Origin of the sequence: Cryobacterium sp. N21 (assembly GCF_002929575.1) — a bacterium.
GTDB lineage: Bacteria > Actinomycetota > Actinomycetes > Actinomycetales > Microbacteriaceae > Cryobacterium > Cryobacterium flavum.
In genome coordinates this window covers 1-43,900 of the sequence record NZ_PJJQ01000020.1, presented here as the reverse complement: position 1 = coordinate 43,900, position 43,900 = coordinate 1, and the positions used below count along the sequence as shown (strand labels likewise).

Below are 43,900 nucleotides of genomic sequence, written 5' to 3'. Positions count from 1 at the left end.
GGGGGGGATGAGTCATCGACCGGAGGTCATTCTCGTCCACGGGTTATGGCATCAGCCTGCGCATTTCGATCGTCTGACAGCCGTTCTTCGTGCGCACGGGATCGGCGTGCACGTTCCGCGCCTGCATCGGGGCTCGCTCACGAACGACACAGCGGCTGTGCAGAGTGTCGTGGACGCGCTTCCGGTGGCGCCGGTTGTCTTGGGGCATTCGTATGGGGGTTCGGTTATCACCGGGCTCGATCGGGTACGACACCTCATCTACGTCGCGGCATTCGTGCCGACCGCAGGTGAAAGCGGTGCGCTCCTCGGCGGCACGGGCGCTCTCGTCAACGACGCGGTGCGGCGCAACACGGACGGAACGACCAGCATCCCGACTGAGCACGCTCGCGAGCTTCTGTACGCCGACTGCACGGATTCTCTCATTGCATGGGCGTCGGGATTGCTCGTGCCACAGCAGCCGGGTCACGGCCGCGGCGTGCAACAACGCTTCGCCTGGACAAACGTTGAAAGCACCTATGTCAAACGTGAGCAGGACCAAGCGCTCAGCCCGGCCCTACAAGAACGGATGGCACTCCGCTGCACCCACGTCGTTCGCCTGCCTTCCAGCCATTCGCCATTTATCAGTCAACCTCTGCGGCTCGGGGCAGTGATCATGAAAACCTGCCCGGACCTCGCTGCCCTCGCGACCGGCTAACGCTCGACTCCCAGAGCGTCGCAACCCGTCAACGACCGGCGAAATCGGCGAACAAGACGCGCGGTGAAGCCGTGAACCCGGTGCGTTCGTAGAGGTGGATTGCCTCGGGGCTGGAGTGCACGGTGACGTGTTCCAGGCCCAGCTGTCGAGCTTTGTCCAAAACAGCCGCCATCATCGTGCCGCCGATGTCGGCGTTTCGTTCCTCCGGGACGACGTACACGCACTGCACGTCTCCGGAAGCACGATCGGTGGCGCGCGGGCTGGGCACCCTGGGCAGCACCGCCAGCCAGGCCATGCCGACGACCACGCCGCCGCGCACCGCCACGACCCGGTGATGGGTCTGCTCATGCGCGGACGCGAAAGCGACGACGGACGCCACAAAGTTCTCCCGGCTCACAACCGGAACTCCGCCCCGCTCCACCACCCACCGCCAGCGCAACCCCGCGATTGCCTCCGTCTCGAGCGCTTCGGCCTCACGCACCACAATCTCCGTCATCTCGTCAGTCTGCCCGATCACACAGCGAGTGGTTCACGATGTGGCTCGCAGTGATCGCTTCCGCACGACGATTTCGATGGCGACGAAGGCATCCTCTTCTGTGCGGTGGCCCGCGGAGGGTTCCCCACACGGGCAGTGCTCAAGCAGTCCTGCAGCCTGCCAAAATGGGCCCATGACTGACTGGGAAGAACGGATCAGAATATTCTGGCTTGACGCCAGTGACGCCGACGAGGAGTCCACTTTGAGCTCCATGCACGTGCTGATCGCAGAGCGACGAGACGATGATCCGGCCGCCACCTACGAGTGGGCGTCGGTGCATGACTTTCTCGGACAGGAAGCGGAAGCGATTCCGCTTTACCGCCGTGCGCTGGAACTTGGTCTCGATCCTGTCTGCCTGCCTCAAGCTCAAATTCAGCTGGCCAGCTCACTTCGCAACGTTGGTGAGACCACCGAAGCGATCAGGATTCTGGAAGGCGTGGAATCCGACGCCACTATCGGCGACGCCAACGAAGCTTTCTTGGCTTTAGCGCTCTTCGACGCGGGGCGGCCCGGGGACGCGTTACGAGTCGCCCTAAAGGCTCTGGGCAAGACCCTGCCCCTCTATCGCGGTGCGATTGACCACTATGCCGACGCGATTGTCGAGCCCAAGTAGCAGTCAGCGTCCCGGTGGATAGAAGATCCGCTCGTCCCGGTGAGGGTTCCTCTTGCGGGGGAGCCACAGCAGGTCGGGTTTCCGAGTGGAGGTTCTACCGGCGGCGAAGTATTAGCCGAACTCGCTCAAGATGGCGTGCGCGGTCCATGGTTGTCCACCGCTGTTGTTGGTCCACGTCACCGAAAGTGCGCACCATGCAATGACCCACGACCGCACCACGTCAACGTCGAGCCCCGAGTGCTCGCTGACGATCGCTAGGCGGCGGTGAAAACGAGACAACGCCAAGTCTGCAGTGGGGTTGCAGAAGATATTGGCGTAGTCGAAGGCGCGGTGACCAAAGAGGCCCTTCGGGTCTATGGCCAGCCAGCGGCCATCGAAATCAAGAACATTGCCGTGATGGACGTCGCCATGGAGAACCACCTGGCCCTCCATGTCCGAGGCTTCCAGCAACTCCCGCGCCATGGCTGCCACTCGCGCCAGGCTGCCGGCCTGAAGTTGTGCTGCGTCGGTGCCGATGAGGTCGTGAAACCATTGCGACAAAGGCACCACCTCAGCGGGCGGCGCCGAAATAGCAGAGGCGCTGTGGAGAGACGAGATGGTTCCGCAGAGGATGTGGGTGACCTCATCATCAAGACCTGTCTGGCTCATCGTGGTCAAGTCACGATGCCCGGATGCCCGACCCATGAGAACGGCCTGGTCGTTGACCGCATACACCTCCGCGGCGGCCGAGCCTGCCCACCAGGCCAGGACGGGGCCACCGCGGCCCTCTTCGGCGATCCGAGCGACCTTGAGCATGACGTCTCGATCATGCCAGCGCCCCGGAACCAACCAGCTGGAGGGCGTCGTCACCGTTTCGCCGTGTGGCTGGATAGCCCAGCGATCTAAATAGATTGGCACTGTTCCCGCAACCCAATCCACGAGCACGATTGTACGGGCTGACACGCAAACCCGTCAGTTCCCGCCACTACGCTTGGGAAACGCCCGCGTCGCGTGAGACGTTCGGCTACCGAGACTCCGCGGATGGTTCGCGTACCCGACGGATCAGGTTCACGACTAGCAAGACGGAATCAGCGGTCATGCCGGCTGCGCGACGATCTCCGTTACGGCGGTGCTTCGTAGCCTGAGCCAGCTCAATTGCTGCGCGCACGACCTTGCGCAGTTCCGCACTTTCTGCGCCCGCCAACTCCGCCTCAGCCACTGTCCCGAGCCGAACCTTCGTGTTCGAGACGGGTGGCTCATCCTCGCCAGCCTGACCGTGACGAGAATGGTTGTATGCGGCCGAAGAAAGTGCTTCGAGTACAGCCACTGCGTCGTTACCGACGTTCGAGTAATCCTGTTCCGTGCGAGCGTTTTGGAAGTGCCGGCGCATCTCATTCAGTTCCTCGTCTACCCGCCGCCACCCTGTCGCCTTCCTCGGAGAAATCGGATCGGCCAGCGCTCCTGACAGGGCATCCGTTTCACGAGCGTCGAGCACCTCATGGAGCGCATCGAGCTGCCCGTCGACCATGTCCCGCCGAGCCTGCCAACTTCCGTGGCCATCGTTGGCTCGCCAGTACTTGCGGAACGTCTCGAAATCGCGAAACGGCGGATCGAACGAATCGATTCCCAATCGTGCGAGAACTGCTTTCAATGCGCGGATGAGAAGCCGGGAGTCCTCGTTGCTCAGTGGCGATCCTGAAGTGCCGTACGCATCGAACTCGTCGTGCACGACACGAGCAAGCGGCACCGCGATCTCCAAGTCACCACGATCATCGTCGGGACCGTGGAGTAAGCCTTCAAGGAGTGGCATGTCAAGAGCTGACTGCTGCGTAACCTCGGCGCCCCACGCATTCGTCACCACCTCTTCGCCGGCCAGGTAGAAGTCCCACGTTCGCATGGTGCTCATCCTAGCCAAGGGCTCACCGCCCGTCGTTTCACCTAGCGATCGGCTTTCGGAACGATGGGGCGTCCCGGTGATCGTTCCCTTGAGAAGCAAACCACTATGGAGCGCGGGCGAGTGCGTGAGTGTGGCACCGGGACGGAGTTGTGGGAATGTTGACGAATGGGGGAATCTAGTTTCGGGTGTCGACGGCGAAGCACTGGTTCAGGTCGTTCACGGTGAGCGCTCGTGGAGCAGTCGGCTCGATGATGGCGGCGACTCTGGTTTCCAGGGCGTTGGGTTTTGCGAAGGCTATTCTGCTGGTGGCCGCCGTCGGCGGAACCAGCACGGCCGTCGCGGGTCAAACGTTTGAAATCGCGAACTCGGCGCCGACGTACCTGTTCGCCCTGATCGCCGGCGGCGTCCTCGGCGCCGTGCTTGTCCCCCAGATCGTTCGGAACCTGCACGCTGGCCCTGCGGGTCAGGAAGACACTGACCGCCTTCTGACGATCATCCTGATCGGTGGGGCCGGCGCCACGGTCGTTCTTACCTTGTGTGCGCCGGGAATCGTCTGGATCTACGCCATGACGTGGTCCGCGCCGTGGCTAGGGCTTGCTACGTCGATGGCGTATTGGTGTTTGCCGCAAATTTTCTTTCTCATCGCCTTCGCCGTCTTGTCGCAGGTGTTGAACGCGCGTGGCGTGTTCGGTGCCCCAGCCTGGGCACCTGCAATCTCGAACGTCGTTGGCATCGGCGGCATCCTGGTGTTCCTCGTCGCTTTGCCCTCCGGACTGGGTGACGCTGGCTCGTGGACCCCACTGATGGTTGCGGTCCTCAGCGGGGCCGCGACCTTGGCCATCGCCGTCCAGTCCCTTTTGTTGCTGATTCCGCTGCGTTGCATCGGTTTCCGTCTGCGCTTCCGATGGGGCTTTGCCGGTCTCGGCCACATGTCCTCGCTGGCCGGCTGGACTCTGGGCGGGGTGTTTGCCAGTCAAGTTGCCTACCTGGTGACGGCGAACGTAGCCAGCAGCGCCGGAGAGTCACTCAACCAATTGGGCATCGACGGGCCAAGCCTGAACTCCCTCTCGATCGCATACCTGCTGATGCTTCTGCCCCATGGAATTGTGACCGTGTCATTGACCACGGCCCTCTATACACGCATGAGCGGGGCGGCCGCACGCAACAACTTCGTTGAAGTCGAGTCCCTTTCCAATCTCGCGCTTCGACCTGTCGCGTATGTGTCACTCGCCGCCGCGGCAGTTTTCGTCGCTGTCGGGCCGATTCTGACTGAGGCGATCTTCGGCACGCCCCTCATCGGCCACGTCTTGCAGGTGCTGGCGGTCGGCCTCGTCGGCTTCAGCCAGGCCTACGTCCTCAACCGGACATCTTTCACTCTGCAAGACGCCCGAGGCCCGTTCATCACACAACTCACCATCGCCGTGCTCTCTGCAGCCGGTGCGCTGGCAGCGGCGATCCTGCTTCCCCCGCAGCTGACCGTGATCGGAATCGCCGCCGGCATCTCGATCGCAAACATTGCCGGATGGTCGACAGCTCACGTCCTACTCCGACGAACTTTCCGAAAACGCGGACACGAACCCGACTCCGAGCCGGCCGCGGTGTGGGGTCTCATCCGGCTCCTAGCGACGGCAATGATCAGCGCCGCAGCCGGGCTGGCCACGACGACGATCATCGGCACGCCAGCCAGCTTCATCGGACACGCCCTGCTTTTCCTCCTTGCATCCTCGATCGTCAGCGGGGTGTTTGTCGGGATCAGTTGGCTCTTAGGCGACCGCACAATCAACGATCTCCGGCGGTAGCTGCAGCAAGAACTGTATCCGCGATCTGACAGCCATTCTTGGATGCTTAAGCTTCCATCGGGAATCCCGTTGGGGGTTCCCCTCTGACACGGCCTCAGGGTGTTCGGCAGTTGCGTTGGTCAGGCCAAGATCTGTCGCGGTGCCCGTCCGATAATCGAGACTAAAATAATCAGGCCCTTAAGCCAAGACTCGGGCAGTCTCCAGTGATATCTGCAGAAAGAACGATCAGGCAAGACGAGGTCGCATGCCAAACTGGCTGTGGCACTCCATGGTGGGCATGTAGGCGGTTGTTGAGTTCACCATCCGAGGAGTGCCGAACAGCTGGGGGTTGAAGTTATGTTTAGCGTTTTTGGTGGTCTCTTGATGGCACTTTACTTCTTAGTGATTCTCGTGGTCGTGATACTCGTCGTCTGGGTATTGATCCTGACCATTGTCTTTCTGAGGCTGCGAATTGCGGAAATCCGGGCTGCAACAGGGTCTGCAAGCCCACACGAATAGTTGCTGCTCGACCGTTGGACTGTGCTTTGGACTTCGCCATCTATCGGCCGTTCGGACAAGGTTCCACCGACTCGATGAGGTCTCAGGTTGCCGGAGAGTGAGAGTTAACGATTTCTGCAAAGGGCTACGGTCCGAGTGCCCTGTAGCGTCGAGTCATGCCACGCTATGACAGCTCCGATGGTTCGGTCCTTTATTATGAGGACATTCCCGGAACCGGCGAAGGGATTCCGGTCGTTCTCCTGGCCGGTGGCGCGGCCCGACACCCCAGCTACCTGGGCGATCTGGCGGGGCTGGGCGAGGAGCACCGCCTGATCGTGCCGCACTTACGAGGTGTCGGCCTGACCGAAGCACCGAGTGATCCACAACGGGGGTCGTGGTGGAGTCAAGCGGTCGATGTGGAGCAGCTGCGCATTCACTTGGGCCTCAACAGGCTCGCCCTGATCGCGCACTCGGCTGGAACCCGCTTGGCCATTGCCTACGCTGCACAATTCCCACGCAACATTGCGGCTTTGGTGCTGATCACCCCACCCGCAGGGTACTTAGTTGATGAGCCGACGGATGTCCCGACTCTCATCGACCGACGCCGCGGTGATCCAGATTTTGACCGAGCAATATTGGCGCTGAGAGCCGGCCCGGCCACATCGACTGAAGACGATTTCACCGCTTGGCAGCGCGACTCGGCAGCCGCGGGTTACGCGACCTGGCATGAAACCGGACGAGCACACGCACAGATCGGGCGCTGGAGCCGAGCCGCCGCGACGGCATACTTCAGCGTCGACCCACCACACGACATCGCCGCATGGCTTCTCGAGATGACGGCTCCCGTACTCGTCATTGCGGGTGCGCAAGACTGCCTTGTCGGCTTTGAACCTGTCCAAGCCCTCGCTCGAATGTTCCCCGCAGGGCATTCCGTGACGATCGAAGAGTGTGGGCACTACCCCTGGGTCGAGCAACCGGCAGCATTTCGGCGCGTCCTGCACACATTCCTCGAGCGTCTGGATCAGCTCACATCTGATGCGTAGGCGGTTCCGCTACCGGGCGCAGTGGCGGTGATTGCTGCCGGCCGCCCACGTCATCTGAGTTCTGGCGTGATTCTTATTACGTGTTTCGTTTTTGCGCTGCCATTCGCGAGTTGTTGCTGGAGCGCGGCGGCCTGATCGAGTCCCTCAGCGCTGGTCGATTCGGGGGTGAGGGAGCCTTCGGCGATCCGGTGGAGCACGGCATTCATGGCGCGCTGGACGAGTTTCGGTGCCGCGGCAGACAGGGCGGCGATACTGAAGCCGCCGACGGCGGCGTTGCTGGCTGAGAGCCTCTCGGTGGGTATCGGGTCAAGAGGGGCGCCGGAAGCGTTGCCGAAGAGCACGACGCGGCCATGGGGAGCGAGCATGCGTAGGTCGGCGTCGAGCCACGCGGTGCCTTGAGGATCGAACACGATATCAACGCCGGTGCCGCCCAGCTGGGTGAGGACCGCGTCGACGAGATGGTCGTCGCGGACGAAGGCGTGCTGATAGCCCGCGCTCTTCGCGTCTTCGAGGCGGCTTGCGGCTCCGACAACGCCGATGAGGGTGGTATCGGGGATTGCTTCCGCAAGTGCTGCGATGGTGGTACCGACGGCGCCCGACGCGCTGTGGACGAGGAGCGTGTCGCCGTCGCGGACACGGGCGGCTTCATTCACTAGCAGCCACGCCGTAGCCCAGACCCCAGGCACCACGGCCGCGACCTCGGAGGCTACTCCGTCCGGGATGCCCGCCGTCAGCACTGCATTGGCTACAACGTACTCAGCGAGTCCGCCCGTGTTGGTCAGGGCAACTACTCGTTTACCGATTTCGAGACTATCCACTCTGTCGCCGACCTGTTCGATGACGCCGGCGACTTCAAGGCCGGGAATGACGGGCCAGACGGACGAGTAGGCGTGATCGCCCCGTCGCATCATCACGTCTTTGAAGTTGATACCGGCGTGGGTGACACGGATCAAGACCTCGCCGGGGCCGGGTGCCGGCCTCACGACCACGGCGACATCAGTTTGGGAAGTGTCCGTTGCGGGGCCGTGGAATGTGAGAGCGCGCATCGTTGAGGTGATCACGTTTCGCCTTCTTTCGAAATATGTCGAATAATACCTCGGATGCTAGCATTCATTCGTGAATACTCGAAAGGAGTAAGTGTGGGACACAATCCGCGACCGGCACTTCATCATCCGACGCTCGAAACAGTTCTCGTGACCGCGGTCTTGCACGCCCTCTCCGACGAGACACGGCTGTCGATTGTCCGCACGCTCCACGCCGAACCCGATGGGCGCGCCTGCGGAACATTCCCTGTAAATGTTGCACCGTCGACGCTGAGCCACCACTTCAAAGTACTTCGCGAGGCGGGACTGATCCGTCAAGAAGACCGCGGAACGCAACGCTGGACAGTGCTCCGCGTCCGAGAGGTCGATGCCCGTTTCCCGGGCTTCCTCAATGCGGTGATCGCTGCAACGGAAGTTGCCTCGGTGCGTTCCTGAGTGTGCCCCTCAACACTCCAACGGGTACGGACACCCGGAGGACGTCTCGATCGCCAGCCGTCCCGTAGGGGGTTCCCGACTGACACAGAATCGGCGTGCTCGGTTGTTGGTTGTACTAGGCCCAAATGTGCCGCGCTGGCCGGTCCCGCTCTGAAACATCGACGTCAGCACGAAATCCTGTTCTCGACGCCTAGGTCCGCAACATGCCATCGGTGGGCCGAGGCTTTGAGGTCGGTGTTGCCCCGCGCAATAGAATCGGGAAGACGCTGCGACGAAGGAGACGAATGAACGAGCTGGAGCATCGGGTTCGGGCGCTGTGGACGTTGTTCGAGCCGATCCACGCGGTGACGTATTTCTCGCCGGAGGCGAGGGAGGCGTTCGCAGATATCGGACTCACCCGTTACTGGGACGGATACTTCGCCGGTCGCGCCGCCCCGCTCGGGGCCGTGACCGCCGAGCCGGTGGTGGCGATCTTCAGTGGGTTCGCTCCGTTCTTGGTCGAACGGGTGCTGCCGGCTGTGTGGTCGATGGTGACGGTGGACCGGGTCCTTGACGCGCGGTCTCGGGGTGCAGCGGAGACGTTGCGAAACTTCGTGCCCGACGAGCGATCTGTCACCGAAGCGGCTGATGTACTTGCCCAGGCTGCGGCTCGTGTCGACACCATAGGCCGACCACTCGCGGCGGCGAACAGCGCTCTGCCGGTGGAGTCGGATCCGTATCGCCGTCTCTGGCAAGCCGCGGCCACTCTTCGCGAGCATCGCGGAGACGGTCATGTGATCGCACTGGTCGAGGGAGGGATCGCGGGCATCAGCACCATCGTGTTGCGCAGCGCGGTGGACATCGACGCGACGAGCGTGCGAAAGGCGCGTGGCTGGACGGAGGAACAGTGGGCAATCGAAGTCGACGAGCTCTCGGCCCGCGGGCTACTGGCCGGCCAGGGCCAGATCACCGAGAAGGGCACAGCGGCACTCGATCGCGCCGAGCAGGTGACCAACCGATTGGCCGTCCGTCCGTGGAGCGGAATGACCGACGACGAGATCGCGGATGTCGCCCGAACGCTTGCGCCCATCGCAAGAGCGTGCCAAACGGTCTTTCCCTTTCCGAACCCGATCGGCATTCCCCAGCCGTGGGACCCGAATCTCGATCCGAACGCGTCCTCCGTCCCGACGTCGCCGCGCGCGAACTGAAAGGGTCATCGACGGGGACGGATCATGATTCGTTTGGGGCGGATCGGCGGATCGGCGTCCCGGTCACCGTTCGTCTTGCGGACCGTGGTGCGAAAGTGGTCGGACTAGGCTTCGGGAATGAACCCCGAGACAACGCACCTGCTCGACCACTCGCGTTCGAGCTGGTCTGTTCCGACTGAACCTCGTTTGCTGAGAACGCGTATTTGGCCCGCCAGCAGGTCAACGCCGGCACCGGTCGTAGTGCTCTCGCACGGCACTGGCGGCGCGGGAGAGGACCTGGACTGGCTCGCGAAACCACTGAACGACGCGGGGTTCCTCGTTGCGTCGGTCGATCACCCCGGGAACAGCTACAACGACGAATACCTCCCCGAAGGATTCGCGTTCGCGTGGGAGCGAGCACGGGACGTCACCTTCCTCATCGACCACCTCGTGGCCGAGCACAACATCGATATCACGCGGGTCGGTGCGGCCGGGTTCTCGTTCGGCGGCTACACCGTCACCGCACTACTCGGCGGCAAAATTGACGTACATCTCATGGAGGCAATGTTTCACGGACAGATCCCTGCGCCAGACGTACCGGAGTTTCCTGCCTTGATCGAAACGCTGCGTAGCAAGTATTCCGATGCCGAGTTGACGTCGTTGGCGGAAACCGGCGCGCGGTCCCTGACCGACGTGCGTGTCCGGGCTGGAATGCTCTTGGCGCCCGCCATCGGAAGGCTCCTGCTCTCAGAGTCCCTCAGCCAAATTTCTGCCCCGGTCCTGGTGCGCTGGGGTGACGCCGACGACAACACACCGCCAGAAGACAACGCCCTGGTCTATCGGGACTCTATGCCACAGGCCCGCGGCGAGAGTCTCGGCCGGGATATCGGGCACTACGTCTTTCTCGGCGATCGACAGGACCCCTCCGGCATACGACCGGATGTCGCAGACGAAGCGGTCAAGTTCTTCACCTCTTACCTCTGAGCGCGAGTCCGAGCGATAGACATCACCACCTCGGCGGCGCCCGTCGTCGTCCCGTACGGGGTTCCCGATTCGGGACATACCTCCGGAACAGACGGCGTCTGTCACCCAGCTTGCCAATAGTTGGGATCGTGACACTTCACGCTTGAAACCGCGACCGGTCCGGTGAGTGGTCCGGTGAGTGGTCCGGTCTTCGAGCCTTCCAAGGGCAGAATTGCTCAATCGAGCCCGCCCTTGTACTCCGTTTTAGTCGATCGGGGAGACACGAATGAGGTTGCCATCCGGGTCGGCGACCACGAATGTGCGCCCGAAGACGTCTTCGTGCGGCTCTTCGATAACAATGGCCCCCTTGGCCGTCCACGCCGCGAAGCAGCCATCGACTCCGGATGCTGACCCAGGCAGCATGAGCCCCAACTCGCTGGTTCGCGGCGTCGCCGTTGTGACGGTATCGCCGCGGCCAGACCATAGAGCGAAGAGCACGCCCGGGGCCACCTCGAACGGGACATAACGAGGGGTAACGGTGACAGGTTCCATCTCGAAAAGATCGCTGTAGAAGCGGGTGGAGCGCTCGACGTCGGTGACATAGATGAGGAACAGGTTTGGTGTTGCCATGGGGATCTCCTTAGTTGACGTTCTCGGCAACGCCAAGCCTTTCATCAATACATGACACATCTTGACTGGTATCCGTCGATACTGGTGAGATGAAGTCCCAACGCCTGCTTTCGATGATGTTGCTGCTCCAGACGCGCCACCAAATGACGGCGCTTGAGCTGGCAGAAGAGTTGGGCGTGTCGGTCCGGACGGTACTGCGCGACGTCATCGCTCTGGCGGACGCAGATGTTCCGGTGTTCGCCGAGCGAGGCCGATATGGAGGCGTAGTCCTCCTTCCGGGGCCGATATGGACGCGTAGTCCTACTTCCGGGGCCACAACTAGATGTGTCCACACTCAGTCCCACTGAGGTCGATGCGCTGAAGCTGCTGGGTTTGGACCCCGGGCAAGCGCGCCAACTTGGCATCGATTCACTGACGCGCAGCGCACAAATGAAGATCGCGTCCCGCCGCCCTCAAGGCCGCCAGTTGGAACTGCCATTGTCCGAATTGATTGTGGTCGACAACACTCCATGGTTTAGCCCGATGTCAAGCGCCGCCGGCGTCGCCGAACTCGCCTGAAACCTACAGTCGGGCAGGCGTTTGCGGATTCATTATCGGAGAAGTGCCGAACGAGACGCTTCCTGGCACGCCGTTGACCTGTACGGTCTTCTAGCCAAGTCCGGCCGTTGGTACCTGGTAGCCGATGTCGACCGCGTGCCTAGGCTGTACTCGCTCCAAAGATTAGAGGGCTGGGATGTCCAGCCGGAGGTTCGGCGACTTCGACCGAAAGCAACGCTCGCCAGCGTCAACCGTGATTTGAGTGCGGCAGTCGAGAACCGGGGAGGCATCACAATTATCGCCATGCTGTCGAAGGACAGGCTTGACCTCGCTCGACGGATTCTCGGCTTTCGCCTCGCCAGCAGTAAGCCCGCTGATGCCGAACAAGTCGAGATCACCGTGATCTACGACCAGGTGGAGTCCGTGCGTCAGCTGTTGCAATTCGGTGCCCACCTCCGCGTCACGAGTCCGCCGGAGGCGCAGGCTGTTGTGCGGGACGTTGCCACTGCCATGGCGGCCTTGTACCGAACGTGATCCGGCAGCAAAGCCCCAAAACTCCGCTCCTCTCCAGCATCGATTCTGAGTTTGCGCCAAAAGTGAGTCCGAAACGTAGAGCCGTACGCGTCCCGCAAAGGATTGCACTACCGGCACGGCCCAGGAGCCGTTGGTGGTTTAAGCTCCCGTTGAAGAGCCCGTCTGAAAGTTACCCTGGTTACGAAAACGGTTACTACTCAGACGCTTACGAGATGCTCGTGCTGGTAAGCAGAGTGGAGAAGTCCTGTGAAGTCGGCATCGGCTATCAGGGGATGATCACCAATTCGGGCGATGGCGATGCCAGGAGTCCACGAATTCATCACGACGCCCGCCAGATGGCCAAGTGATTCGTTTCGACGAATGGGTTGGGTTTTCTGGTCGACGCCGAGTGCGCTGAGTTGGCGCTGGAGAATTTGCATAGTTACGCCGGTAAGGATGTTGGCTTCGGGCCAAATCACTGAGCGTCCATCCCAAAAGGCCAGGTTCCAGATAGTCGCTTCGCTTAGTCGTCCTTCAGAATCTTCAAAGGCAGCATCGTCAAATCCCCGCGTGACGGCCCGACGAAGAAGCAGCGTCTTGGCCACTTCGCCGACGTGCTTCACATGAGGCAGGTCGCGCTGGTGGGCAACAACGTCCAAGGCCAGCGGCCCCAGGGGAACCGTGGCGGAATCTGTGATTCTCGTCACAACATCCAACTGCACTTCAGCGCGAGGAGCCACGAACTCTCCTGGGGACGACGTGATGAAAAACGCCAACGATGCGTTCTCAGGTGCTGCGTTGAGTGCCACACGGAGATAGTCCACAATTTGGGCATCCGGAAGGTGCCTGCCAAACATCGCGTCGCTGGCATCTCGGAGCCGCTGCAGATGCAGGTCCAGCCCGCGTATGGATCGATCGTGAATCTGCATTGCCGTGAAGTGAGCGAAGCCCGCAAATGCCAGTGGAGCCAAGTCGTCAGACGAGGCGACTGTACCGTTGAGGAGTGTCAGTGAGTGCGTCATGATTGAAGGGTATGAGGTGACATTAGTGTCAGAAGCAAAGCCTGCGTTGCACGAAATGCTGCGCATCGGTGAGTTGTCGGCGCTCACAGGAGTCGGGCCGCGGCTTCTTCGGTACTACCAAAGCAGAGGCCTCTTGGCCGCCGAACGGTCTACTTCGGGCCAGCGACTTTTCGACCCCGCGGTGGTGGAAAGAGTGCGAGCGATCCGTTCCCTCCTAGACGTTGGGCTGCCAACCCGCACAATTCTTGAACTCATCGACTGCGTCTCCGAGCCAGGGCGCCTCGAGCCGTGCGCGACACCCGCACTAGTGGAGCACCTCAAGGCATATGACGCGCGTATCGCATCCCTCGTGAGCACGCGCAAAGGCCTCGAAGCCCTCATCAACTCGGGTCCAGATGCCCGCCATCCTGCCCGAGCCGAAGGCAAGGCGCGCTGCGAAGTCCTTCCAGATCTGCTCGGATGATGTCGTCACGTTGCGGGGTAGTCCCGGGGTCGTAGTAGAGCCCAGCGAGGAATGGGGTAATTCTGCGTCGTCTCAAAATGGGGCAATCGCGGGCATGTCCTCGGGCGCGCGACTTTTCGCTAGCGAGCGTGTCGCAAAGCTCATCATCCGGGCAGAGACACGCCGGCGGCGATGACTTCTTCGATGGCATCACGGGATTGCTTGAGGGCGTCGATGGAGGCTTCAATGCGAATTTGTTCGCGTTTGAGGTCCTCAATGAGGTCGGTGCAGATTGGAGCCAGGCGTCCTGCTTGGTCTGTCAGGCAGGGCAGCACCGTTCGGATGGTAACGGTGCTGAGCCCGGCATCAAGAAAGTGGCGGATGCGGCGAACGAGTTCGATATCTTGATCGGTGTAGTCGCGGTATCCCGATGGGTTGCGCAGGGGGTTGAGGAGGCCCTGTTCTTCGTAGTATCGAAGCAGCCTGGCAGGCACTCCAGAGTGTTCGACAACTTCAGAAATTCGCACGTGACCAGCGACTCCTCTCGGCGAGCTTGCCTTCTCATTGATGTGAGAGTTGATGCTATCAGAGTGAACAATGAAAAATTCGTCCTTCGAAATTCCCCACGTGATCGTGCTGCACGCCCGGCAGTGGTGCTGGCTGGATTCGTGCTGTTGGTGTTTTGCACTGGTACGGCAGAGTATCTCGTCGCAGGCATGCTGCCTCTTTTTGCCCTTGATCTGTCTGTCGATATCGCCACCGCGGGCCAGACGGTCACCGCCTACGCGCTCGGGGTAGCTATCGGTGGACCGATCATTACCGTGCTCACCGCTCGGCTGCCGCGGAAAGGACTGGCACTTGGTCTGGCCGTGGTATTTATCGCCGGTACTACGTTGACTGTAATCGCCCCCGCGTTCGGTTGGGTCATGATCGCACGCGTCGTTTCCGCCTGCAGCCAGGCAACACTGTTTGCAATCGGTCTGATCACCGCGACCACAGCGATGGGACCAGCGAAGTCCGGGCAGGCCGTCGCAATCGTGACCTCCGGATTGACCCTGGCCACCGTACTGGGAGTGCCGTTGGGAGCGCTGCTGGGCGGAGGCACGAATTGGCGGCTTCCGTTTGTTGTGATCGCTGCCGTCGCACTCATTGGCTTGCTCCTGCTGGCGTGGGCGATGCCCCGCACCCCAGCGCCCACGACGGGAATCGTCGATGAGATCCGAGCGCTACTGCGAAGGCCGGTGCTATTGGCCGTTTCGACGACCGTAGTCGGGTTCGCAGGGGTCGGCATCGTGTTTACCTACCTCGTGCCGCTCCTGACTGACGTGACGGGCATCGCCGCAGGCACCATACCGGTACTGCTGATGGCCTATGGCATCGGCGGAGTCGTCGGCAACCTCGTAGCAGGACGCCTGGCTGATCGGGCACTCGGTCGCACTTTAGCTGGAGTCTTTATTGCCCTCATCGTTACCTTGTTTGTGTTCCCGCTGGCGGCTGAAATGCCGACCGCTATGGTGGCCCTGGTTTTGATGTTGGGGTTGTTGTCGACCGCTACGATTGCACCCTTGCAATCCCTCGTGATGCGTCATGCCGCCGCCGCACCGTCATTGGCGCTTTCGGTGAACGTCGGAGCGTTCAATCTGGCCAACGCCATAGGTGCCGCACTCGGAGGTGTCGCAGTTGCTGCCGGGATGATGCGTTGGGGCGGCTTCGCTGGCGCCGGGTTCGCTGTGCTTGGCCTCATCCTGAGTGCCGTGGCCGTCCGGATTCCCTCTCAAACAGCGCGTGAAAAGAGCAGTATTCCCCATGGAACGACGGAAGTCCGTTCATGATGGCAGCAATGACACCTGCAAGCGGTCCGTTCAGGGTTCGGCTAGCGGGCACTCAACCCATGCTCGACACGTGTCACCTATACGTTCGATTACGCGACAATGCGATCGCATGATCCAAAACAGCGAAAGTTGTCAACTATCCAGTCACCTATTCTGCGTGTCGCAAAGGCTATTCATCGGCCATCGTGATGAAGATCCGAGAGATCGTTGATGGCCGCAGATAGCGCTTCTTTACCTTGTAGTAAAAGGGCCGACTGATGCCCATTTGCTTGCAGAATTCCGAGATGCTCAACCCCTCGGGAAGGTCGGGGTTGAACTCGATGATCTAGCGACGAATCGTCGCCGTTAATGACTTTGGCACCTCCCATTATCGAGAAGTCCGTCATCAGCCGGGAAAACCCGCGACCCTTGCTACCTGTCAGCGATGTCGTGAGAGATCTTGTGTGCAATGTGTTGAGTGAGGTGTAAACGATGTGGTGAGAGATCACATACCATCAAGCACTACTCGCCAGCCCGAACGCGGATATCGCGCCGCACCGACGTCGTCAGCTTGTTCCCCAACCCCGCAGCACTGCTCCGCCTCGCAGGAGTCGTGCTCGTCGAGCAGCACGACGAGTGGGAGGCTGGCCCCGCCCGCCGCTACCTTTCCGAGGATTCCATGCGCCAACTGGACGCTTTCAACGCGGCTCTCACCGCCACCGATGCCAGCGTTCTGACGGGATAATTCTCATTTCCGAGCTCAGTGCTGCATAATCAAATCAGCTGACCCGCACGGTGACAGTGAATTGCACCACCCGGCGGTACGTGACCATGCAGATTGTAGGGGACAGATTTGTCGGGATCGACACGACTCGTGGCGGGAACGTTTTTAGCTGTGTGCATGTTGGGAGCATCTGCGTGCTCAACAAACACCTCTGACGACTCGCCCGGGGTCGAAGAGGGCGGTTCCACTGCAGTGCCAGCTCCCTCTACCAGTGGCAGTCCAACACCTGAAGATGAAATTCCACGCGATGATCTCGTCGAGGAGAGAGTTCTACCATGGACAGATTCAGCGAACGTCACGGACACCCAGGTTCGTGTGTTCTTCGTTGGAGGAAATCCTGCCTGCTACGGAACGCGCGCAATCACTGAGCAAACCGGTTCGGAAGTCGCTGTAGCGCGCATCCAAGGGACCTTGCCGGAAGCGCCGGACGCGTGCACCGCCCTGGCGTTTCAGGGCTCGTTACTCATCGATCTCGACGCGCCTCTCGGGGACAGGCCTGTAGTCAAACTTTCGATCGACGGGATCATTCCCCCAGCGAAATGACGCGAAGTCCGGATTTAATATCCGGCTGCCGTATGTCCAGATGTAGTCGCCGGTGAGGTTGCTGTGTTCCCAGCAGGGGTGAGAGGAACCTCAACAGATCCGGGTCCACGGCGCTGCCGAGGTTGGTGATGGTGTGGTCGAGGTAGACCGTGTTCCAGAGGATGATTGCGGCGGCGAGGAAGTTCGGCCCGCTGGCGCAGTAGCGTTGTTGTTCGAAAGGCCGGTGGTGAATTTCTCCGAGCCAGTTGAAGACCACGGCTCAGCCAAGGCATTTCGAGCCTCGCCTGCCTGCTAGTAATCATTACAGAGGCTGGGGAAGGCTCATTGTGCGCCTGCTGATTGCTGCGCGTATTGGTTGGCCACAGCGGCAACGTCGTTCACATACGAATCGATGTGGTTATACGAGAATACGCCGGCGCGCCACGTCTCGGTGCTGGTCATGTCGCCGCCGTGGCACAGGTATCGGGCGGTCGCCAGCACCGCGTCGTCGATCTGGTTCGGGTCGGCGGCACCGTCACCGTTGCCATCTGCACCCCACCGTGCCCACGTATCCGGGATAAACTGCATAGGCCCGACCGCTCGGTCCCACACCGCATCATCGTCCCACGTACCACCGTCGGTGTCGGCGATCGCGGCGACCCCACTGCCATCGAGCGCAATCCCTCGAATCGCGGGTGTTGGATATCCCGCGTCGCCGAGCACAGCGCCGCCGGGGCTGCCGTGCCCTGATTCGATCTCCCCAATCGCGGCGAGAGTGTTCCAGCCAATCCCGCAGCCGGGTTGTTCGGCATCGACGGTCAGGTCAGCGGCGGCATAGGCAGTAAGCGCCCGACGTGGAATACCGGTCGCGGCGGAGACCTTCTCCGCCCACGCCGGGTCGACACCAACGATGGGCGCCACCGCTGCACTCGCTGATCCCAACGACGCGTCCGGGGCGTTCTGCTTATTCGATGTAGGTTGCCCGCTCACGGTGGCGCTGCCTGGGACCGGGGCGGCCTCCGCCGTGGCCGTAGGCAGCTGCATTGGTGGAGGCTTCAGACTTGCAAGGTTCATCGCGGCGGTCGCTGCGACGGCGATCACACCAATACTGAGAAACATACCGATCTGCGCGAGAACTGTGCGTTTTTTACGCCGCTCGTGTGTGACACCAGCACAGCATGCACGGCCGTCGTCTGGTTCCACGGAACCGATGGGTTTAGCGTGCAGGGGGCCCTGTCTGGTGGTATCGAGGTTCATAATGGCTCCTGTCGGCCGGGCAGCGCCGCGGGCGGGGCGGTCGATGTCGGCTCCGGGCCAGGCGAGGGAGCTGGTGTGGACAGGAGCAGGGTCACGGTCAGCCCGACGCGAAGCACCGCCCCGGCACCGGGCTGCGTACCGGTAACGGTCGCCGTCACTGGGCCGTCCACGGGGATCATCGTGGCCGCGAAGCCCGCAGATTGCAGCAGCGCGATCGCCGCCGCGGCGCTTATCCCGCCCACCTGCGGCACCGTGTTCGTGCCGCTTGCGACGGTGACATCAACGGTGGAGCTGGCCGGGACCATCTCACCGGCGGCCGGGTACTGACTCAGAACCCGGTCGGCGACCTCGGCCGATTCGATGCGGGTGATGGTGCCCAGGGTAAGTCCGGCGGCGCGCAGCGTAGTCTCGGCGTCGGTGAGGGTGCCGAACAGCGTCGGCATCATGACCTGCTCCGGCACGGTCGGCGTCGCGGTCGGGGGAACGGTCGGAGGCACGGTCGGAGTCGCAGTCGGTGCGTCCGGTGGTCTGGCGGTCGCTGTCGGGCTGGTCGCGTACGCCGGGGATGTCGGCTCGGACATCCCGGGGCCGGCCGTTGCGGAGAGGGTTCCCCAAATTGCGAGCCCAATGATGGCAGCGATGCTGAGCATGGTGACGACACCGCCGGTACTTCCGACGAGCGCCGATTGCGTCGTCTCGTGGTCTGCGCCGGGTTCCAGGGGAGTGAGATAGTCGAGATTGCCTACCCCACCCGGAGCCAGCATTTTGGTCACAGCCGTCGGACTGTTTAGTCCGATAGCGATCGCGGTCGCATCCGTGGCTAACAGTTGACTCGTGTCGCGGCTGATGGCATCGGCGAGGACCGTGCGAAACTCGGCCGCGGTGCGGTAGCGCCGCGCCGGTGTTTTCGTCATCGCTCGCGTCACGATGCGATCCAGCGCCCGCGCTGCGGGTACCAGCACAGAGGGCACCGGCGGGGGTGCTGAGACGTGCGCCTCGAGCACGAGCGCCGCCACGTCCCGTGGGTACGGCGGCTGCCCGGTGAGCATGAAATACAGCAGTGCACCGCACTGGTACAGGTCACCGGCAGCGCGCACGGGTTTGCCCTGCGCATGCTCGGGCGACATGAAATTCACGTTGCCGACCACACCGGTTGGTGCCCGTTCAATAGTCGCCGCCTCGGCGGGGCCGGCCTCGCCACTCGCCGCAGGGTCGTGCTCAGTGAGCAGCACATCGCTGCCGAGGGCGGCGTACCCGGTCGCGGCGGCGAGCCCGAAATCGACCAGCCGCACCTGCGCGCTGGTGAGCACTTCGTCCCGATGCGCTCTGCCAGCGCCGTCGAGCATCACGTTCTGCGGAGTGACGTCCCGGTGCACGATCCCCAGCGCGTGCGCGGCTTCAAGTGCGGCGAGCACCCCGTCGAGCACAGCCGCCGCCGACGCGGGGCGCAGGGGGCCGTTGGCCTCGACCCAGTCGGAGACGGTAGGCCCGTCAACAAGATCGAGGGCGATCCACGCCATCGTCACGCCACCCGCCTCGTGCAGCCCGAACTCGTGCACGGCGGCAACGTTGGGGTGCCTCAGCGGTTTCGCGGCGCGCGCTTCCCGAAAAAAGGCCTCCCGAGTCGCGGCGTCACGACACAGGTGCGGGTGCAGCATTTTCACCGCGACCAGGGACGCCTGATCGCCCTGGCGGGTGGCGGTTAGGTCTTCCGCAGCGAATACGGATGCCGACCCGCCGACGCCGAGCAGGTCGCCCAGCCGGTACCGCCCGTCGAGCAGTTCAGGGTCGTTGCCGGGTGTCATCTGCCCGAATTTTCATGTGCGGCCTCGACTGTGGAGGCCCCGAGCATGAGCGGCCGATCCGTCGGAGCGTTCCCGTTCATCAGCTATCCGAACCGGCCGTTCACGTAGTCGAAAGTGCGCTCATCCTGGGGTTCGGAGAACATGGCATCCGTATCGCCGTGCTCCACGATTCCGCCCGGCGTGCTTTGGGATGCCAGGAAGAATGCACACTTCTGCGAGACCCGTTGGGCCTGCTGCATGTTGTGGGTGACGATCACGATTGTGACCTCCTTTTGCAGCTCGCCCATTGTCTCCTCGATCACGCGCGTCGACGTGGGGTCGAGCGCCGAGCAAGGTTCGTCCATCAGCAGAACCTTCGGCTTCACCGCGAGTGAGCGCGCGATGCACAGCCGCTGCTGCTGTCCGCCCGAGAGCCCACCGCCCGGTTGGCGCAGCCGGTCCTTGACCTCGCGCCAGAGTCCAGCGCTGGTAAGGCTGCGTTCGACGACTTCGTCTTTCTCGTCGCGAGACGCGCGGATGCCCGTGAGTTTGAGGCCTGCGACCACATTGTCGTAGATGGACATAGCCGGGAAGGGGTTGGGCTTTTGAAATACCATACCGATGTGGCGTCGCGCGTCGGTGAGCTTGCGCGTGCGGTCGTAGATGTCGGCTCCGTCGAGTACCACCTCGCCGGCCAACGACGCCAGAGGCACCAGTTCGTGCATGCGGTTGAGAATGCGCAGAAACGTGCTCTTGCCACAGCCGGACGGGCCGATCAAGGCCGTCACCTGTCCGGCCTCCATCGTGAGCGAGACTCGTTCAAGCACCTTATGCGTGCCGAACCACGCGGAGACATCCCGCGCCTCCAGAGCCGATAAGACCGGTCGCGGAGCGTCAGAGTGAACATGGGCATCGACGATTTCTGCATCCGCATTTCGGGAGGTCTCCGTCCGCGTACCAAGCAGCGTGTCGCTCTCGACGGACTCCAGTACCGTGGTGAGGTCCATCGAGGGATCTTCGGAGTGCAGCGGTACGCGCACGGCGGCCAGCTCTGCAGCATCCGCAGCCGTCAGGTGTACGTCGGTCAGGTCGTTGTGGTCAGCGGGCCGAGATGGAGACTGGGCAGTCATTGGTGTCCTTGAGTATCAGTGAGGTGAAAATTCAGGTGTGCGATGAAATCAGAGAAGGTTAGGCAGCGCGTTCATGATGGTGTCTGCGGCGGTGACGCCGAGGGCGAGCATGATGGGCACACCAATCAGCCAGGCTTGCCATTTGCCCCAGCGAGTCCAGAGCCACCAGAGTGTGATTCCGGCTGCGGCGAAAATGACCAACATGAAGAAGGAGCTGAACAGGCGGCTTTGGTCCTGTCCCATTGCCCGCTCGATCGGGGGTAGCGCCGGGTAGGCAAGTACCTTAGTCGGGGTGGTCTGCACGGGGGAGGTGAGCTCGGCGTCGATGTGCAGCACACCGGACGGGAAGAGAGCGAGACCGTCGGCGGTCATCAACTCCAGCCGGCCTTTTCCTTGTGCCAGTGGCGCTGGCATCGGGTCGCCCGCCCGGCGGAGGGCGAACACGGTGTAGCTGTGCACGCCTTGTCCGGTCGTCACAGCGATCTCGTCGCCCGGCTTCAACTCGTTTAAGGATCCGAACGGTCCTCCATACGCGGTTTGTCGTCCGAGGATCACGCTCGTGCCAGCCTGGCCGGGCATCACCGAATCCCGGCGGTGACCGGCGCCGGCGCGCAGCGCCTCACCGGTCGACCCCTCGACGACCACTTCAGTAAGTTGTGTTGCTCCGATCTGTATGAGCGCCACCGGAGTGCCAATGGTCACAAGTTCGGCATCCAGATCCAGTTGGCCGACCGGGGTCTCCGCCTTGGCGAGTGTCGTGCGCAGCTGCTGATAGCTGAGGTCTTGGGCGCGATGGTGTTGGAAGACGGAGAACAGCGCCACGTGGCTCACAAAACCCAGAAGCAGCAATGACACGGTGAGAATCGCTGCACCTGCCCACCAGCGCGTGTCCTTCGGCGCGAGCTGGCGGGGCGTCGGCGGAAGCCGCGAGCCACCTGCCCGCGCCGGGCCTCGGGGGGGCGGCTTCCGCGGCCCACCGCTAGGCGCGGCGCGGCGCGGCGCAAGCACTCGACTGAACTTCTCGGTGACCGCAAAACGGTTGATGCCGGTCGGCCGCGACGGCGGCCGCGACGGCGCGGCCACGCCCATAGTGTTGGGTGTGCTCGATGGGGCAGGCAGGGCGGTGGACGTCGCCATCAGGCGCTCGTCGTCGTCGCCGAGGGCAGCGCTGGGACCCGCATCACACGAAGCAGGTGCCCGCCAACCAATGCGAGCCCGGCCGCACCGACAACGCCGCCGGCTCCCCAGACCCACATCGGAAACGTGGCAGCCGAGGCCACCAGCGCGTCAGAGCCGACCAACACACTGGTCAGGGCGATCCTTGTGCACCATCCCGTGAACTGCACCGCATGCGTGCCCGGCAGGGCCGCCTCGTCCACGGGAAAAACCGCCTGCACCTGACCCTGCGCGTCGGCGGTGAAGCTGCCGACCAGGGCAGGCTCAGAGAACATGACCAGTTGCACCTGCTCTCCGACGCCAAACCCAGAGGCTGTTGCGGTCACCTTCTGTCCTGGCTCGTAGACCTTTTGATCAACGGTGGCATTTTCACCGGTCCTAGCCGGAACCGTCGGCACGGTCGGCACGACCGGAGTGCACTCGTCCGCAGCGCCGTCTACGCCTCCGGCGGCAGCGGTACCGGCGCCCACGCCGCCTACGTGACCCACAATGGCGCGAGGCACCGTGGCAACCGGCACGACCGTCGAGTCAGGCGTTGGAGTAGGGTCAGCTGTCGGCGAAGGCGTCGGCGTCGGCGTCGGCGCCGCCGTGGGAATCGTCACCGTGAAGTCGGTGTCCTGACCGTCAGCGGCGAACGCACCGCCGCCGCCCGCAAGCCCCAGACTCGACGTCACCGCACCGAGCAGCAGAGCTGACGCCACCAGGCGCCCCGCGCTGCGGCGTTTCGGCGGGCGAGCTTCGCCCGGGGTGACAGTTACGGGAACAGCGTTCATCGGGCGGTCTCACTTTCGTGTTCGGGGGCAGATGCCCCGCGGTTGATGCGTTCTTCGGTACGGATCTGCTCGGCGAAGGCCGCAAGCTCAAATCCCAGGAGCTGTCGCGACCGGCGACGCCACCAGAACCAGGTCCCGGTACCACCACCGAGCACCGCGATGGTCCCGAGTAGAGACCACGGCACCGCCCAGGCGACGGTGGACTCCGTGAGAACGGCAGGCGCAGCATCCTGCGCTGCTGCAACACCGGAGGCCGGAACGGCAGCGAGGGTGATATCGGCGAACAGCAGCATGAGCGGCGGCACGTCGGCAAAAAGGGCCTCCACATGGGCAACGCCGCCAGGCAGCACATCGGTCACCGGGTCGAGGGTGACGGTGCCGAAATCGGCGCCCAAGGGGCCCGTGAGGTGCACGGCCGGCGTGGCCGTCAGGCGCATGTTGCCAGTATTGGCCACGTCGAATCCGATCCGCCCGATACCGCCGTCGAAAGGGTTCCAGGAGCCGTCATAGCCCGAGACAAGCCCGGTCAGTGCCAGCTTGGGAAGCAGGGCACCCTCGACCCGCAGATAGATGCGGGTGCCCACCCGCTGATCAACGCTGACGGCTGACCCGGTGGAATCGACCGCTTCGGACTGGAACGAAGCCACGATGCCCGCGGCGTGATCGCCCGGTGTCGCATCGTGAGGCACAGTCACAGTAAAGGGCACATCGGCGCGACTGCCGGGCTCGAGGGTGATGGTCACGCCCAGACCTGCCGCGCAGGCTCTTTCGGCCGCGTCGTTGGTATCGGCGCAGACCGCCGCGGCGGAGTCAACGGATGTCCACGCTCCCGCGTCGACAGATGCTTGGTCAGCACCGATCAGGGTGAATGCGGCGGTGTTGTAGTCGGTCGTGGCGTCCGCCGCGTGCACCCGGAAAGTGGCGGGACGGGAGGAGAAGTTGGAGATGGCGACCCAGTCGCTGATGGTGGCGCCCGGGGCGACGGTGTAGTCGAACTCAGTGCGATCATCCGGTCCCTGCGGCGTTGACGGCTGCACGCTCCAGGTCACAGCGTTCTCTCCCTCGGCGAACGCCGCGGTGGGAGAAGCTAGAAGCAGGGCTGCGGCCAGGGCCGCCGTCAGTCGCGCGAGGGCCGAAACACGAGTAGTCATGGAATCTTTCGGTTTGCACAAATCAATAGTGAACGTGTCAGGAGTGAACTGGTCAGGCGCGGCCCCGGTGCCGCATCCTGCCCACCGAAGTCAGCGGGATGCGGCCAAACAGATGGTGCCTAGATGAGGGTGAGAGTGAGTGTTGCGCTATACGCTCCAGCTGCCGAGTCGGCTGGAGCGTTCAGCGTGATGCCGGCATTGATGGTGGTGTCCGCAGTGCTGACGCCGGCCACGGCCTGGGCGAGGGGGGTGCTGGCAGACAGTCCGCCGGAGGCCCCGGCGATGACCTCGATGCCGGCCGCGCCGGCATTGGTTGCACCGACCAGGGCCGGTTTCCAGCCAAGGCTGGTCGCTGCGATGGTCTGCGTGGCGTCGGTGGCGTGGATGAAGTTGGTGGAGTTGCCGCTGAGGGTCCACGCGGTGCGGGCCCGGCGGTTGTCAGAGACGGTGACTTGGCCGAGTGATCCGGTGGCCACATACGAGGTTCCTTCGAGGGCGGCCTGGTTGAGGGCCACAGCACCCGGAGTCATCGTGAACTTCAATCCGGTAGCAGACGCCGGGATCGTGACGGTGATGGCGGTGTTCTGCGGCGGTGTCGGCCCGGCGACGGTGATGACCGTCGTCGTCGCGTTGGCGGCGGAGTCAGTGTATTTCGTGTCGCCCTTCGCCGTGTAGCCAGCCGTGAAGGTATATGTCCGGTCTGCGTCAAGCACCGGTGTTCTCCAGGTGGCCACCCCGGCCGAAACTGCCGCCTCGCCGCTGACCGGTGTGGCCAGCCCGGAGTAGCTGCCGGAGATGGATACAACACCGGTGGCGTCGGTCGCCACACCCGCGCCAGCGGAGACGGTGGCCGTCAAAGTGACCGAGCCGTCAGCGTTGGCGGTGGTTTTTGTGAAAGCGATCGACGGAGTGAGCTTTTCCCCATTCACCGGATTGGCAACTACCGTCCACGATTTCGCTGCGACGTTCACGTCAAGGGTAACGAGAAAGTACTTGGAATCAGCGAACGAGTCGGTCATGGTTCGAAGCGCGGGATCGCACGTCACGATGAACCGGTTGAGGCCGGTCAGAAACGTGACCCCGTTCCAAGAGACGGCGGCGGCGCCGTCAAAGTAGATGTACTCGCCCGGGGTCTCGTTCAGACCATAATAACTACCTGGCGGAGTGCGTACCCGCTCCGCGGCTGGCGATACTGTGCCGTCGGGAGCGATGACGAGTGAGCGTGACGAGCTTCGGTAGCCGACGGGACAATTGGCCAATTCGTTCGAGATCACGTCCGGGCCGTACACAAGCGCAGATTCTGCGCCAATATCGCCCGTTCGACTCGCAGGAGTGAAAACGAGGGGTGCGTCGGTGATCTGCAGCGTCGGGTCGAGGACCACGTCTGCTGCATGGGCTGCCGTCGGCGCGCCCGCGAGGAGCGCGAGCACGATTGTCATGACGATTGACGCGCCGGTCGCTTGTCGAGCGGCCGCCGTTCGGGATGCCTTCATTGTTTATCTCTCTGGTTGTAGACGCATTGTGCGGTGGGAAAGCGGTTTCGGATGAATCCCGCTCGAAATCGGGGCGGAAAAGTCTTTCGCAATTGATGGCGCACATCACTGCGCAAAGCTGGGGCGGCCGCTGAAAACGGCCGCCCCAGCCCCGGTGCTACGGGTATCTAGTTAGCGCGGAACGACGCGGTGTCGCCGGCAGTGTAGGTCCTGCTGCCAATGGTGACGCCGCCCGCCAGACTGCCGAACCCGAAGTCGGTGATGACGAGCGCGGTCGACGGGCCAGGCCGGTTCGTCGTGTACGCCTGAGCGGATGCTCCGCTGAAGGCGGCGGCAAGCTGCGCGTTCGTGGCCAGCTCTGCGTTCTTGACGACGGTGAAGACCGGGCGTGCTATCGGGAACGTGGTGTTGAGCGCGACCGGCGCGGTGCCGGTCGTGGGCGCAATTCCACCGATTGTGCCGAGGATTGCGCCATGGCGACGGTCGGTGATGCTCACTCCGGCGTACTGCGACTCGATGGTGGCCTTGTTGTTCTGAGCGACCCACTGGGCGATCGAGAACGGCACTATCGCCGTCGTCGGGAGCGCGGCCAGCACGCTTCCGTCGTGCTCCTGCACGCCGCCGCCGGTGTAGGCGTCATCGACTGCGGAACCAAAACCAGTCGGTGCAAGCTGCGACTGCCAGAAGCTGCGCGTACCCGATCCCAATTGGGGGATGAACGGAGTGATCTGAACGCCGGCCGTTCCTTCAGTGCCCACCTTGTAGCTGGTTCCGTTGATGGTCACGTTGGCCCCGTTGTCAGCACTGTAGATCGCCGTCAGCTGGGCCTGGGTAAGGTCTTGCGGAATCGTCGTGTTGCTCGAGTGCACGGCAAAGCTCACCGCGTCGAGGGCCAGCGGAATGTAGGAGTACGTTCCACCATCTACCCACTGGGATGCGGCACTGGACGAGCGGGCAAACTGGAGGTCTGCGTCGCTCAGCGTGACACCGCGCCATGCCGTACCTGTCTTCGCGGCCTTCAGCGCGTTGACACCCTCACTCGAACCGTTCGGTCGTTCAAAGCTCGGCCCGCCGGTGCGTGTGTTGATCAGGTCGTGGATAGCGCCGGTAGTGGGGTTCGTCGCGTTATACGAACCTGCGACACGGGTTGCCCCCGACAACATGGCCGAGGAGAGACCGTTGTTCAGGTCTTGAGTGGTGTCCGATCCCACGCCGCTGAGCGCACGGTAGGTCGGAGCACCGCTGGGATCCGCAAATGCTGCGGACGAGCCTGTGAATATGGTGGCTACCGCGGCAGCGGCGGCGATGGCGCCAAGGCGCCAGTTCTTCTTCATTTGCATTAGCTCATACCTTCTGATATTGTTCCCCCTTGTATCATTGGCCCTGATGGGCTCGGCCCCTCACCTGCTTTTGCGAGACTGCTGAGGGGCTTCCTCGTTCAGCCGGGAAACGTCAGCGGATCGAGTAGCTGTGGGAGACGCCTGATAGCGTCTCGGGTCGAGGTCATACGCTGGCCCGTCTCCTGCGCAGCAAAAACGGTGCCGCGGCGAGGCCGCCGATACCGATCAGCAGGCTGATACCGAGCGCGCCCTGCGCAGCCGACGAGGTGAGCTCGGTGTTGGCGGCCGTGAGCTGCACCGGCGTCTGCGTCACCTGAACCTGAGTTAGTGCGGCAGCCTCCGGCGACGCGCCCACGACGGACACACCCGTCGTTCCCGCCACCGGCGCGGGCAGGGCAACGTCGGTCACCGGGTTCGTCGGAAGCGTCGGGGGCGCAACCAGAGCATCGGCGAATCGAATGGTCGCGGCCGTCTGGGCCTTGGTGAGGGGCGCAAAGCCCGGCGGCAGCTGCCCCACCCCGGTTCCAACCGTGTTGCCGTCAGCGGCGGCGTAGCGCAGCAACTTCGCATACTCGGTGCGTGCCGTCGCGTCCAACGAGGTCGAGGCCAGGTTCGCGGCGGCGTTCACCGCAAGGGTGAGCGGATACGCGCCGTCTCTGAGGGTGGCGAGGTCGATCTGGGCGAATCCGGTTTCAGCGTCCACACTCGCGCCGGCCGCCGCACTCTGCATCGATTCGGGGGTCGGCCGGGCGAAGGAACGCGCGGTGGCTACCGTTTTATCGCTGGTCAGTTCGGCTAAGGGCAGTGGCAGGCTCGCCGTGCCCAGGCTAAAGCGCGCCGCCGACGCAGCCGTGGTCGGCCCCATGATGAACTTCTGACTTGCCGCTGAACCCGGCGGCGCGGGGATGAACGCACCGTTACCCAGTGCGCCCACGGGTTTCAGCGGGTCCCAAGTGGACGTAGTCCTGGTGTCGATGCTGAAGATGCGGGATGCGTTCGAGGTGAAGCTGGTGGAATACGGGAACGCGGCGACACTGTCGAGCTGGTTACCTTGAAACCTCTCAACAGCCTGCGCTTTGTCGGGGGTGATCGACTGGTCGGCCTTGAGGAAGGTGTCGATGGGATCGGTCGCAAGATTGACGGGAAGCCCGCCGCCGACGGCGTTGGCGTGGTCCGCCGGCAGGAAGTAGGGGTTCACGACTCCGCCCCAGGGGTCAGGTTCGCCCGCCAGGAAGGCGCGCGCGTCGGCATCGGCCTGGATATACGACCAGAGCGCTTGCACCGCGTCGTCGCCCTGCGGCCCGACAACGACGAAGCCCTGCCCATTCATGTTGCTGAACTCGACCGGGTTGCCGAGGGCGGCCCACTCCGGGTCCTCTGGCAGCGTCTGCGCAACGGACAGCTCCCTGGAGAGACTCTGAGTCGAATAAAAGTCCGCGTCAAGAAACGGTTTGTCCCTCCAGTACGACGCGGTGAGCAGTTTGGCGAGCAGCCGGGGCGTCAGCTTCACGTCGGTGTACTGGGTCGTTCCGTCAGCGATGACGAAGCCAAAGACCAGCCCGGTGTTGACGATGGGTCCGTACTGCACATCGGCCGCCTCAACCAGGGCAGGATCGGTCAGCCCGATACTGGATGCGCTGACGGGGGACGACACCAGGGCCATATCGGCCTGGCCGGTGAGCAACTGCGAGCGGTTCACGTTGCCGGAGTTCGTGCTGAGGCTGTAGGCGGCACCACCGTCGGCAGCGCAAAGCGCCGGCTGCCAGGCACTGATCGCCAGGGTAACCGTGTCACTGCCAACCAGGCGGCGTTCCGCGGCACCGGCCGGACACGACCCGGAGGGGTCCAAAAAGTCCAGGGGGATCACGATCCGGTCGTCGAAGAAAGAACAGTCCGGCGTAACCGGCGATCCCACCTGCTGGTCATTTGCGGCGCCGTAGGGCCGGCCGCCGAAGTTCGTTGGCATGCAATCTGACGCGGGGTTCCCCTCAATCCCGCCGGAGTGTACTCCGCGGGGTACCGCCACGAGCCAACACCGCTGTGCAGCGGCGGATGCCGGGTTGCCGCAGCCAAGGTGGGGCGCCGCTGCCGCCGACTGCACCCCGAAGGCCGTACTGGCATGACCGTCGATATCGATGGGCAGGAACGGCACCTCGTTTGACGTGTTGGCGTTAAAAAACGTCCCGAGCCCGCTGTAGGTGATCGGAGCATTGTTATATTCCACCGTGTACGGTTCGCTCACCTCACCGCTGACCGAACGAAACGGAAGCGTCCCCTGTCCCTTTTCGACATTTGTGGCGTTGCGTTCGCCACGGTTGTACGTATCATCGCCGATTATTCTCGCCATAAGATCCGGCCCACTCATGCCGCCGGTGGACGTACCCCAGCCGCCGTATTGGCAGGTTTCTGCGAAGTCGTCGGCGAGCGGGTCGGGGCCCCAACACTGCATGAGTTGCAGGTAGTTGCTCGCACTTCCTACCCAGCTCTGATTCCGGGTGGGGGCCATGCCCGACGCCGAGACGGTGATGGCGCCGTCGCTGAGGCCGGCGGTCTGCGAGACGGTGATTTGGAGGTTTTTGAAGTCGTCCCAATGGCCGGAGCCGGCGTCGTTGCCCGTTGCGTCGCTGAGCCGCCCGGCATGGTCCACCTGGTACTGCTGTAGATCGGCGCTGTTGCCGCCGGCCCACTTCACCGTCACGGACGAATCATCTTCCACGGCCTGGGCGGATGATGCTGCGTTCACCGACACGACACCCCCGGCAAGCAGGGCTACAGTGACGAGGCTCACCGCCTGCGCGAGGCGCTTGCGGGTCGAAGGGTGCTGAGCTGAAGCGGTATTCATGAGCGTGTCAGTCCTCTCGATGTATCCGTAATACCGTCAGCAGGATCGGGCAGCAGGCTCGTGCGACCCCGTTTGCCCAAGATCGGTGGTATCGCCGAGAAGGCGAACAGGCCGCCGCCAAAACCAGCCATGGCCAATGACGGCAGCAGGCTTACCGCTGCCACGGGGATGGACTGCGGGGATGCAGCCACGATGACCGGCGCCGTCTCCGCATCCAGCACCCCCTCGCTGCCGGCCGCTTGCTGGCCGTCACCTGCTGCCGGCCCACCACCTGCCCCCGTTTCATCGCCGGCGGCAGTTGCCGCTCCCGGGCCCGTTGCAGCTCCCGCGCCGGTGGGCGTGTCCTTGGCGCCCCCCGTACCGGTGGTGCACTGGGTTGCACCCTGCTTGTCGCAATCGGCCGGGTACGGTGCCTCGTTCGCCAGCTTGTTTGAACCGTCCGGCGAGAAAGTGGGGTTGTTGCAGTCGGTGATGCCCTTGATCACGGGGTTACCGCCCGGCACCTTTTGCAGTTGCTTCTGCCCGGCCTGCACGAGGTTGATCGGCAGCGGCGAGTAGCCGAGCACTTCGGCACTCTGCTGACCCTCACAAAGAAAATAGGCGCCGAAATCCGCCAGGGTCAAGCCCTTGTTCTCGGTGAAGCTGCCTCCCAGCGCCGTAGGCAGGATGCTATACGAGTACGAAGAGAGGGAATATGTGCGCGGGTCAGCAGATGTGTAGACGTTGGTGAGGTCTTGGGTGAGGTACTCGGGTGAGGCGGTGTCTTCGTTGATTTGAGCACTGAGCAGTCCAACGGCAACATTCTGAGCGGTCGGCTCGGTGTAGTAGCCGGCACCGTTGAGCACCTTGGCGACGGGGTAGCCCGAGTTCAGGGCGTAAGAGTACTCGACGAAGGTGATCGCCCCCACGGCATGCGGGAGTGCCACGTAGCCGGCGACACCGTTGGATCCGGATCGGGCGACGAATCCGGAACCGGGAATGACCGGGTAGTTGCTCGTGACGCCGCAATGATCATTCACCAGGGGACGCCCAACCTTCGGGCAGTACGCATCCCACAGGCCCGCATGTTCTTGTCGAAGCCAGATCGACACCTGCGCGGTGGCGCCGGAACCGTCAGAACGCACCACCGGAACGATCGGGATGGAAGGGAGTACGAGGGCGGGATTGTCGACTTTCACCTGGGGGTCGTCCCAACGAGTGATCACGCCGGTGAAGATCTTCGCGATGGTATCGCCCGACAGTCGCAGGTTGGTTACCCGCTTACCACCAATTTCGAGGTTGTACATGAATGCGGTGCCGCCGGCGACGATCGGCATGTACGCGAATTCGCGACTGGGGCGAATATCCGCCTCATTGCTGTTGGCGATGGCGTACGGAATCTCCGAGACGCCGAAGTCGGAGGTGCCGTTCGCGAAATCGTTTCGACCCTGAGTCGAGCCGGACTCGGAGTAGGTGATCTTCCACTGGTAGTTAGCCCACACGTTACGAATCCACGCCTGCAGCGCATTGGCCGACCAGGTGGAGCCTGAGCCTACGATCGGCGAATGCACCGTTCCGACGGCGTAGGCGGGTAGAGCACCGGCGGCTCCAAAGACGCCAGAGGCGATCAGGGCGAGGCCAAGCAACGCGACGGTCACGCGCGCCACACCCCAACGTGGGATTCTCTGCAGGCTCATCGGGGGACCTCCTGGTCGTCGGGAATTGCTGGCACGTCAAGCCGATCGGGTGTCGTCGGCACGCGCTGGTCGAATCGAACGGCGTCGCGCAGCGAAGCGGCGCGAGCTCGCGCCTGCCCCCCGGGAGAGAGCACGCCTGCTCCCTTTCCGCCGATGATGCGGGCGACGAGGAACAACACAAACACCAGCACCATCAACACCGCCGCGGCACCGAAACCTCGCGCGATCTGCGAGGGCTCGGGCGACTTCACCAGCGTGAAGGTGGCGAAAGGCAAAGACACCATCGGCCCGGAAAATGGGTTGAGGTTGTAATAGGTGGTGTAGCCGGCGGTCAGCAGCACCGGCGAGGTCTCTCCGATGCCGCGGGCAGTGCCGAGGATGATCGCGGTCATCAGGCCGGACTTGCTGGTGGGCAGCACCACGTGCCAGATCGTGCGCCACTGGCTGGTGCCCAGTGCCAGCGACGCTTCCTTCAGCGTGCCGGGCACCAGGCGCAGTACGACGTCGGCCGAGCGGATGATGATCGGCAGGATCATGATCGTGATTGCCAGGCTCGCCGCGAATCCCGATTTGTCGAAGCCGAACAACAGGATGTAGGTGGCGTAGATAAAGAGGCCGCACACGATGGACGGCAGCGCCGTCATCGCCTCAACCACGGTGCGCACGATGCGGGCGAAAGGACTCGGAAACTCAGCGAGGAACACCGCGCAGAGAAGCCCGAGCGGAATCGCGATAGCGAGTGAGATCGAGATCATGATCAGGGTGCCAATGGCCGCATGCGCCATGCCGCCGACGGTCATCGGGTCGAGCGGGCCAGCCAAAGACAGGTCCTGAACCCAGAAGTTCCAATTGAGAAAGGCCTCGGAGCCGCGACCGAGAGTGAAGACGATCACCACGGCAAGCGCCAAAATCAGAACCACCGCGAGGGAATGCATGACCACCGCGGCGACTCGGTCAATCACCGTCACCCGGTTGTCGTCGAAGCTGATCAGCACCACGAAGAACCCGACGAAGAGCAGGTAGGCGATCACGACGAACGTGAGCGGTCCCTCGAAGGGAAAAACCTGAGCAAACAACCAGGCGGTGCCGGCGACGGCTGCGGCCGCTGCGCCAACAACGCGCAACACGTCGTCGCGGCGGATCCGCGCGAGGTTTCGCCGCGTCTCGGGGCGGGTGGGATGGCTGCTGCGACCATCGCGGCCCGGGACCGCCGTGCGGGTGATGCGTCCGGGTCTTTGCGCACGCCGCTGCGTGCGGGGAGTATCAGTGATTGTCATCGGGGTCTCTCAGCTTGCCGCGCCGGAACGGGAACGTTGGATGATGATGCCGGCACCGAAGTTGACCAGCATCGTGATGAGGAACAAGACCAGCCCGGCCGCCATCAGAGCGGACAGCTCAAACGGCGACGCCTCCCCATAGCGCAATGCGATCAGTGAGGAGATCGAGTTGCTGCCGGTCTGCAGAATGTGCGGCTGGATGACGAAGACGGGCGAGATGACAAGGTAGACCGCGATCGTCTCCCCGAGCGCCCGACCGAGGCCGAGCATGGCACCACCGATCATGCCGCCCATACCGAAGGGGTAAACCACCGAGCGGATCATCCCCCACTTGGTCGACCCCAGAGCCAGAGCACCCTCACGCTCGCCGATCGGAGCCTGCGCGAAGACCTCACGCATGATCGACGCGGCTACCGGAGCGACCATCATCGCCACCACTAAGCCAGCAAGGAAGGCGCTCGCGGTAAACACCGTCGGTGTCGCGAGGGGGTCCCCTGGATTGAAGTTGGGAACATTGAAAATCGGAATCCACCCGAAGTAGGTCGAAATCCATTGGGCGACCGGCAGGATCGCCCCTTCGAGCCAGAACATACCCCAGAGGCCATAAACCACAGAGGGTATTGCAGCCATCAAATCGACGATACCCACCAGCAGCGTCCTCAGCCCCAACGGAGCGTACTCAGAAATATACGTCGCGGCACCGACCGCGAGCGGCAAAGCGACGAAGATCGCGATCAGCGCAATCGCCACGGTGCCAAACAGCACAGCGGCAATGCCGAAACGACCGGAGTTGGGTTCCCAGTCCTGCTCGGTGAGGAACGACGGCCCGGCCGATGCAATCGCTTCCGCGCCCCTGACCGCGAGGAACAGCCCGACGAGCGTCATGATCGACAGCACCAGCACGCCACCACCGTGCGCAGCGACGCGAAAAACAGTGTCGGACGCGCCACGCACCGTGGTTAGCTGCCGCGGGCTATCGTCTTGTCGACTAGAGCCGTCAGAGACTCGGAGCGCCTCAAGAATGTCGGGGCCGCTCATGCGTCGAAGCCGTGAAGAGGGGGAAGGCCTGCTATCAGTGGAATCTGGCTGTACTCCAGAATCGCGCTGTGCGGCGTGTTCCGCGTGATCATTATTGGTTCCCCCTCGGCACCCGCCGACCGTGATCGGCCGACGCTACTGGGGCGCGAAATCCCGGTTCTCTCCTGCCCGGTTCGTGCCCTCGCTAGCCAGTATGGCCGCCAGTCTCGTGGTCAAACGCGCTTGAGGCCGAAGATCTGGGTAACTGTCAACTGCACTTTGGCAGACACCTGATGAACACTTCGGAGGAGGGGTAACGATTGTTTCGCAGCGGACATATGCGGGTGGAATGCGAGTTGCGAATCGCGACTGGATCGCAGGCCAAGGCGCAGTAATCACGCCTGCCTGCCTGCCTGCCTGCCTGCCTGCCGTAGAGCTGAGTGCCACTCAAGCGCGTCGTTGTGGCGATCGGTGATGATGTCGGTGTTGCGCCGGACCGTCAGAGTGCGCTGCGTGCAGGTTGGACGTCGTGCAACACGACACCCACTCGCCCGGTATTTCCCTGAGAAGCGATCACGACCACGACTGCCAGGCCGAGCGAGACGGTCGCGACCACGCCGATGCCGGCCAGGGCACGACGCGTGCGTCTGCGCTTGTGGTGGTCGACATAGTCCAAAACTCGCTTGCGCATCGCCGCGCGGCGTTCAGGCGATAGCCGCGGCTCGTTCACCGTGCGCCGCCCAACGTGCCTTTCAGCCGCGAACGCACCCGATTCAATCGTTTGCGCACCGAAGGTATCGAGATATCGAGGGCCCGAGACGTCTCCTCGTATGAAGCTTCTTGACTGATGATGGCGTGGTAAACCTGCTGATCCAAAAACGGCATCGTTGCCACCTCCTCCTCAACTCGGTCCATCAACATTCGCGAGTCCAGTCGTGCATCGAGTAACTCTGCTTCAAGAACATTAGGTCCTTGATCGTCGAAAACCGTGGTGACTGGCCGACGGCTAGCGGAACGCAGTCTGTTGGCGGTCACATTTCGACACGTCTGGAGCAGCCACGGCAAAATTGACCCGTTCACCATTCGAATCTTCGCGAGCTTTCGCCACGCAATCGCAAAAACTTCCTGGGTCACATCTTCAGCGCCGTCCTCACTCCCGAGGTCGCGCGCGGCCTGAAGGAACACCGGCTCGACATAGAGGTCGTAGAGGTCACCGAAAGCCCGCTCGTCACCACGTGAAGCGGCAGCGACGAGACGCTGATCCCCCGTCGCGTCCATCACGGGGACTATACCGCACCTAGAAATCACGGTGGAGATACTCGTTGTGCAAACTGCGACACAAATGACACAAATGACACAGAGGAAACGGCGTCAAGCCTCGTTCGCAACCGCCGCCTTGCCCGTGCGTGGCGGATAGTCGCTTTTGGTATTGATAGTCCGAGTCGGGCTACTCGCCACGTGCGCGCAACGAGCTCGGCCGAGGCGACTCAACCGCGGCCATCGCAACGAGATGGCGTGTCTCCGACGCTAACCATTTCTCCCAATTTTTCAGAGCAATGTATGACATTACTGCGTGTGCATCCTTCGCGATGTCCTACCGCTGAGTGAAGCAACGGATCGTCTCGCCTACCAGACCAAAGAGTTCGGGTAGGTGGCTCCCTGGGTGAGCACGCACACGGGTATCACAGCAAAAAGATGAGTCAAAGCATCCACTCAGCGGGACGCGACCTATATGGCCTCCGGGATCTGTGTGGTACAGCGAAGCAGCATTGAAGAGTTGGAAAGCTCAAGACGACTGTGTCAAACGTGAGGCGTCGGGCGAAACCGCTGCCGCACTCATGTTCGCGCGTGGCAGTAAAAAACACGCTTTCATAACATTCGGGGATCTGATCGATACCTTCACGGCCACGTTTCCCGACATTTTCGGTTGTGGGCGATGGCAGCGATACTCGGACAAGGTGCCAAAATATGCCACTCGGAACGACTGGTTCGGAGCCCGGGTTTCCGGCCGCGAGGTCCTACCGCCGCTCGGTGATGCCATCAGGTGGCTTCGAAGGCGGCCGCAGCTCAATTCTTAGCCGCATGTGCAGGAAACGCAGGGACTCTGCCCGAACGCGAACGGCACCTTGACGGCATCGGCAACCGGGCATTTATCTATAGATCGGTACGGGTGCTCGGGTCGGCTATGCGAGGTGCTTGAGAAGGTACGCGGCGATCTGGTCGGGTCGCATCGACTCGGGCAGGGAGACGCCCTCGGCTGACCAGGCCTCGGCCGGCCGCGGCTCAGCGCCCGTGCTCGTGTCCGTGCCGCCGCCAACCGAGCGCGCGACAGCGAAGAACGAGCTGCGCACCACGTCTTCGCCGCCGCCGTGGCCGCCTTCATCGAGGTGTCCGTGGTCCGTTGTGATGCCGACCAGCCAGTCTTCGTCTTCGCGCGCGGCACGCGTGGCGATGGCGTGCAACAGGGTGCCGAGGTGCTCGTCGACTCGGGTCACGGCCATGAGGTATTCCGCCGAAGCCCCACCGTAAACGTGCCCGGCCTCATCGACCTCGCCGAGGTACACGAAACTCGCATCCGGGCCGCCCTGGCTCAGGTACAACCGCGAGATGTCGGCCACCTCGGAGTCGGCGCGCCGATAGCCGTACATTTCGCCGTCGCGCACGATGACCTTGTGGACCCCCGCGTTCTGCTGGTCGAGGCGGGGACTGATCACCGGGCCGGGGCCGGCAGGATCGGCCAGCGGGGGCCATCCGCTCGCCACGTAACTAGTCACCGACTGGTCGGCGAAATAGGCGCGACTGAGCAGGTCGGCATTGGCCCGAAGCGTGTGGCCGTGGAAGGTGTTGTCGAACACGTTGTGCTCGGCGTGGGTGGCCCCGGTGAGAATAGACGACCAGCCGGGCCCCGAAATAGTGGGCACGTCCATGGTCATCGCGGCCAGGCGACCGCGTTCGATGAACGCGCTGAGGTTCGGCGCCGCCTCGGAGCGCAGGGCCCGGTCGAGGATGAGGCCGTCGATGCCGATCAGGCAGAACTTACGGCGGCTCATGCTGCAACCCGCGCAGCCGGGTCGGCGGCGGCTGCGTCGATCAGGGCATCTTCGGCGTGAACGGTGAGGCGCACCCGATACCCGCGCTCGAACAGCTGGGCTTCACGTGACGGCAGGTCGACCCGAATCGGGTTGGGCAGTCCGGGAAAGACCACGGTCAGGCTCGAGATGGCACCGCGCAGCGTGAGCGCGGTCACGACGCCGGTGCCGATCGCGGTCGCGCCGGCTGGCCCGTCGCTTTCCGGGCGGATGCTGATGTGCTCGGGCCGCACAAGAAGCTCCACGAGGTCACCGGTGCTGTACCCGGCCGTGGCCAAGTCAAGTTGCTGGGCGAGCGCCGATACCTGGCCGGCTCCCGTGACCCGACCGGGAATGCGATTGACCACCCCGATGAACGACGACACGAAGGCGGTCGCGGGCCGGCGGTACACCTCGTGCGGAGTGCCGACCTGCTCGATCCGACCGGCGCGCATCACGGCCACCCGGTCGGCCATGCTCAGTGCCTCCTCCTGGTCGTGCGTGACGAGCACGGTCGTGGTGCCCATTTCATACTGGATGCGTCGAATCTCTTCCCGAAGCTGCACCCGCACCTGCGCGTCCAGCGCCGACAGCGGCTCATCGAGCAGCAGCACGCGCGGTTCGATGGCGATTGCCCGGGCGAGCGCCACCCGCTGCTGCTGGCCGCCGGAGAGTTGCTGCGGATACTTCGCGCCGTGGTCGGCCAGGCCGACCAGCGCGAGCAGCTCGGCCGCCCGGGCCGTCCGGCGGGAGCGGCTGGCGCCCCTCACCCGCAGCCCGTAAGCTACGTTTTCGGCCGCCGTCTGGTGCGGAAACAGCGAGTAGGCCTGAAAGACGATGCCGATGCCGCGCTTGTCGATGCGCCGGTGAGTCACCTCACCGCCGTCGATGTGCACGGTTCCACGATCGGGGCGTTCCAGCCCGGCGATCACCCGCAGAGCGGTGGTCTTACCGCACCCCGACGGGCCAAGCACGGCGAGCAGTTCACCGCCCCGAATCGAGAGGTCGATGTCATTCAACACGCTCTGGCGCGCGTAGCTCTTGCTGATGGAACGAAGGGTGACGTCTGCACTGGTGCCGGTCATGAGGCAGTCCTTAGATCGGGGGAATACGGGAGGGAGGAGCGGCGCCTTGAGAGCCCGTGGCCGGTGAGCGCCGACAGCACCAGCCAGGTGCCCACGATGGTGATCAGCGAGAGACCGGCCGCCGCCCGCGGGCGGTCCTGCCCGATCTGCACCAAGAACACCGGGAACGTCGAGTGCAGCAGCAGGGTGGCAAGTACGTATTCACCCAGCACCATGGTGAACGACAGCAGTGCCGCGGTCAGCAGCGCCGGCCGCAGGTTTGGCAGAATGATGCTAAAGAACGTGCGCACCGGCCCCGACCCGAGGCTCGCACTCGCCGTGCACAGGGTGCGCAGGTCGATGGCGCGAAGCCCCGCATCTAGCGCGCGGTACACGAGCGGCAGCGTGAGAATCACATAGAAGGGCACCAGGCTGTAGACGCTCGTGAGAAAGCCGGGCACGGTAACACGAAATGCCAGGTTGGCGCCGTTGACGAGCGCGACCGCGGGAACCACAAACGGAATCACCGACAGCGCCTCCGCGAGCGGCAGCCAGCGCCGCGCGCGCAGGTGCAGCCAGACGAGCGTGGGAACGAGCAACGCAAACGATGCCACGATGGTGAGCAAGGCGAGCGTCAGGCTCTGCAGTACCTGCGGGGCAAACCCCGAGTCCGCCACGGCATCGCGCATCGGTTCGAGCGAGAACCCCTGCTCCGGCAACGTGAATCCGAACGAAGCGGATGCCACGAGCGGCACCGCAAACAGCAGCCCGGCCGTGACGAGCACGATTTCCTGCACAATGCTGCGAGAGCCCGTGCCGACGCGGCTCGTGCCGCTCACTGCAGCCACCGCGTGGTGCGCCGCACGAGCAGGTGGCGCAGCACCATGGCGAGCGTGATCACGAACATCATTCCGGTCGCCAGGGCGGCGCCGAAACTCTGGTCGGTGAGCACGTTGCCCGAGATGAAGAAGCCGATCAGGATCGGCACCAGGTTAGCGCCACCGCCACTCAGGGCATACGCGGTCGCGTAGGCGCTGAACGAGTTCGCGAAGAGCAGCAGCACGGCGCCTCCAATGGCGGGGGAAAGAATGGGCAGCAGAATGTCGGTCAGGTAGCGCCAACGGCCGGCCCCGAGGCTCAGCGCGGATTCGCCCCATTCCCGGCGGATGCCCATGATGGCCGGCAGCACCAGAATCGCCATCAACGGCACCTGAAAGTAGAGGTAGACCACAACGAGTCCCCAGAACGATGACACCGCGAAGGCCTCGGTGAGGTCCCACCCGGTCACGTCGAAGACGGCGATCGTGATCAGGCCCTGCGAGCCAATAGCCGCGATGAACGCAAACGCCAACGGAATGCCACCGAGCTGCGACGCGACGACCGAGTACGAGAGCATGATCGAGCGCAGCCAGCGCGGGCGCTGCAGCGTGGCCAGAGCCCAGGCCACGAGCAGTCCGAGCGCGCCGCCGAGAACGGCGGTGACGGCGGAGAGCGCCATGGTGTTCAGGAACGCGGAGAGATACTGTTGCTCACCGAGTTTGAGCATGGACTCGAGCGACCAGGCACCGGAGTTGTCGTGCAGGCTGGTCCACACGTTGGCCACGATCGGCAGCAGCAGAAACACGCCGATGAAGGCGAAGTAGGGCAGAAGGCCCAGGGCGTCGCGACCCGGCAGTCGCGCCAGCAGCGGCCGCTGGCCACCGGATGCCCCGCCAGCGAATGCCCCTCCCACCGGCTGCGACATCGCCTCAGTGGCCCGGGCTGCCCCCCGCACGAGCAGGTCACTGGCCTGCGACACGGGCACCCCACTGGTCAACGACGAGCTCAGTCGCCGCGGCGGCCTGGTCAAGCGTGGGGAAGTTGATCTGGGCCAGGGTGTCGGCCGAGGGAAGGGCGTCGCGGGCTTCCTGGGGAAGGGTGCCGGCGGCATCCATCGCGGCATAGCGGGCGGGCACGGCACCGCTCTTGGCGTAGCTGATCGCGCCCTCGTCACTGAGCAGCCACTCCACCCACAGGCGGGCGGCGTTCGGCTGCGGGCTGTCGATGGTGATCGGCTGGGCGTAGTAGTTGCCGAACACGCCGTCGCCGGGCACCAGAACCTGCAGGTCTACCGCCGACTGCGTCATCTCAGCCTCGAGGCCGCTGTAGTTATAATTCCAGTCGAAGGTCACGGCCGCCTCGCCGGTCGAGAGTGCGGCAGCGTTCGAGACCGAGTTGACGAGGTATCCGCCCGCCGCGAGATCAGCGAAGTAGTCGATCCCAGGCTGGATGTTGTCGAGGCTGCCGCCGTTGGCCAGCGCCGCCGCAAAAACCGTGGCGAGCGAGGACGCACCATCGCGCGGGTCACCGATGGTGATCTTGCCCTTGTACTGCGGGTCCTTGAGGTCGGCGAACAAGGCGGGAACGTCGACTTCGTCGGCATTCACGCCAATGCTGAGCACGCCGTAGTACGCGCCGACCCAGTAGCCCTCGGGGTCTTTGAGGCCGTCGGGCACCTCGTCGATCTGGGTGGGCACGTAGATGTCGAGCAGAGCCTGGTCGATGGCCGGCTGCGTGAACGAGTAGCCGATGTCGAGCACGTCGGGCTGGGTGGACTGGCCCTTGAGGTTCTTCACGGCGGAGAGTTCCTCGCCGCTAGACGCGTTCGGGCTGGCCACCTCGACCTTCACGCCGTACTTGGCTTCAAAACCCGCGAAAGACTCGCCGTAGTTCGCCCAGGTCTCCGGGTAGGCGATGAGCTGCACCATCCCCTCCTCTTGGGCGAGCGCGATGATCTCCTCGAGGGTTCCCCCGATTTCGCGGGCCTCGGCAGTCGGCGCGGAGCAGCCGGCTAGCAGTGGAAGGGTGACGGCGAGGCCGATGGCCGCCGCTACCGAGCGGATGCCGGCACGGCGTCGCGCAGACGAAGACTGTCGAGACAAACGAGAGAAAAGGGCAGGCATAGTCGCGCTCCAGAAGAAGTGGTGGGTGGGATATTCCCAGCGTTGAGCACCGAGGTGTCTGGCAAATGAACTGTGCGTGTCCGTCCGTTGAATTTGGTCTAGACCGTTTTTTGGGTGTTCCATAGTGGACACCTGACGCACCCAACACAAAGGACGACCGAGATGACAGAACAGCTTGTGACACCGACAGTCGGCTGGAGCATGGCCGAGATGCAGGGGATACTTTTCGATTTCAACGGCACCCTGTCTGACGACGAAGACCTGTTGAGTGACTTGATCCGCGAGTTGGCGCGCGACGAGCTGGGCGTGCAGCTGAGCGCCGACCGATACACCGCTGTGTGTGCGGGCCTCAGCGACCGCGCAATCGTGACGTTGCTCGCCGCTGAGAGCACGCGGCCGCACGCATCCGTCGACGAGTTGCTGACCGAGCTGACTGGGCGATACCAGCGGGAGGCCGCCCGGGTTCAGCTGATCTCTCAACCCGCTCGGGACTTTGTGCGGCAGGCCGCCGGGCTCGGCCTGGCCCTGGCCGTGGTCACCGGGGCGGGCCGGCAGAGCGTGCTGCCCGCCCTGCGGAACGCCGGCCTGCACGAACTGCTGGGCACGGTTGTCGCGGAGGAGGACGTGGCCGCGGGCAAACCGGACCCCGAGGGCTTTCTGCGCGGGGCCGAGCTGCTCGGGCTCAGCGCTCCCCGGCAGATCGTAGTGCTGGAGGATTCACTTCCCGGAATCGCGGCGGCGCGAGCGGCCGGCATGCGGGTGCTCGCGATCGCGGGAACGCACTCGGCGAGCGAGCTGGCATCGCGGTGCGACGGGGTGCTGGAGTCGCTCAGCCCGTCAGCGTTGACCCGCCGCTTCGGTTCGGCTGCGGAGAATGCTGTGGCGCGCTGGTCTGCGACGGCTCGCTGAGGGCATCCGCTACCGAAATGACGCGACCCGAGACGGTGACGCGCAGCGTGTCGGAGCGGAACAGGTCGCGGGAGAACTCCACCGGCGTGCCGTTGCCCGCGATCGACGTGCGGGCGATGCCAAGAATCGGGCTGCCCGGGGCGACATCGAGCATGGCGGCGTCGGACGGGTCGATGATGATCGCTGTCAGTTCCTGTGTGGCGGATACCGGCCCTAGCGCATAGTGCCGGCGCATGATCGAATACATCGACCCAGTGAGGTCGAGGTCGAGCAGACCGGCAAATAGGGCAGTGGGAAAGAACGAGCGTTCGAGTACCACGGCCACGTCGTCGGCGAACCGCACCCGCATCACGTCGAAAACGGTGTCGTCGGGGCCGAGCCGCAGCGCCGCGCGGGTGGTGTCGTCGGGAACCTGCACGGTGGCCGAAATGAGCCGGGAGGATGCCGTCATGGCCGACTGCAGCAGCTGGGCGCGCAGACCGACCAGATTGGAAATATCCACGTCGGAGCGGTGATTGGCGATCACGGCGCCGCCGCGGCGGCCGAGGGTACGGGTGAGCCAGCCGGCGGACTGCAGGCCTTCGAGGGCCTGTCGCAGGGTCATCCGGCTCACGGCGAGGGCTTCGGCAAGCTGGCGTTCCGGCGGCAGCTTGTCACCGGCGGTCAGGTTGCCCGAGGTCACCAGGTTGCACACCCACTCGGCGATCTGCAGGTGCACGGGCGACGCAGGGTGCCAGCGCGCCCGTCGCTCGCGGGCGAGGGAGAGGATGCATGCCAGCGGTACCGTGGGGAGCAAGGGGTCAGTCCCGGTCCCGCCGAAGTTCAGTGTGCTCATGACTCGGATGTCCTCTGGGTCAGCGTGGCAACGGTCTACCCGAGCCTACTAGGCGCCCCTGCGGATGCCCGCGCGGCAGCGTCGCGGAAGGCTGGAACCATGAACAAGCCCACGCGTATTCTCCTCGACGTCTCCGGGGGCGCTGAGACCCAGTGGCAGTCCACACCGACCCACTCGCAAAACTGGTCGCCCGAAAACGTCTAGGTGGACCGGGTCTTCGCCCGCGACTACTGGGCCGTCATCAAGACCGACAGTGGATGGTACAGAGGGACCCCTAACGATCCCCACGAGAGGGCCGCGTCACCCGCACAATGACCAGCCGTCGATCAGCGTCTACGGTATGAATCATGATCCGCCGCCTTGCACGCTCGGGAACTTGGCGATCGGGAACATCTTCCATTCCTACAGCCTGCCCCGTCGAGTTGGGTCCTGTCATTACTGCTTCCATAAGGGAGAAATCCTTCCCCGCTCTCTACGACACTATGCGGGACGATCCCGGTGCCCTATACAAGGTTGACAGAGAGGGGCTCCGTTCACGACCCCACCGCCCCAGTTCGCAGGCTCCTCTTCAATGTTCTCGCGATGGTCGCTGAATTCGAGGCCGACCTGATCCGTGCACGCACTCGCGAAGGGATGCAGGTCGCCAAAGCGGCTGGCCGGCTGCGTGGCAAGCAGCCCAAACTGTCCCCGGCGCAGGAAAAGCACTTGGTCGAGGTCCACCAGCGGGGCGAGCACACCACGGCGCAGATCGCGGAACTCTTCAGCGTCGCCAGGTCCACGGTCTACCGAGCAATCCAACGAGCCGGGGACACCGCCGCCTGAATGTGCGTCGTGCAGAGGAGTGCGGAAAGTCAGTGTTCACATTCACCTGCACAACGCCGAAAACGCCATGGCCGTTGTGCAGACGACTTCGGAAAATGACAGATCGCCCTCGGCGCTCTTCATCCGAGCGGGTGTCCCGGTCACCGTCCCCCTTGCGGGTGGGGAGCCGCGGTACCGTCGATGACATGATTACCACCGCTTGACTTCGCCTTCGGCGTTGACGCCGTGCTGATGTGGGCCATCCCCCACGCAACAACATCCGGCCGACTTGTGGTTTGATCAACAACGTGCCCCATTCCGTTTCGAACCGACACCGTCCGAGCCCCGTCACATGGTTGTCCCTCGCGGTGTGCGGCACGCTCACTGGTTGCGCGGGAGCAGTCCCGGCGTCGGACGCGGTGTCACAAGTGTCGGCGCGCAAGGCAGTCGCTGACGTCTC

General features: G+C 63.6%; 40 protein-coding genes and 3 pseudogenes. 15 read left to right on the top strand and 28 right to left on the bottom strand.

What is annotated here, in order from left to right:
* A partial coding sequence (locus CXY77_RS01270) for an alpha/beta hydrolase (protein WP_233197158.1) occupies window positions 1-694 on the top strand: 694 nt, incomplete at its 5' end.
* A gap of 28 nt (window positions 695-722) precedes the next feature.
* Here the strand turns inward: CXY77_RS01270 and CXY77_RS01265 are convergent.
* Window positions 723-1,190 carry a GNAT family N-acetyltransferase gene (locus tag CXY77_RS01265; RefSeq protein ID WP_104129458.1) on the bottom strand — a complete coding sequence of 156 codons (468 nt, stop codon included), beginning with the start codon at window positions 1,188-1,190 and terminating at the stop codon, window positions 723-725.
* Window positions 1,191-1,362: 172 nt separating this feature from the next.
* Between CXY77_RS01265 and CXY77_RS01260 the strand changes: the two genes are divergently transcribed.
* Window positions 1,363-1,842 carry a tetratricopeptide repeat protein gene (locus tag CXY77_RS01260; RefSeq protein ID WP_233197157.1) on the top strand — a complete coding sequence of 160 codons (480 nt, stop codon included), beginning with the start codon at window positions 1,363-1,365 and terminating at the stop codon, window positions 1,840-1,842.
* Window positions 1,843-1,953: 111 nt separating this feature from the next.
* Here the strand turns inward: CXY77_RS01260 and CXY77_RS01255 are convergent, their stop codons facing one another.
* Window positions 1,954-2,760, bottom strand: coding sequence for an aminoglycoside phosphotransferase family protein (locus CXY77_RS01255; RefSeq protein ID WP_158252731.1), 807 nt, complete (start codon window positions 2,758-2,760; stop codon window positions 1,954-1,956).
* Between the two features lie 85 nt (window positions 2,761-2,845).
* A complete protein-coding gene (locus tag CXY77_RS01250) occupies window positions 2,846-3,718 on the bottom strand; it encodes a hypothetical protein (protein ID WP_140425435.1) in 873 nt (290 codons plus the stop codon).
* Between the two features lie 221 nt (window positions 3,719-3,939).
* On the opposite strand from CXY77_RS01250, the gene murJ reads away from it, so the two are divergent.
* Window positions 3,940-5,517, top strand: coding sequence for a murein biosynthesis integral membrane protein MurJ (murJ, locus tag CXY77_RS01245; protein WP_140425434.1), 1,578 nt, complete (start codon window positions 3,940-3,942; stop codon window positions 5,515-5,517).
* 653 nt (window positions 5,518-6,170) lie between these two features.
* Window positions 6,171-7,037 carry an alpha/beta fold hydrolase gene (locus tag CXY77_RS01240; protein WP_104129454.1) on the top strand — a complete coding sequence of 289 codons (867 nt, stop codon included), beginning with the start codon at window positions 6,171-6,173 and terminating at the stop codon, window positions 7,035-7,037.
* 50 nt (window positions 7,038-7,087) lie between these two features.
* Here CXY77_RS01240 and CXY77_RS01235 read toward each other — a convergent pair whose 3' ends face one another.
* Entirely contained in the window at window positions 7,088-8,098 is a 1,011-nt protein-coding gene (locus CXY77_RS01235; protein WP_104129453.1) for a zinc-binding dehydrogenase, read from the bottom strand.
* Between the two features lie 39 nt (window positions 8,099-8,137).
* On the opposite strand from CXY77_RS01235, the gene CXY77_RS01230 reads away from it, so the two are divergent.
* The 3 genes from CXY77_RS01230 to CXY77_RS01220 all read left to right on the top strand — a co-directional run bounded on the left by CXY77_RS01230 (window position 8,138) and on the right by CXY77_RS01220 (window position 10,665).
* Complete coding sequence (locus CXY77_RS01230) at window positions 8,138-8,515, top strand: helix-turn-helix transcriptional regulator (RefSeq protein ID WP_104129452.1); 378 nt, start codon at window positions 8,138-8,140, stop codon at window positions 8,513-8,515.
* A 284-nt stretch (window positions 8,516-8,799) separates the two neighbouring features.
* Entirely contained in the window at window positions 8,800-9,702 is a 903-nt protein-coding gene (locus CXY77_RS01225) for a hypothetical protein (RefSeq protein ID WP_104129451.1), read from the top strand.
* 117 nt (window positions 9,703-9,819) lie between these two features.
* A complete protein-coding gene (locus tag CXY77_RS01220) occupies window positions 9,820-10,665 on the top strand; it encodes an alpha/beta fold hydrolase (protein ID WP_104129450.1) in 846 nt (281 codons plus the stop codon).
* Window positions 10,666-10,908: 243 nt separating this feature from the next.
* Here the strand turns inward: CXY77_RS01220 and CXY77_RS01215 are convergent, their stop codons facing one another.
* Window positions 10,909-11,274 (bottom strand): VOC family protein, encoded by a 366-nt coding sequence (locus CXY77_RS01215; RefSeq protein ID WP_104129449.1) that lies wholly within the window; start codon window positions 11,272-11,274, stop codon window positions 10,909-10,911.
* Between the two features lie 89 nt (window positions 11,275-11,363).
* Here CXY77_RS01215 and CXY77_RS20990 point away from each other — a divergent pair, with 89 nt between their 5' ends.
* The 3 genes from CXY77_RS20990 to CXY77_RS20285 are packed head-to-tail and all read left to right on the top strand — an operon-like array spanning window position 11,364 to window position 12,345.
* Window positions 11,364-11,621 (top strand): HTH domain-containing protein, encoded by a 258-nt coding sequence (locus tag CXY77_RS20990; protein ID WP_199181831.1) that lies wholly within the window; start codon window positions 11,364-11,366, stop codon window positions 11,619-11,621.
* A complete protein-coding gene (locus tag CXY77_RS20290; protein WP_199181830.1) occupies window positions 11,599-11,832 on the top strand; it encodes a hypothetical protein in 234 nt (77 codons plus the stop codon). The genes CXY77_RS20990 and CXY77_RS20290 overlap by 23 nt, the downstream gene beginning before the upstream one ends.
* 21 nt (window positions 11,833-11,853) lie before the next feature.
* Complete coding sequence (locus CXY77_RS20285) at window positions 11,854-12,345, top strand: WYL domain-containing protein (protein WP_199181829.1); 492 nt, start codon at window positions 11,854-11,856, stop codon at window positions 12,343-12,345.
* A 197-nt stretch (window positions 12,346-12,542) separates the two neighbouring features.
* Here the strand turns inward: CXY77_RS20285 and CXY77_RS01205 are convergent, their stop codons facing one another.
* Window positions 12,543-13,346: an aminotransferase class IV gene (locus tag CXY77_RS01205; RefSeq protein WP_104129448.1), complete on the bottom strand. Its 804-nt coding sequence runs from the start codon at window positions 13,344-13,346 to the stop codon at window positions 12,543-12,545.
* Between CXY77_RS01205 and CXY77_RS20985 the strand changes: the two genes are divergently transcribed.
* Window positions 13,345-13,809 carry a MerR family transcriptional regulator gene (locus CXY77_RS20985; RefSeq protein WP_199181828.1) on the top strand — a complete coding sequence of 155 codons (465 nt, stop codon included), beginning with the start codon at window positions 13,345-13,347 and terminating at the stop codon, window positions 13,807-13,809. The two genes, CXY77_RS01205 and CXY77_RS20985, sit on opposite strands and share 2 nt — an antisense overlap.
* 143 nt (window positions 13,810-13,952) lie before the next feature.
* Here CXY77_RS20985 and CXY77_RS01195 read toward each other — a convergent pair whose 3' ends face one another.
* Window positions 13,953-14,315, bottom strand: a complete 363-nt coding sequence (locus tag CXY77_RS01195; RefSeq protein WP_092342305.1) for a MerR family transcriptional regulator — start codon at window positions 14,313-14,315, stop codon at window positions 13,953-13,955.
* A gap of 63 nt (window positions 14,316-14,378) precedes the next feature.
* Here CXY77_RS01195 and CXY77_RS01190 point away from each other — a divergent pair, with 63 nt between their 5' ends.
* Both CXY77_RS01190 and CXY77_RS01185 read left to right on the top strand, forming a co-directional pair.
* Window positions 14,379-15,620 carry an MFS transporter gene (locus tag CXY77_RS01190; protein ID WP_198412696.1) on the top strand — a complete coding sequence of 414 codons (1,242 nt, stop codon included), beginning with the start codon at window positions 14,379-14,381 and terminating at the stop codon, window positions 15,618-15,620.
* A 523-nt stretch (window positions 15,621-16,143) separates the two neighbouring features.
* Window positions 16,144-16,344, top strand: a pseudogene (locus CXY77_RS01185) (transposase); the annotation flags it as partial.
* 600 nt (window positions 16,345-16,944) lie between these two features.
* Here CXY77_RS01185 and CXY77_RS01180 read toward each other — a convergent pair.
* The 20 genes and pseudogenes from CXY77_RS01180 to CXY77_RS01085 all read right to left on the bottom strand — a co-directional run.
* Window positions 16,945-17,211: pseudogene (locus tag CXY77_RS01180) on the bottom strand (Tn3 family transposase); the annotation flags it as partial.
* Between the two features lie 36 nt (window positions 17,212-17,247).
* Complete coding sequence (locus tag CXY77_RS01175) at window positions 17,248-18,162, bottom strand: lytic transglycosylase domain-containing protein (RefSeq protein ID WP_233197156.1); 915 nt, start codon at window positions 18,160-18,162, stop codon at window positions 17,248-17,250.
* Entirely contained in the window at window positions 18,159-19,967 is a 1,809-nt protein-coding gene (locus CXY77_RS01170; protein WP_104129447.1) for a PASTA domain-containing protein, read from the bottom strand. Before CXY77_RS01170 ends, CXY77_RS01175 begins: the two co-directional genes overlap by 4 nt.
* 83 nt (window positions 19,968-20,050) lie before the next feature.
* Entirely contained in the window at window positions 20,051-20,815 is a 765-nt protein-coding gene (gene pstB, locus CXY77_RS01165) for a phosphate ABC transporter ATP-binding protein PstB (protein WP_369831282.1), read from the bottom strand.
* A gap of 309 nt (window positions 20,816-21,124) precedes the next feature.
* Entirely contained in the window at window positions 21,125-22,213 is a 1,089-nt protein-coding gene (locus tag CXY77_RS01160) for a sortase (protein WP_092342301.1), read from the bottom strand.
* On the bottom strand, window positions 22,213-23,025 hold the full coding sequence (locus tag CXY77_RS01155; RefSeq protein ID WP_104129446.1) for a hypothetical protein: 813 nt from the start codon (window positions 23,023-23,025) through the stop codon (window positions 22,213-22,215). The genes CXY77_RS01160 and CXY77_RS01155 overlap by 1 nt, the downstream gene beginning before the upstream one ends.
* A complete protein-coding gene (locus CXY77_RS01150) occupies window positions 23,022-24,176 on the bottom strand; it encodes a WxL protein peptidoglycan domain-containing protein (RefSeq protein ID WP_104129445.1) in 1,155 nt (384 codons plus the stop codon). Before CXY77_RS01150 ends, CXY77_RS01155 begins: the two co-directional genes overlap by 4 nt.
* Window positions 24,177-24,295: 119 nt before the next feature.
* Window positions 24,296-25,669 carry a hypothetical protein gene (locus CXY77_RS01145; RefSeq protein WP_104129444.1) on the bottom strand — a complete coding sequence of 458 codons (1,374 nt, stop codon included), beginning with the start codon at window positions 25,667-25,669 and terminating at the stop codon, window positions 24,296-24,298.
* A gap of 167 nt (window positions 25,670-25,836) precedes the next feature.
* Entirely contained in the window at window positions 25,837-27,003 is a 1,167-nt protein-coding gene (locus CXY77_RS01140; RefSeq protein WP_140425433.1) for a hypothetical protein, read from the bottom strand.
* A 169-nt stretch (window positions 27,004-27,172) separates the two neighbouring features.
* Complete coding sequence (locus tag CXY77_RS01135) at window positions 27,173-29,851, bottom strand: hypothetical protein (protein WP_104129442.1); 2,679 nt, start codon at window positions 29,849-29,851, stop codon at window positions 27,173-27,175.
* The gene (locus tag CXY77_RS01130; RefSeq protein ID WP_199181827.1) at window positions 29,848-31,527 is read right to left on the bottom strand and encodes a substrate-binding domain-containing protein; all 1,680 of its coding nucleotides are present in this window, start codon (window positions 31,525-31,527) and stop codon (window positions 29,848-29,850) included. The genes CXY77_RS01135 and CXY77_RS01130 overlap by 4 nt, the downstream gene beginning before the upstream one ends.
* The gene (gene pstA, locus CXY77_RS01125) at window positions 31,524-32,804 is read right to left on the bottom strand and encodes a phosphate ABC transporter permease PstA (protein WP_104129441.1); all 1,281 of its coding nucleotides are present in this window, start codon (window positions 32,802-32,804) and stop codon (window positions 31,524-31,526) included. Before pstA ends, CXY77_RS01130 begins: the two co-directional genes overlap by 4 nt.
* Window positions 32,805-32,813: 9 nt before the next feature.
* Window positions 32,814-33,842: a phosphate ABC transporter permease subunit PstC gene (gene pstC / locus CXY77_RS01120; RefSeq protein ID WP_104129440.1), complete on the bottom strand. Its 1,029-nt coding sequence runs from the start codon at window positions 33,840-33,842 to the stop codon at window positions 32,814-32,816.
* 478 nt (window positions 33,843-34,320) lie between these two features.
* A complete protein-coding gene (locus CXY77_RS01115) occupies window positions 34,321-34,512 on the bottom strand; it encodes a hypothetical protein (protein ID WP_140425432.1) in 192 nt (63 codons plus the stop codon).
* A gap of 35 nt (window positions 34,513-34,547) precedes the next feature.
* Window positions 34,548-35,099 (bottom strand): RNA polymerase sigma factor, encoded by a 552-nt coding sequence (locus CXY77_RS01110; protein WP_104129438.1) that lies wholly within the window; start codon window positions 35,097-35,099, stop codon window positions 34,548-34,550.
* Window positions 35,100-36,004: 905 nt separating this feature from the next.
* On the bottom strand, window positions 36,005-36,871 hold the full coding sequence (locus CXY77_RS01105; protein ID WP_104129437.1) for an alkaline phosphatase family protein: 867 nt from the start codon (window positions 36,869-36,871) through the stop codon (window positions 36,005-36,007).
* Window positions 36,868-37,974, bottom strand: coding sequence for an ABC transporter ATP-binding protein (locus CXY77_RS01100; RefSeq protein ID WP_104129436.1), 1,107 nt, complete (start codon window positions 37,972-37,974; stop codon window positions 36,868-36,870). The genes CXY77_RS01105 and CXY77_RS01100 overlap by 4 nt, the downstream gene beginning before the upstream one ends.
* On the bottom strand, window positions 37,971-38,792 hold the full coding sequence (locus CXY77_RS01095; protein WP_104129435.1) for an ABC transporter permease: 822 nt from the start codon (window positions 38,790-38,792) through the stop codon (window positions 37,971-37,973). Before CXY77_RS01095 ends, CXY77_RS01100 begins: the two co-directional genes overlap by 4 nt.
* Window positions 38,789-39,751, bottom strand: coding sequence for an ABC transporter permease subunit (locus tag CXY77_RS01090; protein ID WP_233197155.1), 963 nt, complete (start codon window positions 39,749-39,751; stop codon window positions 38,789-38,791). Before CXY77_RS01090 ends, CXY77_RS01095 begins: the two co-directional genes overlap by 4 nt.
* On the bottom strand, window positions 39,735-40,895 hold the full coding sequence (locus CXY77_RS01085; RefSeq protein WP_104129434.1) for an ABC transporter substrate-binding protein: 1,161 nt from the start codon (window positions 40,893-40,895) through the stop codon (window positions 39,735-39,737). Before CXY77_RS01085 ends, CXY77_RS01090 begins: the two co-directional genes overlap by 17 nt.
* A 162-nt stretch (window positions 40,896-41,057) precedes the next feature.
* Here CXY77_RS01085 and CXY77_RS01080 point away from each other — a divergent pair, with 162 nt between their 5' ends.
* Window positions 41,058-41,804, top strand: a complete 747-nt coding sequence (locus CXY77_RS01080; RefSeq protein WP_104129433.1) for an HAD family phosphatase — start codon at window positions 41,058-41,060, stop codon at window positions 41,802-41,804.
* On the opposite strand, the gene CXY77_RS01075 is transcribed toward CXY77_RS01080, so the two are convergent.
* Window positions 41,725-42,639 carry a GntR family transcriptional regulator gene (locus CXY77_RS01075; protein ID WP_104129432.1) on the bottom strand — a complete coding sequence of 305 codons (915 nt, stop codon included), beginning with the start codon at window positions 42,637-42,639 and terminating at the stop codon, window positions 41,725-41,727. The two genes, CXY77_RS01080 and CXY77_RS01075, sit on opposite strands and share 80 nt — an antisense overlap.
* A gap of 510 nt (window positions 42,640-43,149) precedes the next feature.
* Between CXY77_RS01075 and CXY77_RS01070 the strand changes: the two are divergent.
* A pseudogene (locus CXY77_RS01070) lies at window positions 43,150-43,461 on the top strand (recombinase family protein); the annotation flags it as partial.
* Window positions 43,462-43,900 lie beyond the last annotated feature (439 nt).

Coding starts and splice junctions, on each gene's coding strand:
- CXY77_RS01265 (WP_104129458.1), bottom strand. CDS start 1,190: ATGACGGAGATTGTGGTGCGTGAGGCCGAAGCGCTCGAGACGGAGGCA.
- pstC (WP_104129440.1), bottom strand. CDS start 33,842: ATGAGCGGCCCCGACATTCTTGAGGCGCTCCGAGTCTCTGACGGCTCT.
- CXY77_RS01225 (WP_104129451.1), top strand. CDS start 8,800: ATGAACGAGCTGGAGCATCGGGTTCGGGCGCTGTGGACGTTGTTCGAG.
- CXY77_RS01160 (WP_092342301.1), bottom strand. CDS start 22,213: ATGGCGACGTCCACCGCCCTGCCTGCCCCATCGAGCACACCCAACACT.
- CXY77_RS01155 (WP_104129446.1), bottom strand. CDS start 23,025: ATGAACGCTGTTCCCGTAACTGTCACCCCGGGCGAAGCTCGCCCGCCG.
- CXY77_RS01130 (WP_199181827.1), bottom strand. CDS start 31,527: ATGAGCCTGCAGAGAATCCCACGTTGGGGTGTGGCGCGCGTGACCGTC.
- CXY77_RS01075 (WP_104129432.1), bottom strand. CDS start 42,639: ATGAGCACACTGAACTTCGGCGGGACCGGGACTGACCCCTTGCTCCCC.
- CXY77_RS01170 (WP_104129447.1), bottom strand. CDS start 19,967: ATGACACCCGGCAACGACCCTGAACTGCTCGACGGGCGGTACCGGCTG.
- CXY77_RS01135 (WP_104129442.1), bottom strand. CDS start 29,851: ATGAATACCGCTTCAGCTCAGCACCCTTCGACCCGCAAGCGCCTCGCG.
- pstA (WP_104129441.1), bottom strand. CDS start 32,804: ATGACAATCACTGATACTCCCCGCACGCAGCGGCGTGCGCAAAGACCC.
- CXY77_RS01110 (WP_104129438.1), bottom strand. CDS start 35,099: ATGGACGCGACGGGGGATCAGCGTCTCGTCGCTGCCGCTTCACGTGGT.
- CXY77_RS01145 (WP_104129444.1), bottom strand. CDS start 25,669: ATGAAGGCATCCCGAACGGCGGCCGCTCGACAAGCGACCGGCGCGTCA.
- CXY77_RS01150 (WP_104129445.1), bottom strand. CDS start 24,176: ATGACTACTCGTGTTTCGGCCCTCGCGCGACTGACGGCGGCCCTGGCC.
- CXY77_RS01215 (WP_104129449.1), bottom strand. CDS start 11,274: ATGGCAACACCAAACCTGTTCCTCATCTATGTCACCGACGTCGAGCGC.
- CXY77_RS01080 (WP_104129433.1), top strand. CDS start 41,058: ATGACAGAACAGCTTGTGACACCGACAGTCGGCTGGAGCATGGCCGAG.
- CXY77_RS01115 (WP_140425432.1), bottom strand. CDS start 34,512: ATGCGCAAGCGAGTTTTGGACTATGTCGACCACCACAAGCGCAGACGC.
- CXY77_RS01105 (WP_104129437.1), bottom strand. CDS start 36,871: ATGAGCCGCCGTAAGTTCTGCCTGATCGGCATCGACGGCCTCATCCTC.
- CXY77_RS01085 (WP_104129434.1), bottom strand. CDS start 40,895: ATGCCTGCCCTTTTCTCTCGTTTGTCTCGACAGTCTTCGTCTGCGCGA.
- CXY77_RS01260 (WP_233197157.1), top strand. CDS start 1,363: ATGACTGACTGGGAAGAACGGATCAGAATATTCTGGCTTGACGCCAGT.
- CXY77_RS01140 (WP_140425433.1), bottom strand. CDS start 27,003: ATGAAGAAGAACTGGCGCCTTGGCGCCATCGCCGCCGCTGCCGCGGTA.
- CXY77_RS01205 (WP_104129448.1), bottom strand. CDS start 13,346: ATGACGCACTCACTGACACTCCTCAACGGTACAGTCGCCTCGTCTGAC.
- CXY77_RS01220 (WP_104129450.1), top strand. CDS start 9,820: ATGAACCCCGAGACAACGCACCTGCTCGACCACTCGCGTTCGAGCTGG.
- CXY77_RS20990 (WP_199181831.1), top strand. CDS start 11,364: ATGAAGTCCCAACGCCTGCTTTCGATGATGTTGCTGCTCCAGACGCGC.
- CXY77_RS20985 (WP_199181828.1), top strand. CDS start 13,345: ATGATTGAAGGGTATGAGGTGACATTAGTGTCAGAAGCAAAGCCTGCG.
- CXY77_RS01230 (WP_104129452.1), top strand. CDS start 8,138: ATGCTAGCATTCATTCGTGAATACTCGAAAGGAGTAAGTGTGGGACAC.
- CXY77_RS01240 (WP_104129454.1), top strand. CDS start 6,171: ATGCCACGCTATGACAGCTCCGATGGTTCGGTCCTTTATTATGAGGAC.
- CXY77_RS01100 (WP_104129436.1), bottom strand. CDS start 37,974: ATGACCGGCACCAGTGCAGACGTCACCCTTCGTTCCATCAGCAAGAGC.
- CXY77_RS01175 (WP_233197156.1), bottom strand. CDS start 18,162: ATGAACCTCGATACCACCAGACAGGGCCCCCTGCACGCTAAACCCATC.
- CXY77_RS01250 (WP_140425435.1), bottom strand. CDS start 3,718: ATGCGAACGTGGGACTTCTACCTGGCCGGCGAAGAGGTGGTGACGAAT.